Below are 57,671 nucleotides of genomic sequence, written 5' to 3'. Positions count from 1 at the left end.
GAAGCCTACAAATGAAAAGACGAGCACATCTTGGGCAGATGCCTCAATTGCATAGCTTCCATCCACATCCGTGACAGTTCCACGGGTTGTTCCTTTGACCAAAACAGTTGCCCCTGGTAGAGGCTGATTGTTTGGATCGCTTACTTTTCCTGTGATCCTCGCTTGCTGGGCGGAGGAAAAATTGAGAACAAATAACATCATCAATGTCATTAATCCTCTCCAAATGCTTTGATTAGCAGTCATGGTTTGTAAAGATTTTTAATAGGTAAAAGTTTTGGTTAGAAATTTTACCAAAGCTAAACTTTACAAAACTCTCAGACTTTAATTTAGCATTATCAAAAAATGAATTACCTCAAAGTTAAAACCACCAAAAAAGCCATTTAAATTAAAATAAAGCAGTTTTTAATAAGTAAAAAGAGCTTAACAAAGAGCCCAATGTTTATAAATTTTTAAAAAATCATTATCTAAAAAAGTATATAAATACTATACATTAAAAAATGGAAATTTAAATCAGATTTCAACTAGATTAGAATCATTAAACCAACCCAAACGCCCCTTTGGTCAAAATAACTGCACTTTCATCCAAATCAATGGCAGGTTTAATCGCCAAATATCCCTCTTGGCTTCCCGTTATTTGAACTTCTACTTTATCCAAGAGGTAGCCGGTTTCCGTTTTTCCACTTTGAATCAAAATATAATTCAAGCCATCTACCTCTACTACAGCACTTTCCGGAACTACCTTTGATGGTCTATCCTCCAAATCTAACTTTGCCTCCAAGTACATCCCCGGTACTAAGTGTTTTTCCATGCTTTCGTCTACTAAATGAGCGTGCACCATTACTTGTCTTTCCGAATTGATAGATTGACTGATGACATAGACCTCTGCCAGGATCTGATCTTCCTTCAAATCAGGGATTGAAACCGTTACTTTTTGGCCAATTTTCAATTTCCTAGCATCCTTCTCATACACAATTAGCTCTACATGCAGGTGATCTCGGTTCAATAAAGTCAGTGCTTTATCTGTGGCGTTGAGATAACTTCCCGGCACTGCATGAATACTTTCCACAAAGCCATTGATGGGGGAATAAACTGGGATTTTTGAGCGAATTTTTCCCGGCTCAAGCGCTTTTGGGTCAATATTTAGCAGTAAGAGCTGCTGCTCCAAACCAGCCAATTTGGCCTCAGCTGTCCGAAAATCAGCCTCAGCTTTCAGGAAGTTTTTTTGTGCAGAAATCAGCTCGGAATACAAGGTCTGTTGACGATCATACTCCGCTTTCAAATAGTCCATCTGACTTTGGGTCTCCAGATAGGATTGCTGAAGATTGACAAACTCAGGATTCTCGAGATAAAACAAAACCTGACCACGTCGAATGGCTTCACCTTCAATTAGAGTAAGGCCTGAAACGTAGCCCCCGTAAATCGCAGAAACGTCCTGCCGCCCTTCTGTGGGTACACGCACCATGCCTTGAAGACTGAGTTGCTCAGATAGATTTCGAGCCTCTATAGATCCCCACTCCATCTTCAACGCATTAAACTGGCTTTGAGAAAGTTGAATCTGAGATGAAGCTGCTACTTCTGCCGCCTCTACTTCTATTCCTCCCGACGAATCGTCTTTTTTCTGACAGGATATAGCCAAAGGGAATAAGAGAATAAATGAGATTTTTCTTAAATGTAAATTCATCAGATCGTCAAGTAAATGAGTTCGAGCTTAGCAAGCTGATAGTCCAGCTTACTTTGTAAGTATTGAAGTCGGATATTCCGGGAATTTTCGAGGAGTTGTACTAGCTGCAGGAAGTCTATTTCACCTTCCTGGAAAGATCGGGTAGCCTGTGTTTCCAATTGCTCGGCAAGGCTAAGTCCCTCCTCCTCATAATAATCTAAAGTCGAGCGGTTTTTGGAAATTTCATTTTTCAGCTGCTCACCTCGTGCATTTAATGATTGAGTCACAGCCTGAGATTGGAGTTGAATTTCTTCCTGGAAGAATGAAGCCGCATTCAATTTGGATTTATTTGATCCAAAAAACAGGGGAATAGAAACGCCCGCTTGAAATCCAGGGTAATTCTGGGCATTGATCCCAGGATTACTGCCATTGAAAACTTCCAGACTCAGGTCAGGCAAAAAACTCCTTCTCGCCTCCTTGACCTGAAAATCTGCCTTTCGGATTTCGGCTTCCAGCATCATAGTCAGGGGATGAGTTATTTCGTCATTTTGTTGCAAACTCAACAAAGGCTCTTCGTCGGCAAGAACTAAGCTATCCTCCACGAAAAGTAATCTCCTCAATTCTATCAGTGAGGATTCATAATCCCGGCGGGCTGCATTCAGCCGTATCGAAAGTTCCTGTTCCTTGCTTTCTGCGGTAAGCTTCTCCAGCAGATTACTTTCTCCCAACTCAAAACGACGTGCCGAGGCTTTCGCAAACTGCCCATAAATACTGTCCAGATAAACCAAATTATAGATTCGTTCTCGGGCATAAAATGATTTGAGGTAGGCTGCCGAAACCTCCTTTTTGACTTGTCTTTCACGCAAAAGATATTCTGACTGACTTCGCTCCAGTTCGGCTTTCAAGACTGCTGTCCTTGCTGCATAGACTGAAGGAAACTCCAGCTGCTGCTGCACTCTCCACACGCGGTTGTAGACTCCGTTTTCGGCAATATCATTTTCATCCCAACCATAGGAAACCTGGGTCTTTCCGATATTCCAACCTGCCCCAACCTGAGACTCCGATCGCTCTAGCATTTTCCTGGAAGCCTGAAGGTCTATATTTTGAGAAATGGCTATGGAAAATGCCTCCTCCAAACCTAGTTTTTCCTGCTCTTGGCCAAAAGAAGGTTTTACAGCCCATGACATCAACATGAAAAACATAACCAAAGGCTTAGATGACCATTTGAGTGCCAATTGCTTTTCATGGAATAGCGTATACAAAACTGGTAATACGATTAAAGTCAATACTGTCGCCGAAACCAAGCCTCCTACTACCACTGTGGCCAATGGTCTCTGAACCTCTGCACCAGCAGATGATGAAATAGCCATCGGTAAAAACCCTAGAGCCGCAGCTGAAGCAGTCAGGAGGACGGGACGGAGTCTTTCTTTAGCTCCAAAAACAACCAAGTCTTTTATTGATGTGAATTTGGTCTCCAATGATTTGAAGTGCTCTATCAACACGATCCCATTCAAGACCGCTATACCAAAGAGGGCAATAAAACCTACCCCTGCGGAAATACTAAATGGCATATCCCGGAACCAAAGTAGAAATACTCCTCCTATTGCTGAAAGCGGGATGGCAGAGTAAATCATTAAGGCATCTTTAGCGGAAGAAAAGGCAAAATACAGCAGGATAAAAATCAAAATCAGAGCGACTGGTACAGCAATCAAAAGCCTTGACCTAGCTTGCTGAAGATTCTCAAACTGTCCGCCATAGTCTACTCGATATCCTTCAGGGAGATTGATTTTTTGATTGATGATTTGTTGAATGTCATCTACTACAGATTGTAAATCTCGGTTACGGACATTCACGCTGACTACCACTCTCCTTTGAGTATTATCTCGTGATATTTTAGCCGGACCTTTCGTGTAGGAAATATCAGCTAATTCCGAAAAAGGAACAGAACTACCATCTTCCAATTTCACGGTAGTGTTTTCCAGACTTTGAAGGTTTTTTCGATGATCCTCGTCAAAACGCACAACCAAATCAAACTGCTTTTCTCCTTCGAAAACAGTACCTGCCACCTCCCCTGCAAAGCCCATGGTAACAAGAGAATTCAAGTCAGAAATATTGAGTCCATATTTGGCAATTTTAGATCGATCATATTCTATTTTCATCTGTGGCAAACCGTCTACTTTTTCCATGATGATATCAGCAGCACCATCGACATTTTGGATCGCACTTTCAATCTCCTCTCCTAAGCGCAAAAGCTCGTCTAAATCTTCCCCAAAGACCTTAATAGCCAAATCAGCACGGACTCCGGTAATTAATTCATTGAAGCGCATCTCTATCGGCTGGGTAAACTCATAATCAAGCCCAGGAATAATCTCCAGAGCTTCCTTGAATTTATCGGCCAATTCATCTTTTGATTCCACGGTAGTCCACTCGCTAGGCGGATGGAGGGTCACGATTACATCACTTTCTTCCATAGACATGGGATCAGTGGGAATCTCTGCAGCTCCAATTCGTGTCACCACCTGCTTGACCTCGGGAAAGTCCAACAAAATATTTTCAATGCTGGTAATCGTTTCTACTGTGCTACTAAGCGAAGTCCCTGTTTTTAGTACCGGTTGTATCACAAAGTCACCCTCATCCAAGGTGGGAACAAACTCTGATCCCATGGAGGAAAAAATCAAAACAGCCGAAATCAAAATACCTCCTGCAGCAACCAAAACTATCTTTGTATGATTCAAAGCCCAGCGAAGGGATGGTTCATAGGCCTTGTTAATTGCTTTAATTAACCGAACAGATATATTTTTTGGACCCTGCTTGTCAGCCTTCAAGAATAAGGAGGAAGCAACTGGAACGTATGTCAATCCCAATATCATAGCCCCTACCAGTGCAAAGCTAAATACCTCTGCCATTGGTCGGAACATTTTACCTTCTACTCCAGAAAGAGATAAAATCGGAATAAATACTATAATGATAATTATCTGCCCAAAAATGGCAGAATGCATCATCTTGGATGCTCCTTTGAATGAAATATCATCCCTCTTCGCTATCCGCTGTACTTTATTTAACCCTAAAAGCTCATCGGAAGATTTGGTAAATTGATAGGCAATGTATTCGACGATGATCACTGCACCGTCGATGATTATCCCAAAATCAATCGCTCCTAAGCTCATCAAATTGGCATCAACCCCAAAAATATACATGAGGGAAAGCGCGAAAAGCAAACTAAGTGGAATGACAGAAGCCACTACCAAGCCCGACCGAATATTACCCAAAAGAAGGACTACGACAAAGATGACGATCAAACAACCTAAAATGAGGTTTTCGCTTATTGTAAAAGTAGTCCGCCCTATGAGCTCAGATCTATCCAAAAATCCATTAATATAAACGCCCTCAGGCAAGGAACTTTCTATCTGGGAAATTCGCTCACGCACACGATCGATGGTTCGCTTAGAGTCAGCTCCTTTTAGCATCATGATCTGCCCCAGAACCTTTTCCCCTTCTCCGTTGGCGGTAATTGCACCAAATCGATTGGCAGCTCCGAACCCTACAGAGGCAATATCCCTAATGAATATGGGAGATCCTGACCGAGTGGTCACTACGATTTGGCCGATATCCTCCAGTGAGCCTGTTAATCCTTCACCACGGATGAAGAAGCTTTGGTTGTTTTTCTCGATATATCCTCCACCTGCTATGGAGTTGTTTTTTTCAAGGGCAGTGAATACCTCAGTTATGCTTATGTCCATCGCTCTAAGTCGCTCAGGATTAATCGCTACCTCATATTGCTTCAAGAAACCTCCCCAAGTATTGACTTCAATGACACCGTCAATCCCTGCTAACTGACGTTTGACCACCCAATCTTGAATTGTTCTCAAATCCGTAATCGAATACTTGCTTTCATACCCAGGTTTTACATCGATGATGTATTGATAGATTTCTCCCAGACCTGTAGAAATAGGTCCCATGGTAGGACTACCAAAACCTGCGGGGATATTTTCTTCAGCAATTTTGAGGCGCTCTGCGATAAGCTGTCGGGGTAGGTATGTACCCAAATCATCCTCAAATACAATAGTGACTACAGACAGACCAAACTTGGATACAGATCGAATCTCTTTTACCCCTGGTAAATTGGCCATTTCCAATTCGACTGGGTAAGTAAGATATTTTTCTACATCTTCAGTGGCTAAATTTCGAGAAGTAGTGATTACTTGGACTTGATTATTCGTAACATCGGGAACAGCTCCAATGGGAATATTCGTAAGGGAATAGATTCCAAATCCAATCCAAATAATTATAAAAATGCCGATTAATAATTTATTGGCTAAACTCCATCGAATAATCGAATCAAGCATAATGTGGGTCTCTTTTGACACAAAATAACCACAGAAGTCTTAGGTGGCTTTTAGTGTTTCCTTAAGATTCCCTTAAGATTTTACCAGGAAAGCTTAAACGAGGTCCCTTTCCCAGCTTGGCTTTCTACGGAAAGTCGGATTTTCAACTCATCACAAAGTTTTTTCACAATGGCTAGCCCCAACCCAGCTCCAGTTTTTTTTGATCCATGACTGGATTTTGCTCTAAAAAATGGGTCAAAAATATACGGTAAGTCTTCAGAAGAAATTCCGACTCCATGGTCTGAAACTTTCAAATAGACCTCTTTATCATTTTTTCCAACTTCCAAGAAAAGGGGAGCTGAGTCTCCAGCGTATTTGAAAGCATTGTCCAGTAAGTTGTCTAAAATTATCTGTAGCGATTTCTCATTTGTCAAAACAAATACAGGATGCCCAAGCTGAGAAACAAATTCAATCTTCTTCCGTGTTGATTCTGATTTTCTACTTATTACTTCTTCTGCAAAAGATAGCAAATCAAGCTCTTCCAGAACAATGGATTGCCCGCTTTCGACACGTGCAAGAGCCAATAATTGCTCGATTGTTCCTGTCATCCGATCGATACTTTGAAGAGCTAATTCGATCTTTTGCTCATATTCTTCAGGAGTGCGTGGCTTGCGGATCATCACCTCCAAGGTGCCTCGGAGCACCGAGAGGGGAGTTCGTAGCTCATGAGAAGCATCTGAGGTGAATTGCTGCTCTCGTTTTATGGCCTTCTCCAACCGGCCCAAAAGATCATTAATGGCATGCGTAAGCTGGGTGATTTCCTCTTGATTGCCGGGGGACTGAATTCGTTCGCTCAAATTACTTTGAGTTACCTGATTGGCTTTGCGAATAAGCTGCTGAATAGGCCGGACAGTCCGATTTGCCTGATCGCGCATCATCCAATACACAATCATCAGTACAATCGGGAAAAGAATTAAAAGAATCCACCTCAACTTGGTAAAAAGGGCTTGTGCATCATCAAAAGATTGAGCTACCAAAAGAAAGCCTTCCATTTTCCCTGCATTCCGTAGCGGGATTTGCATCTGACGCAGATAGCGAGAGCCTGCTTTAAGAGTCCAGGCCTGCCCCGAATTAGCTCGGTCGGGGAAAAATTCAAGATGATTATCCCTCAGGTTAGGAGATCGATCCATACTTTTCCCCTCTGGATCTACAATCTCAATAAAAATCGGATTCAGCTGGATCTGACTATGCTCCATTTCACTCCATTCATTTTTGTGAAGAAAGCGAATCTCACCGTTGACGATGAAAATCTGATCCTTATGCTCATCCGTCTCTAGCCGTAGCTCACGATCTATGCTTGAAACCACCGTGACGTAGACCACCCCATAGATCACCCCAAAAACCACCAAAAAAATACCAGCCACTAAAAGTGTGAGTCTGCGGGAAAGCTGTTTTTTGTAGGAAACACTCATTATCTATTCTTTAGCCATATAACCCACCCCACGGATCGTCTGAATGTAGTCCTGATCCTTCGTAATGCCCAGTTTTTTCCGAAGTGAATTGATAAAGACATCAATCACACCGGTGTTGTATTCAAAATGGATATCCCAAACCGACTCAATGATTCGAGTTCGCCTACAAACCGTATTTTTATTTCGGATCAAAAACTCCAATAAGGCAAACTCCTTCTGAGTCAGGGGAATTTCTTTTTCTTCTTTGAAAAGCTTAAAACTCAATGGTTCTAAACGAAAAGGCCCCAAAGTCAAAACCTCAGGCTCTTGATTTACTTTTCTTAGCTGTACTCTAATTCTTTCCAGCAGCTCCTGAAAGTGAAATGGCTTTTTGATGTAATCATTCGCACCTGCCTGCAAGCCAAAAACGGTCTCATCCACCGTATCCTTGGCCGTGAGGAATATAATTGGCGTGGAGCTGAATTCCTTTCGAAACTGCCTAGTCAACTCTATTCCACTAATTCCCGGAACCATCCAGTCGAGCAATAGTAGATCATATTCCCCAGTAAGGGCTAAATTCAGACCATCTCTTCCATTATCAGAAATGTCTACAGCAAAGTTTTCCTCCTCAAGACCCTGCTTAAGAAAATTAGATATACCCGGCTCGTCTTCTACAATGAGAATTCTCATGAGCCAAAATTTCGGGATTTTTAGGAAAAATGCAGGTTTTCTTCTTTAAAGTTTCCTTAAAAAATCAAGAAACTCACTGCATTTGAAAATTAAGCCATTTCCACCTGTCTTTCCTTGACATTTTTCTTTTTGCTACTTGGCTTTTTCTTTTTCCGCTTATTCCACCAAATCAACGTCCCGGTGATAGGAAGAGAAGTAGCGATCAAGCAAGCGACAAACCAAAGAAACTTTGTAAAGGTGCCAAAAATCTCTCCTGTGTGTAGGCTTTTCACCGAGCGGCCAATTTGCTGTCTGACAGTCATATCTGAGAAAAGCTTGCTTTCCTTCACCACTAAACTAGCCTGATCAAGTTGCAGTTGATCCGACCCTGATCTGGCAAAAAAACCCGTTCGGTATTTACTGATACTGATGGATTCGGAGTCGTCCTTCGGAAGGCTGATTCTGCTGTTTCCGCTGTAAGGAAGGGTTTCATTTACTTTTGCTAACGCCTTATCTAAAGAAAACTGAAGAGCCGGTCCAGGAACTATCTCAATGGCCTCCACTCCTTTTTGCTCTTCTTTAGGTGGCTGATAAGTGTCCCACGTCTTCTGCCAACCTTCTCGGTACCATTGAAATGACCAGAACAATCCCGTTGCAGACATGATAAACAAAGCGATTAGGGAATAAAATGCCAAGGTGTTGTGCAAGTCATGATTCACCCGCTTCCAGTTTCCTGACCATTTCACTTTGAGACCTTGACGCCAGCTATTGACCTTTTGGGGTACCCAAATTACCATTCCTGTTAATACCCCTAATAAAAATAAAGAAGTGGCTATTCCATTGATCAAACGGCCTAGCTCCCGATTGCTCATGCTTTCTAGCAAAGGCTCTTCAATTCGGTCGATCAACAACCATCGATGCAGTGAAAACTGCATACTCATAAATTCTTCTGCTGCTGTTCGCTCCGAATTATCTGCAACGACTTCGCCAGAGTAAGGGTTGACAAAAAAGGTAGTACCCCGACCTTTTTCACCCTCTTTCAATAAGCTAAACTGCACGGTTCGGCTTGGATCTTCACTCACAAAAACAGAAGTGACTTCACCGCCAATTTGAGACTCAACCTTACTTCTCAATTCATCCAAAGAAAGTCTACTCCCCTCTTCTTCCACAAAATACCGCTCTGAATCTGCCCACTCTTTGATCTCAGTATTGTAGACATAAATCGTCCCGCTAAGACAAACAAGGATGACAACTAATCCAGAAATCAGACCTGCGTAAAGGTGAATATCATTGAAGAGTTTGCGGACTTTTTTCCAAAGGGGATTTGTGGCTGCCATTCTTTATCCTTATTTAGATTTGGTCAAAATTAAAAGGAAAAATTAAGATTATTAAGATTGATTCTAAAAAATATTTGAATGGTCGGAGAAAGACTTCAAATTGAAAAAAAGGAAATGATTGGCATTTTTTTAACTTGAGGCCGAAATCACCACCAATCATGAAAAACTCTTACTTTATACTGCTTCTACTCTCAATATTTGCCTGCACAGAAAAGGAACCAGATCCGCGGGCTAATCAACCTGAGGATTTCAAACAAGTGCTAGATGCACATGGAGATTGGAGCCGATGGCTTGATGCAGAAGCCTTTTCTTACACCATGTTTCATGAAACTAATCTGACTCAAGAGAATCACTTTTTCAATTTGGATTCGAGAAAAGGTAGAATCGATGCTCAAAATTTTCAAATAGGCTTTGATGGGGAGAAAGTTTGGATTAGCCCCAACAGACAAGCTTTTGGGGGGCCTTCCGTAAGATTCTATCACAATCTATATTTCTACTTTTTCAGTATTCCCTACATTTTCACAGATCCTGGAGTGAGCGTGGAGAAGATCGAAGATCGCACCTTAAATGGCAAAAGCTATGAAACCTACAGTGTAAGCTTTGCCAGTGATAAAGGAGATAGCCCTGATGACCAATACTACATGTTAGCTGACCCAGAAACCCATCAATTGGAATGGGTACTCTACACAGTTACGTTTTTCGATAGTCCAGAACCTAACTTAAATGCCCTTAAATACGAGGACTATCGGGATGCAGGAGGATTGGTATTTCCAAGAGTTCTGACAGGCTACACATTAGAAGGCGATTACACAGGCAGGATACGATATCAGGTCAGTTTCGCAGATGTTGTACTGACAGAAGATGCTCTTGATGATGATCTTTTTGAAATGCCGGAAAAGGGTGCCGTTGTAGCAAATTGAACCAACCCTCATTAATTATCAGTATTTTCGCATATGGTTAGGGGAATTCTAAATATACCTGACAATGCCTGGGTAAGGCGTGTCACTTTGTGGAGACAAGTAAAGGACATCTTATTTATTGGAATAGGTGTGGTGATGGCCAGCATTGGTTTAAAAGGGTTTTTACTTCCAAATGGATTTTTTGATGGTGGGGCGATGGGAGTTTCACTGTTGATGGAAATTCTCACTCCACTTGACCTTTCTGTCCTAATCGTTTTAGTAAACATTCCTTTTATTTATCTGGGATACAAACAGTTGAATCTAAGGTTTGCAATCAAAAGTACCTTTGCCATATTTGCTCTAGCACTGCTTGTTCACTACATCGAACTACCTACAATCACAGCCGACAAACTCTTAATTGCTGTTTTTGGGGGCTTTTTCTTAGGAAGTGGAATTGGCTTTTCGATACGGGGAGGAGCCGTCATTGATGGTACAGAGGTATTGGCTATTCAGGTTTCCCGAAAGTCAAGTCTTACTGTAGGAGATTTTATCACTGTTTTTAATGTTTGCCTTTTTTTAGTAGCCGCTATTCTGGTTGGGCTTGAAACAGCCATGTATTCCATGCTGACCTATTTTGCAGCATCTAGAACGGTGGACTTCTTGATTAATGGAGTGGAAGAATATCTCGGAGTAATGATTGTATCCAATCACTCGGATGCGATCAAAGAAAAAATCACTTACGATCTTGGCCGAGGAGTGACAGCCTTTAAAGCCGACGGCGGATTTGGTGAAAAAGCTAAAAACCCTGATCGAAATGTACTTTTTTGCGTAGTCACCCGATTAGAAGTTACACGCGTATTGACTGAAATCGACAAAATCGACCCAAAGGCTTTCGTCATTCAGTATCCCATCAAGGATACCAAAGGCGGTATGATCAAAAAAAGGCCTTTACACTAAGGCCTTTTAATACTTTTTGATCTTTTAGAATCTAGCTTTCAAATAGTTCTATCAATGGCTCCAGTCGTAGGTATCTACTTTTTCCAAACAAGCTACCAATAGATCGATCGATCCTTGGATATCCGATTTGTGCGCCATCTCGATCACCTGATGAAGGTGTCGGGTTGGAATAGAAATAGCACCGGCAATCGCTCCTTGCTTACCCATTCGCTGTACTCCTGCGGTATCTGTCCCGCCAGCAGTAAGAATCTCGGGTTGCCAAGTGATTTTTTCTTGATCTGCAATTTGCTTCATGAAGGCTACCATTCGATAATCACAGATAGTCATCGCGTCCATGATTTTGATAGCTGTACCCTTTCCTAGTTCCGTCACTTTTTCATGAGCTTGTGCACCTGGCACATCAAAAGCGATAGTGGTATCTAAAGCAATCCCAAAATCCGGATTGATACTATGAGCTGCCACATTGGCTCCTCGTATTCCCACTTCTTCCTGTACCGTGAAAGTAGCAAAGACATCATAAGCGGGGCTTTTCAAATTCTTGAGGGCTTCAATTAGGATAAAAACTGCTACTCGATTATCGATCGATTTGCAGTTAACACAATCACCCATTTCGATCAATTCTCGATCGCGGGTCACGGGGTCACCGATAGAAATATACTTTTCGACTTCCTCCTTGGGCATGCCTAGATCAATGAAAAAATCAGTAGTCTTTGGAAGTTTATTTCGCTCTTCCTGACTCATTACATGAATAGGCTTACTTCCCATCACACCGATTAGGTCTTTCTTCCCATGTACTATCACTCGCTGTGCTGTCAAAGTCTTGGGATCAAACCCACCGAGGGTATGGAACCGCAGAAATCCATTTTCATCGATATGAGTCACAATAAAACCAATCTCATCCATGTGCGCTGCTACCATCACCCGCTTACCATCAGGGTTTCTTTGTCCTTTTTTGACTGCGATGACATTTCCCAAATTATCGGTTTTGATCTCATCGGCATAAGGCGTTACCAATTCGATAATTAGGTCTCTAATCCGTTTTTCAAATCCCGGTGCTCCGGCTATTTCGCATACATCTTTGAGTAATGAAACGTCCATATATTCTATTTATATCAGTTAATTGAGCTAAAATACAAGATAAAAAAAGCGCAACGAAGACGCTGCGCTTGAAATTTAAGATTCTTATCGAACTAGTATGCCCGGATGGTTTTTCCCTCCATAAAGTTAGCAAATGACCGGTTTACAACTCGAGTACCACCACTTGTCGGATAATCACCAGTAAAATACCAGTCCCCAACGTGATCAGGGATGCAATGATGTAAGGATTCAACCGTCTGATAAATCACCCGAACTTCCGCTTTGATTTCTGGTGAGGTTACGATTTCGGCGATCTTGTCAGATATCTCTTGATCGGTGAAATTCTCATAGACCTTCTTCACATAGTTCTCTAAGGAGCTTGGATTGGCTATACAAGCCTCATATGTCTCATCCAAAATATTCTCCATTTTGCGTTCCTTTAGCAAAGCCAAAGCGGCACGGAAGGCAATGAATTCTTTCATTCGAGACATATCGATCCCGTAGCAATCAGGGAAACGGATCTGAGGAGCAGAAGAAACGATTACAATCCGCTTGGGATTGAGTTTGTCGAGCGTAGTCAAAATACTCTTCTCCAAAGTGGTTCCTCTAACGATACTATCATCAATCACCACAAGGGTATCTACACCAGGTCTGACTACTTCATAGGTCGTGTCATACACCGAACTCACCATCACATCTCGATCATCGTCATTGGTGATAAAAGTTCGAAGCTTGACATCCTTGCTAACAAGTTTTTCGACTCTTGGCCGGAAATTGAGCAATTCTTCCAAATCACCCATGTGAGGTTTTCCTTCCAAAAAGACCTCTTTACGCTTGGCAACCAAGTAATCCTCTAAGCCTTCAATCATTCCCAAAAAGGCTGTTTCAGCTGTATTTGGAATGTAAGAAAATACGGTATTCTTCAGATCGAAATCAATAGCTTTCAATATTTGAGGAATGAGTGCTTTTCCTAAATTTTTCCGCTCCTGATATATATTTGGATCGGTACCACGTGAAAAATAGATCCGCTCGAATGAACAGGATTTCTTTTCTCTGGCAGGCATAATTTCCTCTTCTGAGTAGCTTCCATCCTTATTGATTACCAAGGCATGGCCTGGTTGAATCTCCTTAATCTCCTTAAAATCAATATCAAAAGCAGATTTGATCGCAGGCTTTTCGGAGGCTACTACGATAATTTCATCATCGGCGTAATAATATGCTGGCCTGATTCCGGAAGGATCACGAACAACAAAGCTCGAACCATTTCCTATCATTCCAGCCATCGCATAACCTCCGTCAAAATCACGGCAGGATCGACGTAGAATTCTGCCTACATCTAATTCATCCTCAATCAGGTGTGTGACTTGTTCATTTGAATACTGGTGCTTATACTTCTCGAAAATCCGTTGGTTTTCTTCGTCCAAAAAGTGACCAATTTTCTCCATCACCGTGACAGTATCGGTCTTTTCTTTTGGATGCTGGCCCAATTGAACTAGCTTTCCAAACAGCTCCTCCACATTGGTCATGTTGAAGTTTCCGGCCATTACCAGATTACGGCTTCTCCAGTTGTTTTGCTTCAGAAAAGGGTGACAAGTCTCAATGCTATTTTCACCATGGGTGCCATAACGCAAATGTCCTAGCCAAACTTCGCCAGAAAAAGCAATATTTTCTTTGAGCCATTCTGCGTCACTTAGTGCATCATGACCTCCCAGTTTTTTAGCTTTCTTGTACTTCTTATTGATTTTGTCAAAAATGTAATTAACTGCGGATGGTTCTACCGAGCGATATCGACTGATGTAGCGCGTTCCGGGTTTTGTATTGATCTTGATATTAGCGACACCGGCACCGTCTTGACCTCTATTGATTTGCTTCTGCATCAGAACGTACATTCTATTGGAAGCAAAAGCAGGCGTGCCGTATTTATCGATGTAATATTGAGGGGATTTGCGGAGCCTGACCATGGCTATACCGCATTCATGCTTGATGGCGTCACTCATTGACCGGGAGATAAGTTAGCGTGATGATACAAAGGTACAGCAATTTAAAAGAATTCAGAACCGAAAAGTTCATTTCGCTGCGCTACTCCTTATCAATGTCCTAGCTAAGATCAAAAACGAAGCATCACGTAGCCTTGAGGAACGTAGGTTGTGGCCGTAGTAAGCATAGAATGAGCCACTTCTACCCCTTCTACCAAGTCTTCTTTTTTCAGGCCGCGCAAGATCATGGATTGTCCACATACTAAAATATCAGCTCCACCTTCACGAAGTGCCGCAATCACGGGAGCGTTTGGATTATCAACCTTAAATCGCTCTTGATATTTCTCATTATTCAAAATGGAAAAAATCGCCCCACCATGGACCACTACTTTGACATGGAGCCTTTCTTTGGGTACTCCTGCCAAGCCATGTAAATTCATCAATCGGGCCACATTATCCACATAGCGGTTGACATTTTCAGGGTTTTCTGCTCCTGTGATGAGATCAACAAGAATTTTATATTCCAAAGTCGGGTCAGGACGCTCAGTAGCTTCAGGTACTTCGTAGATACCTCCGTAATTTTTAACGATTGGAAATTGGGCTTCCTGAGCAATTAAAGATGAACAAGTCAATACAAAAAGAAGCGAAAGGAGGGATAGATTCTTGATCATGGATTTGATTTTAAGAATCGAAAAATAAGTAAAAATCTAAACGATCAGTGACCCATTTATCAAATATTACTTAGGTATTATTTAATTAGGTTTTTAAGCCAAGCTTTAATCGATAGATAGATCCTTGCCCTTTCTGCCGGATGACCTGCGAGGTAGATAATACCCGCATAGGATAAGGTGATAAGGAAGAAAACAAAAATCATTTTTAAATAAAAAAGGCCTGCTATAGCTTGCAGGCCTGAAGTGCGCACGAGAGGATTCGAACCTCCACACAACTTAATGCACCACCCCCTCAAGATGGCGTGTCTACCAGTTTCACCACGTGCGCGGATAAGGTCTGCAAAAGTAGAAAGCTGAAGTCTTCGATGCAAACAGATTTCTAGCTTTTGCAAAAATATTTTTAACCGTAAACCTTTCGCTCGGCCGCCAAAAGCGTATTGTAAAGCAAAGAGGCAATGGTCATCGGCCCTACTCCACCCGGGACAGGAGTAATAGCCGAAGCCTTTTCGGCTACTTCATCAAACTTCACATCTCCGATCAATCTGAATCCGGATTTCTTGCTGGAATCCTCCACTCTATGAATTCCCACATCAATGACGACTGCACCAGGCTTTACCATATCTGCAGTAACAAACTCAGGCTTACCTAAGGCCACTATCAAAATATCAGCAGTTTGTGCAATTTCCTTCAAGTTTTGGGTTCGGCTGTGAGTCAAGGTAACAGTAGCATTCCCTGGATATCCATTTCTAGCCATCAAAATACTCATGGGACTACCCACAATGTGGCTGCGGCCGATTACCACGCAGTGCTTTCCGGAAGTTTCGATTTCGTATCGCTTGAGCAATTCGACGATTCCATAGGGAGTTGCAGCCACGTATGCTGGCCAGTTCAATGCCATTCGGCCCACATTCGCAGGAGTAAAGCCATCCACATCTTTCTCCGGTTTGATCTTGTCAGTTACCTTTTCAACGGAAATATGCTTGGGCAAGGGAAGCTGTACAATCAGACCATCGATATCCGGATTCTCATTGATTTCTTCCACCTTCGCCAAAAGTTCTTCCTCAGAAACCGTGTCTTCCATTCTTACCAAAGTAGACTCAAAACCTATTTCATGACATGCTTTCACTTTGGCTCCCACGTAGGTTTGGCTCGCACCGTCATTTCCCACCAAGATTGCAGCCAGATGAGGGATTTTTCCGCCTTCAGCTTTGATCTCAGCTACTCGAGCAGCTATTTCATTTTTAATGTCCTGTGAGGTTTTTTTTCCGTCGATGATTGTAGGCATAGGTCGTGTGTAGGTTTTGAACTTCGAAATTCATCATTCGACGTTCATCATTCGATATTTAATTATTATTTCGTTCAGCAGTTTCTATACTTTTCACAAAGATTGAAATCAATTGGTTACACTCGTTTAAGAGTTTTATGATTTCTCCCTTATCAAGGTGCAAAATGGATTTATCAATTATTTTGATTGCAACTCTAGTTTCTCTTAACTCTTTGAGGACAATTTTCAGTTTATGGATAAAATCCTTTCTTGATTCTCCAGATTGTGCTTCACCATAATTCAAGGCTGGAGAGGTCCCACTTCGAAGCAGCTGATTTGCTAAATGGTTTCCAGCTTTTGAGTTGACCATAGAATCTGTGAAAGCAATGATTGAGGCAGCAAAATTTATCAAACGCTCTTCCAAATCATATTTTCTTTCCATAGCAAGTATCCAATCAAGCAATCTCAGGCCTTATTTTATATTCCCACCAACCAATATTTATAAATAATGAATGATGAACATCGAATGTCGAACGCTGAAGTTTAGAAATCGCACTTGGTACTTCTAATCTAGCTTCAACACTGCCATAAACGCCTCCTGAGGCACCTCTACATTGCCGACTTGCCTCATGCGTTTCTTACCTTTTTTCTGCTTTTCAAGAAGTTTTCGCTTTCGGGAGATATCACCGCCATAGCACTTCGCCAACACATTTTTACGAAGGGCTTTTACAGTTTCCCGGGCAATAATTTTCGTTCCGATTGCAGCTTGGATGGCAATCTCAAACATCTGACGAGGCACCAATTCCTTCAGTTTTTCACAAAGACGCTTGCCCCATTCATAGGCCTTGTCCCGATGGACGATTGCCGAAAGGGCATCCACGGGCTCGCCGTTTAGCATGACATCCAGACGGACCATGTGTGAAGGCTGGTAGCCTTTCAACTCGTAATCCAGAGAAGCATAACCTCTTGAGATCGTCTTCAATTTATCGAAAAAGTCAAACACAATCTCTGCCAGAGGCATGTCAAACTGTAATTCTACCCGCTCGGAAGTCAGGTAGACTTGATTCTTGATCTGTCCACGCTTTTCCATGCAAAGCTGAATCACCGGCCCTACATAATCCGAGGCGGTAATGATGGATGCTTTGACAAAGGGCTCTTCGATATGCTTGAACTTAGTCGGGTCAGGCATATCTGATGGCGCATTGATCACTTGGTAGGTATCGTTGGTCATCAGCGCACGGAATTGCACCGAAGGCACAGTGGTAATCACCGTCATATCAAACTCCCGCTCCAGGCGCTCCTGCACGATCTCCATGTGCAGCATTCCCAAGAATCCGCATCGGAATCCAAAACCCAGGGCCGCAGAAGTCTCAGGTTCCCAAACGAGCGATGCATCATTGAGCTGCAACTTTTCCATAGAAGCTCTCAACTCCTCAAACTCGGTGGTATCTACCGGATAAATTCCTGCAAAAACCATCGGTTTCACATTTTCAAAACCTTGAATGGCTTTGTCACAAGGGCGCTTGGTATGGGTAATTGTATCCCCTACTTTTACTTCTTTGGCTACTTTAATCCCAGAAATCAAATAGCCAACAGTACCCGCACCCATTTCTTGCTGAGGGATTTGGTTGAAACCCAAGATACCGATTTCATCAGCTTCATATTCCCTGCCGGTGTTGACAAATTTAATTTTCTCTCCTTTACGAAGCGTTCCATTGAAGATTCGGAAGATTACCTCGATTCCCCTAAAGGAATTGTAGTGCGAATCAAAAATCATCGCCTGTAACGGAGCATCCGGGTCGCCTTTGGGAGCAGGAACTTTCTCTACCACGGCATTCAAAATATCCTCAATGCCGATTCCCTCTTTGCCGGATGCCAAAATGATATCTTCCCGATCACAACCGATCAAATCGATAATTTCATCAGCTCGAAGTTCAGGATCAGCACCTGGCAGATCAATTTTATTGAGAACAGGAATGATTTCCAGATCATGGCCCATAGCCAAGTACAAATTAGAAATCGTCTGAGCTTCAATACCTTGCGAAGCGTCCACAATCAAAAGTGCTCCTTCACAAGCTGCGATCGAACGCGACACTTCGTAGGAAAAATCCACGTGTCCAGGGGTGTCGATCAAATTGAAGGTATACTCCTCCCCTTTGTAGGGATATTTCATCTGAATAGCGTGCGACTTGATCGTAATCCCCCGCTCGCGCTCCAGATCCATATCATCCAACAACTGGTCCTGCATTTCCCGATCACTCACCGTATTGGTGAACTGCAACAACCTATCCGCCAACGTACTCTTCCCATGATCAATGTGGGCGATAATACAGAAATTTCGAATGTTTTTCATAAGCATTTGTGCCGCAAAAGTAGGGAAAAAGAAGGAGAAATTCCCTTGAACCTAATTGAAATAGCTAAACAGTAAATTGGTCCAAATGTTGAAAGATTTGTCTTTCTAAGATACACTTCACTTCGTTCAGCAAGATATGCCTTCGGCAAGATAATTTAACGAAGCATATCTGCTCAGATATCTTTACCCCTATCTTGCAGAGCCTATCTTCCAACTATCTGCAAAGCCATCTTCCATTATCCTAGGCGTAGCCCTATCTTGAACTATCTGCGAAGATATCTTTCTTTATCTTGGCGAAGCCTATCTTAAATTTATCTGCGAAGCTATCTTTCCTTAATTCTTACCTTTGTCTAGGAATAAATTTAACTTCATGCAATCCATCGCCGAATCAAAAAAGTCCCAAAACATCGCCGAGTATATCATCTATCTCTATCAGCAGGAGGATTTAATTCGCTCTTTTCAAGGGAATCTGGAGGAAATCCGACAGTATGTCGTGGCTCACTTTCCAGTGGAAGAAATGGAAAAGGAGTCCATTTTTAATTGGTATCAGGACTTCCGAAATCAAATGGAAAAAGAAAGAATTATGGAGAAGGGGCATCTGGAGGAAACCCAAAAATTAGTAAAGGAACTCTCGAAAATTCACTGGCAGCTCTTAAAGACGGACAAAACCTATTTTGATTCCTATCAAAAAGCGAAGCCTTACATTCTACAAGCTGTAATGGAAGCCGGAGGCAAAGACCTGGGAAATGAAATCCAAATCTGCCTCAACGGAGTCTATGGACTTTTGCTTTGCAGACTACTGGGCAAGAAAGTTTCGGATGAGCAATTGAAATCAGCTGAGGCCTTTGGTGAGGTTCTAGGCTTATTGAATTTGGTCTATGAGCAGGAAAGGATTTCGAGCAATTGAAAAGGAGTTGAAAATTGAAAAATTTGAAAATTACTACTTGGAATTGTGCCGGTGCGCTTCGAAAAAAATTTGATTTTTTAGAAACTCTAGAATCAGATATTTATATCATTCAAGAATGCGAAGAACCCCACAAATCAAATAATCCAAATTATAAAGACTGGGCTAAAAACCATCTTTGGATTGGAGATACTAAAAATAAGGGACTAGGGATCTTTGCCAAACCCGAGATCCAATTGGAAAAACTAGATTGGTCAAACGTATTTCAAGACCATACAGTAAAGCATTTTCTCCCTTGTAGAGTTAATGAGTCATTCCAGCTTTTAGGAGTCTGGACCCATAGAAACAATTCACCAAATTTTGGGTATATAGGCCAATTCTGGAAGTATCTTCAAACCAATATGACAAATTTTGAAGAGATAATAGTTGGTGGTGATTTCAACAGTAATGTAATTTGGGATCAATGGGATAGATGGTGGAATCACTCAGATGTTGTCAAGACCTTAGAGGAAAAAGGAATAAAAAGTTTATATCACCAACATTTCCAAGAAAGCCAAGGACGAGAAACCAAACCAACTTTTTTTCATAGGAAAAATAGCCAAACAAGCTACCATATCGACTACCTTTTTGCCTCTTCAAAATTTCATCAGAACCTTCAGTTAATTGAAGTATTAGAGTCAGAGGAATGGCTCAAAATATCGGACCACTTCCCTTTAACAGCAATTTTTAAATTTTAATTTAATTTAATCACCCATAAACTCCCAAACACTTCTGTATCCTCCCTTTTCTTCAAAATAACCCAGTAAAGAATCGAAGAAGGAGTTGCTAGCCAAAGTGCTACTATCTCCGATCAGGACCAGCTTGCGCTTGGCACGGGTCAGGGCGACGTTCATCCGGCGCTCATCGGCCAGAAAACCGATCTCTCCGCGCTCATTGGATCGAGTCAGAGAAATCAGCATCAAATCCCGCTCCTGCCCCTGAAATCCATCTACGGTATCGATGGTAATCAGGTCAGCAAAAGCCTTAAGGTTGGGAAAATCAAAGCTCTCAAAAATCAAGGAACGTAAGTACCTGACCTGCGCCGAGTAAGGCGCAATCAAACCGATAGTCCAGCCATTTTCCTTGAATTTTGAAATTCCGATTCGCTTGATCAATTCATTCAAATATTTGCAGGCGAATAATGCTTCCTCAGGATTGAATGTGCTCAGACTTTCCTCCTCCTGCCGATCAGTGTAGCCTGCACCGGCGGTATCTATCCACTCCAAAATCGCTTCATTTTCAAAGAAATGCTGTTTGGTATTTTCAGCTGCTTGCAATTTACCACCGTAGAAATATTCATTGGAAAATCCCATGATTTCGGCTTTCATGCGGTATTGCACCTGCAGCAGTTCTGCTACTTGAGGCTTCCGCTGGATCACCTTTTCCATAAGCGTGATAGCTAAACCTTCTTTTGCAGCCTCGAAGGATTTGATCGTTGGCGGAAGTTGTAAGTGATCACCAGCAAAAACCACCTTTTTAGCCTTCATGATTGGAATCCAAGTTGCCGCTTCCAATCCCTGAGCTGCCTCATCAATGAATACCACATCAAAGCTCATCCCTCTCAAGTGATGAGAAGAAGCTCCGACCAAGGTGCTGGCAAAGACCTGCGCCTTTTGAAAAATATCGAAGGAAATATACTCCTCCAGATGCTTAGCTGCTTCACGGATTCGCCCCACCTCATCAAATAATAACTTCCGCTGCCGACGTTCTTCCGGCCCAAAATTTCGCTTGTACTGCTTAGCCAGTTTGAGATATTGAGCTATGTCTTTTCGAAGCTTTTTCAGGTCTCGGTAAGACTCATGATTTGCTGTTTTAGCATCTAAAGTCTGATTGAGAATCTTTTCCTCCACTCGGGCTGGATGCCCCAATCGCAAAGTTGAAATCCCTGAATCCGTCAATTTTTCAACCAATAAATCCACCGCAGCATTACTGGGAGCACAGACCAAAACGGATAGACCTTTATAAGTAGCCTCCGAAATAGCTCTGATCAAGGTAGTGGTTTTTCCGGTTCCCGGAGGTCCATGGATAATTGCTACATCCTTTGCATTGGCGATTTTTTGGCAAGCTTTGTTTTGGGAAAAATTCAGGTGCTCAGACTCCCTCCTTGACAGATCACTAAATGCTGCAGCTCGATCGCCAATCAGAATTTCTCTTAATTCTTTGAGTCGTTGATTTTCTGGAGAAATCACTTTTTTCAAAGCAAATTCCATCTCTCGATAGCTGGCCTCATCAAACAATAAGTCCACACCCAAACGGCTGCTATCCATCCAGTCCGGCAACTCATCCGCCTGAAGCGTGACAATCATGCTATCCTTTTTAACCTGATTGATGACTCCGTTGACGCGGTTTTCAGAAGTAGCATAGCCATCTTGGGTAGAGAAAAATGCAACAGATTTTCCGGACTGAAAGGCAGAGTTTTGGCTGGAGTCCAGTCTTTCAATTTCTACCAAAAGCCTCTCTCCCATTCCAATTTTGGCTTTTTTGACCTGAATGGGGTACCAAGTAATTCCTTCTTTTTTCTTATCTGCAAGGGAGGTATTTAGAAACTTTTTCTTGTATTGAGCCAGATCTTCTTGCCATTCCTGCTTCAAAAGTTTCAGACCTTTTCTTAATTCCTCCGTGACTTTGTCCATCAATCCGTATTTTGTGGACGAAACTAATCAAAAGCCATAGAGTTTCCTTTTTTTACATCTCTCATGAATTTTCTAGCTCATGCCTTTCTGTCCTTTGATCAAGAAAAAATCCTAGTTGGGAATTTTATCGCAGACTTTGTGAAAGGCAGGCAAATCGAAAACTTCGAGGAGGAAACCAAGCGAGGAATTTTCCTTCATCGAGAAATCGATCTATTCACCGATTCTCACCCTTTGGTCAAAGCAGGGCAATCCTATCTCCGCCCCAAATTTGGACACTATTCCACGGTCATCACAGACGTTTTTTTCGATTATTTTCTGATCAAAAACTGGTCAGAATTTTCAGCTTCAACTGTTGAAGACTTTATCCAAAAAACTTACAACACACTCGATCGTCACGAGGACATCTTTCCGGAGCGCTTTGCCAATATGTATTATTGGATGAAAAAGGACAATTGGCTCCTGCACTATGGGGAAGTCGAAGGTATCCGGCGTTCACTGACCGGAATGGCCAAACGCACCCGATTTGACTCCAAAATGGAGCAGGCACATCTGGCTTTGATCGAATACGAAGATGAATTTGAGGTGATTTTTTTCGCTTTTTTCAGAGAATTGGAGACTTTTGCCAGACAAAAACTTAGCGAACTAGCCAGTCACTCATGATCGTCATCAAACCCAAAATATCCACCTATTTTTCACTTAGCCTGATTGTAGTTGCCTTGCTGACCGGCTTGATCTTCATTTTACGGGATTTTGCCTACAAAGGGAGCTTTGGGCTTTGGTTTTACCTGATTGCGGCCTCCTTGATCACCTTGGTCCTGCTGATGCTTTTGGTGAAAATGATGGCAGGCTTTCGATTTATCACTGCCGGTAGGGATCAAATCATCGTGAAGCTACCCCTTAGAGGCTTTCAGAAGGCTTATCCAATCGGCGATATTCTGGTCTGGGAAGAAGAAGTGGTGGTAGCAAATAAAAAGGAATTCAGGCAAATGACCGTGGCTTTCTCAGATCAGCAATCCATCAGTATCTCCAATCATGAGCATGAAGCTTACCATGAACTTGTCAAATACCTTCGTAAAAAAGCCGGCAAGAAAGAGATTAAAAACAAAAAAGCCTGATTGCTCAGGCCTTTGATTATCGTTGATTTCGGAAGTGTTTATCGTAAAGTTCTATACTTTCGTTGATAATACGAATCGCTTCTTCTTTTCCTAAGAAGTCCTCCACTTTAACCTCCTTGTTTTCGAGCTTTTTATAATCCTCAAAGAATCGGTGTACCTCCTTCATCAAATGCGGAGGAAGCTCATCAATATCATTGATATAATTGACAGATTGATCACCTGCAGCTACAGCGATGATTTTATCATCCGCTTCTCCTCCATCGACCATTCGCATCACTCCGATCACTTTTGCCTCCACCAAGCACATGGAAGGAATATCAATCTGAGAGATAATCAGGATATCCAAAGGATCATGGTCTTCACAATAGGTCTGTGGAATAAATCCATAATTTGCCGGATAATGAACAGCGGAAAAGAGAACTCTATCGAGCATCAGCATTCCGGACTTTTTGTGTAGTTCGTATTTCCCTTTACTTCCTTTAGGGATTTCCACTACGCCCATTACCTGTTCTGGAGCGCCTTTACCTATGTTTACATCATGCCAAGGATTTATCATAATATGTGTTTTTTGTTGGAAAAAATTATCGCAACAAAGATAGGCTTTCATGGCCAAAAGGCCAGCAAGAATTACGAATTCAAAGAAGGAAGCACCACTCTCACTGTAGTTCCTTCATTCAAAATAGATTGCAATTCAACCTTTCCGCCCAATTGCTCTACTGCCTCTTTGACCATGTAAAGGCCTAAACCAGTACCTACATTTTGCTGGGTTGCGCGGGTGAATAGATTAAATACTTCAGGGTGGTGGCGATCTTCAATCCCAATACCATTGTCCTCGAGCATGACGATCACTTCACCATCATGCACATCTATCGTCAGTGCAATTCGCTTTTCCCCATGCTCGTTTTTCATAAATTGTACAGAATTGGAGAACAGGTTATTTAAAATCACTCGGATTTTAGAATCGTCTGAGAAAAAAGGTTCTTCTTGGTTGACCTGTAATTCTACGTGAAAATGTGAAAGATCAAACTTGGCTCTGTAAGCTTCCATTTGCTGATTGATCACTTCCTTAAAGTCAATCTGCGTAATTTTATGATCGATTTTAGTGGATCGATAGAAATCCAGCATCTTATAAATGAAGTCATCCAGCTTAGTGGTAGCCGTATCGATCATATCAAAGAACTCCAAGACATGGGAATCATTAATTTCCATTTTGGCCAACTTAGAAACGCCCGAGATACTCATCAAAGGTCCTCTAAGCTCATGGGAAAGACTATAGACAAACTGGTTCATCTCTGAGTGGAGTTTCTCCAGTTTGATGTTTTTTTCCTTCAGCTCTCTCCGCATAAAAAAGATATCTGCAGCATTCTTGATCGAATTTTTGATCTGCTCGATATTCCAAGGCTTGTCTATAAAACGATAGACCTCACCTTTATTGATCGCATCAATAACTGAGGCAATATCTGAATAGCCTGTCAGCAAAATCCGCACAGGGTCCGGATTGATTTCGATCATTTTTTCAAAAAATTCCGTACCTGTCATTCCCGGCATCCGCTGGTCAGCAATGACGACATGAATTTCTTCTTCCTGAACGATCTTTAATCCTTCGAAAGCATCGATGGCAGTAAAAATCTTAAAATCTTTTCGAAGGGTAGCGCGGAACGATTTGAGGTTATTGTCCTCATCGTCAATGTAAAGTACCCGAATATCACTGCTATTCATTCTTGCTGTTACTTTGGTAGGTGGGTAGCGTAATGATAAAAGTTGTGCCCTGACCGACTTCGGTATTTACCTCCATCGTGCCCTTATGATTCTCAATAATAGAATAAACTATTGAAAGCCCCAAACCTGTACCTCTCCCTACTGACTTGGTTGTAAAAAAAGGTTCAAAAATACGTTCCTTCACATGCTCAGGCATACCCGGACCGTTGTCTTCAATTTCCACTACCACAGAGTCTCCCAGTGAACGGGTGCGTATTTCAATTTTTGGATCTTTGATCGTATCGATATGATCACTCAAGGCATGAACAGCATTATTGATAATGTTCATGAATACCTGATTGATCTTACCTGCCAAGCACTCGACCATCGGAAGCTCTCCAAAATCCCTAACGATACGAATTTTTCCTGGAATAGAACTATTAAGAAGGATGATGGTACTATTGATACCATCGTGAAGATCCACTTTTTTGACATCCTGCTCATCCACACGAGAAAAGAGTCGAAGGCCTTTGACTATTTCAACCGTACGTTTTGCCCCTTCTTCCATCCCTTTCAGCAATTGATCTACTTCCTCAAGGACATAATCAAGCTCAAGCTCCTCCTCCAGGTCCGCTGCCTTCCTTTTAGATTCAGGAGCGAATTCCGATTGCCCGGTTGTTCGATAAAAATCGATCACCTCCATGATGTCTTTTATATCTCGCTTGAGGGGCGTGATGTTAGAACTCACAAAATTGATTGGGTTATTGATCTCATGAGCGATACCTGCAGTAAGCTGACCTAGGGAGGCCATCTTCTCCTGACTGACCAATTGACTTTGAGTGTTCTGCAGGTTTCTCAAAGCCTGCTCTAGTTCATCTGTACGAACCCTTACTTTTTCTTCCAAGAGGGTATTTTGCTCTCGGACCAGTTCCTCATTCTGCTTCAATACTTTCAGTCTCTCGGCCTGCTCTTCTTCCTTCTCCTTCTTGAGGATGTTGATTTTGTCTGCAAGGGCGAAGGAGAGTAATACCACTTCCAATGCAGAGCCCAAAGGCATGATATATGCAGTCAGATCATTTGTCGGGATAATACCCATTTCGCTCAAAACGAATAGGAAGATACCGAGCATAAAAACCGACCAAGCCAACAAATAATAGCGTGCGGGACGATAGCCTAATTTTAATATTGAAAATGCAACAAGCAATACAAAAATCACCACTATGGACTGCGTAACCAATAAAGTCTGATAACTAACGGTAATAGAAAAGAAGAATGCATTTACAAGGATAAAAGCATATACTAGGTATATAAAATAAAACCCTCTATCCAGCTTTGGAACAAACTTATCGGTAGATAAAAAGACTCTAAGGAACCAAATACCCACAATACTCACCAAGGATGAAAAAATAACTCCAGCCCTTAAATTCATCCAGATGAAATTAGGCCAAAGTATTTCTTGTGTATAACCCAATATGGAGGATTGAGCAAACCAGACTAATACCGTATGGATTACATAAATTAGATATAACTTATCTCTAACTGAGAAAAATAAAAATAGATTATAAAAGAATAAACCGACAATTACACCGGTAAAAATCCCAAATAAGATATTCTCTCTATTGATTAGCCTTTCAAGGAATTCTCTTGATGCTACGGATGAAGTTATAATCTTTTTGTTGACGCTATTTACTTTAAGATATAAATCAACATGCCCCTCATTTGGAATATCTACCTTGAAAATGATAGATTTTGATGGAATAGACTTACTATCAAAATCAACCAATCTTCCACCAAGGTATGAATCAAGAACTTTTCCATCTTGAACTACAAAAAGCTCCAAGCTGTCCAGAGAAGGATTGTTTATGTAAAGGTACTTCTCGAGATTTTCTCCCTGATTTTCTACTTGGTACTTAAGCCATATTACGTCATTATTAATTCCAAAATTTTTATTTTCATTATCAAGCAATGAGAAATCATCTCGATTGACCACGTTTTCTATGGACAAATCTTCATCTGACTCTAAAATCAAATATTCATAACGATCCAAATAAACACTCTCACCAGTTATCTTAATCGGATTTTGAGCAAAAAGTAAGAGTAGTGAAGAAATAATAGTAAACAACATAAATTATCTCCAATTAGGACTTTTAATTTTCAATTGATAAGTGATCTCTACCGGTCCCTTGAGAGTTTCTTCCATTCTTGTACACTCAAGGTTCTTTCTTAGATCTAAAATAAAATCCCGCTCCACCGGAAGGGCATGAGGTAAATTTTTCACATCTCTCAGAATAGCCAATGTTGCTACCAGGTCCAGTTTTGGGTAAAAGAAAGTTCCACTATTCCCAATCTCCTCTTCTATTTCAAATCCTTTTTGAAGAGTAGGTTTGAGTGTATATTCTGCACATAGCGCAAAAAGTGTCGGAACTTGTAATTGCTCCGCTATAACAAGCGAGGTTCTTGAAAGAAAAATTGCCCCTATTCCATAACCCGAAATCGCGCGACTATTCCATAATCCCCCAATCTCCCCCGTACCCGCATTTCTATACTTGGCTATAAGATCAAAAATTCTTGAATCTACGGGTGCAATCGCACCTTCCAAGGGAAGAGGATATTCCTCTGAGGCTATATGTATTCGAAGGCCGCTAACGACATTTCCTGTGGAGTTCTCATGAACAGTTACTACAAAGACATATGGGTTATACTTCCAGTCGTTATTAGAAGAGGTTACTTTGGTCACTCCATACTCCTTCAGCACATTTGCATGACCCTCAATGAATTGATCACATATTTCTGGTTCATCAATAGCCCTGAAGGCTTTGAATGTAAACATTATTGCTGCATGATTAAGGTCTCTCTTACATCGCGGCGATAGGAACGCATGCTTGGTTCCCCTGCGAAATTTAGCCTAAACATAAAAATTTCCTCCATTCCATTTTCGATCTGGAACAATTTTCTGAGAGTTTCATGGTGTTTTTTGATGATTTGCTCTTCCTTCTCAGTAAAGCCATGATCCTTCTCGCGATTCACTCTATGAAAAATAAAAAGCGAAGCGGTAACGGGCTGAAAACTCATCCCCATCATGTTAGATTTTACCCAAATTCGCTGTAGTATTCTACCGGCTTCCAGAACAGAGGAGGCAGTATATTTTTTACTTTGCAAAAGGAAAATAGCAGAGCTTGCCATCAAGGTCGAATGACTGATTTTAGTCAAGCCGTACCCCATCAAAAACTTTCTGAAGAACTTCACTGTGCGAGGGTCCCGAAGCAAGCCCATTGCAGCTTTCTCTGTCCCGGAAAGTTCCAAAGTGGCTATATCTATCCCATCACTACTCTCTTTTGCCTCTTTGTCATTCCACCTCAGTTCGTGGATGAAATCCTGCAAACCCTGCTGATGAAACAACCTCATCCTATCCATTCCACCCAAGATCTCTGAAAGTCTCTCTAGTTCCTGTTCCTCTTCCAGATAATCCAACTTCAGACCTTCTGATTGTATCAGATCAAAAACCATCTGAATTTGTTCTGGAGTCAGATTTTCCTTTTTAGTGTTTTTTCGATTTGTACATCGAATTTTAACCCCTTCATACAAGTCAAGGTGAGGAATATCAATACTTTGATTCTGTTTACTCACAAACCTGATACTAGCTATCAGATCATCTTCAAAGCTTTGGACCTGATCAATTATATCAACCTCAAACCCATGCTTTCCACAGTAAATCCTCAAATTTTCAAGGGCAGAACCAAAAGCGATCAATGAGCCAGTACCTTTGTAATCCAAAAGCGAATGACTTCGCTCTCTGTCGTGGAAAAGGTGCAAAACTCCTTTTTGATCCATCACCCAAACCCAGGGTTGAATATTTCCTCCTGAAGGCGCCAAATTGGCAAAAGAGAGCATTTCAAGAAGCTCTTGCTCTGATGGTTTGTACCCTGAAGGCAGAATATTATTGGGTAAAGAAGCTAAGAAATCACGGTTTTTGACAGGTATTGATTGATATGGGGCAGTATCCTCAGTCATTTCTATTTGGACAAGTTCATCCAAGTCCACATAGAATCTTCCCGATTTCACTTCATCTTCGAGGAGAAGTTTTCGACCGACATGGGCAACTGAAGCCCCACCCAAGAAAACTGCTGAAGCTAATTGTGGCCAACTGGAAATGGTCTGCCCTACTTCCAAAAGAGATGCTTTCATCCGTGGAGAAAGCGTCTCAATTCCAGTAATTTTCAATCCTATGCCTACTTTTTGCTGATTACTCAGTCCCTTGAGAGAACCCATTTCTATATTCCCCATCATCCCATGGAAAATAGGCCTATCAGGCTCCAAATCGAACCGTTCAATGTCTAGCATACCTCTATCTGAGGTTTCCATCAGAACAGGAATTTTCTTTGCACGGGCTTTCTCCCTGAGGAGAACTTTCACATCCAAGCTATCGCATTCGTCGATGAGCAAGTCGAGTCCACCATCTGAATCTAAAAAGTCGTCAACATTTTCTTCTGTTATTCCATCCCTGTAAAGTGTAAGCTTTAAGTAAGGATCTATTTCAGATATCGCCCTTGCCGCGATCACTACCTTTTCCTGACCCAAACTAGTCAAACTAGAATTGATCCGATTGAGATTACTTAGCTCCAAAGTATCAAAATCTGCAAGACGCATTTCTCCACAACTTCTCTCAAGAGCCATGGCAATCGCGACACTTTGTCCTACTGAAAGCCCGACAATTCCAATTTTCTTTGTTCCAAGTTCGGATTGTTCTTCCGGAGTGATTTTGTAATTATTCCTAACAGTCCTGATCTTAATGAAATCCTCTTCTTCCAATAAGTGGACAATTGTATTTTTCCAAGGATAGTAAACCCAGTTACCAAAATCATCCTTTATCCTATCTCTAAAAAAGTTTTCGACCTCGACATCCAGTTCGATTTCAGTAAAGGTGCGTGTTGGACTATTCGCCTTTATCAAATCTTTGACCTGACTTTCAATTTGATCAACTATCTGAATATGAGGGATATCCAATAACTCTAAAAACTCTTCCTTTTGAGAAGAAATTCTTGGGTCAAGGATAATAGGATAGGCCCGTGCTTCCAGATCTATTTTGGGTGAATATAGCATGAAATAGGCGCAAATAGGGTGATGTGCTTTGTAAAGTTAGTTTTTGATTTTAATTCTCAAATGTATTTTTAAATTATTTTTTTTTGAATCATATAATTAGTCACTATAATTAATAAAAACGCATTTTGTTTTTATTGTGAATATTAGCTTTTCAAAAAATGTATATAATTAAGTATTCTCATTCTCTGCAGGTTATTGACACCCTTGGTGAAAAATGAATTCTGGCATACTGAAGAAATTCAGGAATAGTAGAAAATCCAGATCACTTTGTTTGTTTTTCATCGAAAAAAACAATTATTTCGGTTTCAAATATCTGGACCCAAATCGGGTGTAAAATGGAAGAAACCAAAAAAGACGAAAAAATCCGGATTTTATACGTAGACGATGAGGAAAACAACCTCCAGGCGTTTCGAGCTACATTTAGAAGGGATTATAAAATTTTTATTGCCATTTCTGGAGAAGAGGGAAGAAAAATCCTGGAACAGGAAGACATAGAAATCATTATTACCGATCAACGGATGCCTGAAGAAACAGGAGTTGAATTTCTGGAGTCTATCATCCCTCATTATCCAAGCCCGATAAGAGTTCTTTTAACCGGATACACTGATATTCAGGCGGTAATTGACGCGATCAACAAAGGCCAAGTTTACCACTACCTCACCAAACCTTGGGAAGAAGATTACCTCAGAACTGTCATTAAAAATGCTTACGAAGTCTTTTCCCTTCGAAGAGAAAACGAGCGATTGACCCAAGCTCTGATAAAAGCAAATGAGCAACTGGAGTTCCTTTTAAGGCAAAATCTTCTTAGCTAATCAATACCTCGCTGCTAAAAGTAGCTGTAATTCCTTATGAGTGAGATCAAATCTTTTGGCTAAATAAGCATTGGTCAAGCTACCCCTATAAGTATACACTCCTCTCAAAAACCATCGATAATTAAAAATCATTTCTTCTGGCCCACCCAAGTCTGCCATTTGAAGAACGATGGGTGTGAAAATATTCGATAAGGAATAAGAAGCTGTTCGGGAAACTCTTGAGGCAATATTTGGCACACAGTAATGAGTTACATCATGTATCTGATACGTAGGATCTTCATGCGTAGTCATCTTTGAAGTTTCAAAGCAGCCACCTTGGTCAATCCCCACGTCAATTATAATGCTTCCATGCATCATATTGGCAACCATTTCCTCACTGACCACGATTTTATTTCTGCCTTTCTCAGCTCTGAGAGCACCGATGACTACATCGGCTTCCGAAAGTGCTTGAGTCAGTGTCAAATTATCAATCGTTGAGGTATAAATCTGCTGGCCTAGAAGCTGCTTCAAGCGTCGAAGCTTGTAAATATGATTATCAAAAACCTTGATATTTGCTCCTAGTCCTAAGGCTGTTCGTGCCGCATATTCTGCCACGGTTCCCGCCCCGATAATCACCACTTGAGTGGGCGGCACTCCTGTGACACCACCGAGAATCAGCCCTTTACCGTCATTTACACTCGAAAGGTATTCCGCTGCAATCAGCATTACAGTACTTCCGGCTATTTCTGACATAGCCCTGACTACTGGCATCCCTCCTACCTTATCTTCCAGATACTCAAAGGCAATCGCCGTGATCTTCTTAGCATTTAATGCCTCGATGAATTCTTTGTTTTGTCTGGAAATCTGCAAGGCTGAAATCAAGCAAGCCCCTAGACTCATCTGCTCTATTTCCTCCAAATCCGGTGCATCAACTTTCAAAACCAACTGAGCTTCTAAGGCTTCTTTGGAAGAATAAACCACTTTGGCACCAGCATCAGAATAATCTTGATCTGTGAATTTGGAAGCTTTCCCAGCACCTGTCTCAATAATAACTTGAAGACCATTATTACTCAGGAGACCTACCGCCTCAGGGGTCAAAAGTACTCTTCTTTCCTCAGAGGATTTTTCTTTTGGCAGACCAATCGTAATCGGGTTTTTCCTTTTCTGCACAGCTAAAGGGGCTTCTTTTGGTATCAATCCCACGGCTGCTATTTCTTTGATTTCACTAGGCATTATGGAAATGTTCTAGGGTTATTTTTCGGGTTTGTGTATCTAGATAAGCTATTTCTATTAAGAAAAACTCCTCTGGAAGGTATGGGGCAATCTTTTCTGGCCATTCTATCCAGCAAATATTGCCACTATAAAAATACTCTTCTATTCCGATATCCAAGACTTCATCGAAATCTTCTATTCGGTAAAAGTCAAAATGGTAAATTTCCTCGCCTGTATTCCTTTCGTAATGATTGACAAGGCCAAAGGTCGGACTACTTATCGGATCAATGACATTTAGCTGCTTAGCGATACTTTTGACAAGAGTCGTTTTTCCAGCCCCCATTTCACCTTTGAATACCCAAATTCGTTCCTCTCCTGCCTTATCTACCACCCAAGAGGCGATGTCATCAAGCTGGTCTATTCCGTAAATTTTTGTGTCCAAATCTGAATTATTTTGATTTGAGATAGACAATCGGGACAATCATTTCTTCCAGAGAAATCCCTCCATGCTGAAAGGTGTCCTTGTAAAAATTGACATAATAATTGTAATTATTGGGATAGGCAAAGAAATAATCCTCCACAGCGAATACATAAGCACTCGAAACATTCAATTTGGGAAGTTTGGCTTCTTCAGGTTTCGAAACCTCAAAAACTTTCCCGGGCTCATAATTTAGGTTTTTACCCTGCTTGTATCTGAGGTTCGTCGTAACGTTTTTATCCCCGATGATTCGATAGGGCTTGTTGACCCGCTTGGTTCCGTGGTCAGTGGTGATAATTACATCTGCCCCAGCTTGCTGAATTTTCTTTAGCATCTCAAACAGCGTCGAGTGCTCAAACCAGCTTTTGGTCAGTGATCTGTAGGCGGATTCATCCGGAGCAAGCTCACGAATCATCTTCATATCCGTCCGAGCATGAGAGACCATGTCGACAAAATTATAAACCAATACATTTAGCTCATTTTGCAACATAGTATGAAACTGATCGACTGCACTTCTACCATGAGCAGCCTGCAGAATTTTGGTGTAGGAAAATCTTATTTTTTGCCGGTTTTTTTCCAGATTGATCCGAATCCACTCTTCTTCAAAGTTATTTTTGCCTTCGTCTGTATCTTCATTTTCCCAATACTGAGGGTAAAATCTAGCCATATCCAAAGGCATCATCCCACTGAAAAGAGCATTTCTGGCAAAAGCAGTGGTCGTAGGCAGAATACTGTAATAGGTCTCCTTCTCAGCAATCGAGAAATAAGGAGTAAGCAGGGATTCCATATCTTCCCACTGATCGAGTCTGAGATTGTCAATGACTATGAAAAAGAGCGGTTTTCCACTTTGAATTCTTGGAAAGACCTTTTTTCTCATCACATTCGGAGAAATCAAGGGCTTTTCCTGATTTTTTTCTTCCATCCAGGACAGGTAAGATTCCTTGACAAAACGAGCAAAATTGGCATCTGCCTCTGACTTTTGAGTCTCTAAAACCTCCTTCATGCTTTTATTCTCCGTCTCGTCGATTTGGAGTTCCCAATAGGTCAGCTTGGTATAAATATTTGCCCAATCTTCATGATCAACCGCATCTCCAACTGCCATGGAAATATTCATAAAATCCTGCTGATAATTCATCGTAGTCTTCTGATCGATTAGCTGACGATTTTGAAGGATTTTTTTTACTGAAAGCCAAATTTGACTTGGATTGAGAGGTTTGATCAGATAATCTGCGATCTTCCCTCCTATCGCATCATTCATAATATGCTCTTCTTCGCTCTTGGTGATCATCACCACGGGAATCTGAGGTTTGATCTGCTTGATCTGCTGCAGTGTCTCCAATCCGGTCATTCCTGGCATCATCTCATCTAAAAAAACCACATCAAAAATCCCTTTCTCGATTTCTTCAATAGCATCTACACCCGAATTGACCGTGGTGATCTGATAACCTTTCTGTTCTAGAAAAAGAATATGGGGTTTGAGCAGGTCGATTTCATCATCTGCCCAGAGGATGGAGGCATTTTGGTTCATAGTGTTGTCCGATTCTTTTAAAATTATAATTACTTTTGGGTAAACAAAACAGGCCTCCTTGAAAAGCCAGAAAATACTCAATGATCCAGTTTATGGTTTTATTACAATTCCAAGTGAATTGATTTTTGAGATCATTGACCACCCATACTTTCAGAGATTACGCCGGATCAAGCAATTGGGTTTGACTGATTTTGTCTATCCCGGTGCTTTACATACGCGATTCCACCACGCACTTGGCGCCATGCATCTCATGCATGTGACACTAGATCATCTCCGAACCAAAGGTATTGAAATATCCGACGAAGAATTTGAAGCTACTTTGATTGCGATTCTCCTTCATGATATCGGTCATGGACCGTTTTCACATGCTTTGGAATACAGCCTTCTCAGATCTATACCCCATGAAAAGCTTTCGATTTTGATAATCGAAATGCTCAATCGAGAACTAGGAGGAAGACTTGATCTCACTTTGAAAATTTTCAAAAATCAATATGAGCGGAAGTTCTTCCACCAACTCGTTTCCAGCCAGCTGGATATTGATCGCTTGGACTATTTGCAGCGGGATTGTTTTTTTACTGGCGTATCCGAAGGGACTATCGGCGCTGATCGGATCATCAAAATGATGGATGTCAAAAATGACCGAATAGTTATCGAAGAAAAAGGGATTTATTCCATCGAAAACTTTCTGAGTGCCCGTCGACTAATGTACTGGCAGGTCTATCTGCACAAGACGACAGTCTGCGCTGAAAAAATGCTTATCAACCTGATCCAGCGAGCAAAGGACCTGAAGGCTGAGGACAAAATCTTTGGGATCACCGATGAATTTGACTTTTTGCTTGGGCACAAAATCACTGAATCGGACTTTCAGACCAACCCGGAATTGCTACGGATCTTCCTGGAGCTTGATGATTTGGACATTTGGGGAGCGATCAAACTATGGAAAAACTCCTCTGACTATGTTTTGGCGAATATTTCCAGGATGTTTTTGACTAGAAATCTTTTCAAGATCCAACTTTCCAATATTCCCTTCGAAAAAGAAGAAATCGGAATTCTCGAAGAAAAAACCATTAAAAAGCTTAAAGTCCCCAAAGAACATCTACCCTATTTTTTCTCGGCTGGTACCTTGAGTAATTATGGGTATCTAGCCAAGGATAGGATTTCGATCCTCACAAAAAAGGGGAAAGTGGTTGATGTAGCCGATGCTGCTGACTTGCCAAATATTCAAATCATGAGCAAAATAGTTGAGAAGCATTACGTTTGTAAGGCTAAAACCCTAATTTTAAAACCTTAAAATACTTACGCTTTATGGAATTTACGCTTGGGCAGCTAGCCGAACTTCTCCAAGGCACCGTCGAGGGAGATCCTCAAATAAAAGTCAATAGACTGGATAAAATTCAGGAAGGTAAGGCAGGAGGGGTAAGCTTTTTAGCCAATGAAAAATATGAGGCTTTTTTATACGAAACTGCGGCTTCTGCTGTCATTGTCTCTCAAAATTTCACTCCCAAAAAACCCTATAAAACGAATCTCATCCGAGTAAAAGACGCCTACTCAAGTTTTACCCAAATTCTCGAAACCTACGCTCAGTTTACCAAAAATTCCCAATCGGGTGTGGAAGAGCCGAGCTATATGGACCCAAGCAGTCAAATCGGGGATGGTCACTACAGAGGGGCTTTTTCCTACATCGGTAAAAAGTGTCAAATCGGAAATGGGGTAAAAATTCATCCTCACGCATATATCGGCAACAAAGTCACAATTGGAGATAATTGCATCATACATCCTGGTGCCAAAATTTGTGATGGCTCGGTATTAGGCAATCATTGCGAGATTCATCCGGGTGCTGTAGTTGGTTCGGAAGGTTTTGGTTTTGCTCCTCAGGAAGATGGAAGCTACAAAGCCATCCCACAAATCGGCAATGTAATTTTAGAAGATCATGTAAGCATAGGAGCCAATACGACCGTAGACTGCGCCACTATGGGCTCTACTATCATCCAAAAAGGAGCTAAAATCGACAACTTGGTCCAAGTTGCTCATAATGTAATCATCGGTGAAAATACAGTGGTCGCCGCCCAAGCTGGTATTTCCGGCTCTACAGAAATTGGAAAAAACTCAGTCCTCGCAGGAAAGGCAGGTATTGTGGGGCACATTAAGATTGCCGAAAAGACCACCATCGGCGCAAATACAGGCGTAAGTAAGTCAATCAAAAAGCCTGGACAGACTCTTTTTGGCTACATGGGAATGGACATGAAGCAGTTTCTCAAGTCCTATTCTCTCTTCAAAAATCTTGAAGAGCTGGAGAAGAGACTCAAAGAACTCGAAAAAAAGGCTTAATTTTGCGCCCCAAAGCTATCTAACTGCTTAACCAACACGATGAAAGTAAAACAACATACCATAAAGAAGCAAGTAGAACTGTCAGGAGTCGGACTTCACACAGGAGTCATCTCCAACATGACCTTCTTACCTGCTCCTCCCAATCACGGAATCAAGTTTCAAAGAATAGATCTCGAAGGTCGACCTACAGTGGATGCTGACTGTGACCTGGTGGTGGATGTTTCCCGAGGTACCACTTTGGAGCAAAATGGAGCTAGGGTTTACACGGTGGAGCACGTTCTGGCAGCACTTGTAGGATTGGAAGTTGACAATGTCTTGATTCAATTGGACGGTCCAGAACCTCCGATTATGGATGGCTCTTCCATCCAATTCATCGAAGTCCTGGAAGATGCAGGATTTGAGGAGCAAAATGCGTTGAGAAGATTCTTCGAGGTACAAGAAAGCATTCAGTATAAAGACGCTTCTCGCGAAGTGGAAATGGTAGCCTTACCGACAGATAATTACCGAGTGACTGTCATGGTGGACTACAATTCACCTGTTTTAGGAAGCCAACATGCCTCCATCACGGATATCAGTCAATTCAAATCTGAAATCGCTTCATGCAGGACTTTTTGTTTTTTGCATGAGCTGGAAATGCTCTACAACTCTAACCTTATTAAAGGTGGAGATTTGAATAACGCCATCGTGGTGGTAGATCGAGTCGTAGAGAAAGATGAGTTGCAGCATCTGGCGAAGATGTTTAACAAGCAACATGTGGAAGTCAAAAAAGAGGGTATTCTAAACAATGTGGACCTTCGATATAAAAATGAGCCTGCAAGACACAAACTTTTGGATGTAGTAGGTGACCTAGCTTTGGTAGGAAGACCACTGAAAGCCCAAATTTTAGCTGCCAGACCTGGGCATGCTGCCAATGTGGCTTTTGCAAAAAAAATCAAAAGGGCCATGGAAAAGGCATCCTCCTCCCATATCCCTTACTATGACCCCAAGCTTCCGCCGGTGATGGATATCAATCAAATCAGCAATATCCTTCCGCATCGATATCCATTTCAGCTACTAGATAAAGTAATCTATCTGGATGACACAGTGGTAGCCGGTGTAAAGAACGTGACTATGAATGAGCCATTCTTTCTAGGCCATTTTCCAGGAAACCCCGTGATGCCGGGAGTATTGCAGGTAGAAGCTATGGCACAGACGGGCGGGATCCTGGTTCTAAGCACCGTAGACGATCCAGAAAATTACTGGACTTATTTCTTGGGAATAGAAAGCTGCAAATTCCGAAAGATGGTTCTTCCGGGAGATACACTTATATTCAAATGTGAATTGCTTGCACCTATTCGAAGAGGAATCGCTAAAATGAGAGGAGAAGCCTACGTCGGAAATACACTCGTATGCGAGGCAGTAATGACAGCAAGTATAACTCGTAAAGAATCATGATCAGTCCAATGGCCCACATAGATCCCAAGGCAACAATTGGGAAGAATGTACAAATCGACCCTTTCACGATGATTCATGAAAATGTCGAGATAGGTGAAGGTACTTGGATTGGTCCAAACGTTACTATTTTTCCGGGAGCGAGAATCGGCAAAAACTGTAAAATTTTTCCGGGAGCTGTCATCGCAGGAATTCCGCAAGACCTCAAGTTTCAAGGGGAAGAGTCCACCGTTGTCATCGGAGACAATACCACCATCCGAGAATGTGTCACTATAAGCAGAGGAACTGTAGATAAGCAAACCACAGTAATCGGAAGCAATTGTCTACTAATGGCTTACGTCCATGTGGCTCATGACTGTGTGATTGGAAGTCATGTAATCATCGCCAACTCCGTGCAAATTGCTGGTCATGTATCCATCGACGATTGGGCTATTGTGGGTGGTTCTAGCGCTATCCATCAATTTGTCAAAATTGGCATGCATTCCATGATCTCTGGCGGATCTTTGGTACGAAAAGATGTCCCCCCATTTACCAAAGCAGCGAGAGAACCTCTCTCCTATGCCGGAGTCAATTCTTTAGGCTTGAGAAGAAGAGGCTTTTCATCTGAGTCGATTGCTCATATTCAGGAGGTTTATCGGTTCCTTTTCCTCAATAGCATGAATAATTCAAGAGCTCTGGAGGAAATTGAAATTAACCTACCTGCAACCAAAGAACGGGATGAAATTCTGAATTTCATCAGGTCCTCCGAGCGAGGAGTCATGAAGGGTTACATCCATTAAGCATGCTTGAGATAGGTGTAGAGAAAGCATCAAAGCGCTTCCAATACGAATGGATATTCAAAGAACTATCCCTAGTTCTGAAGCCAAAGGATAAGTTGGCTATTACCGGAAGTAATGGTTCTGGAAAGTCTACCCTTCTCAAATGCCTTACTGGATCTATCCCGCTAACTTCTGGTAAAATCAACTTCAATTTCGAAGGCAAAAATGTAGATGAAGGGGATTGGTTTCGACACCTTAGTATAGCAGCCCCCTATTTGGAGCTACCTGAGGAGTTCACCCTTGAAGAGCTAATTCAATTTCACTTCCGCTTCAAACAGCCTATCAATGGCATGACTCCTGAGGAAATCATACGGATTGCTTATTTGGAAGAACATAGCCAAAAAATGGTTTCTCAATTCAGCTCAGGAATGAAACAACGCCTGAAGTTGATCCTGGCTATGATATCGGATGTAGGTATTGTCTTTCTAGACGAACCAACCTCCAATTTAGATATCAGAGGAATCGACTGGTATCGGGAAATGATTAAAAAATTTCAGGGTGATAAAATCCTTGTAATCTGCTCAAACGAGCCTCGCGAATTTGATTTTTGCGAACAAAAACTAGTCTTAGAGAATTATAAATGAGACCTAGCTTTGAACTTAGACAGATATGGCTAATTTTAAAGTTCTAATTTAATATCAGTATGAACAGAAATCTTTCCTCTCTTTTCGCTTTGATGCTTCTGGTGATTTTTTCATCAGCTTGTGGTGGTGATGACCCTACACCGCAACCGCCTCAGAAAACCCCTGAAGAATTGGCAATCGAAGCCCTTACAGGTACTGGTACTCAATCCTGGAGTATAGCAGGTGGAGGATCTGTGACTCGAAGTGGAAACACTGTTACGGACCTTTATCAGAATTTTGAACTAATTCTCAACTCAGGCTCTTCGAGGACCTACACTTCTCGAAACAATAATGATCTTTTTGACAATTCAGGGAATTGGAGCTTTGCCGGTACCAATTTTGACAAATTTACTTTGACAGGAAGCAAGCCCGCAGCAGGACGGGAAATCTCCTTTACTCAGACAGGCAATAACCTTCGACTAGAGTTTAATATTCCTGCCCCAGGGGCTAGAGTATTTGGTGTGCAGGCAGTGGCAGGAAGCTATGTTTTCAATCTCGTGAAAGATTAAACTCAGCGATAAATCAATCATTCAGAGGGCCTTAGCCCTCTTTTTTTTGGTCAAACCCTGATAAAACTCAAATAAACTGATTTTTATCAGGTTTGCTCATGGGTTTAGTCAGACCGTGACTGGGAGGGGCGCAGTAGTTTTGAATAATCTCAAGAAACTATGGAGCTCAAAGAATCCTACGCCACCAAATTTCATATTCCTGAAACTATTCTTCATGAATACAATTGCCCTGTTCTGACAACTGACTTTTGGCCGGGCAAGGAAGAAGAAATACTCTGCGATCCTAAGGATGGGGAGCCTTCCTTAATTACCGTCAATCTTAACAAGGTTTTGGACTGGCTTCATCAGGAAGAATTACCTGTCCCATTGGAAAAAGAGGTTTGCGAAATTCCCGTTTTGCTATTTGTACCGAATTTTTCTACCCAACATTTGCTTTTCCATTACGATGGCACACCTCATTCATTTCGCCTCATCAAAAATTACATCAAACTATTTCAGAACAAAATACGGAATAGCAAAGCGACGATCATCTCTCCTTCATTTATTCCCAAATCGAAAATAAAGGAGGAACAAGAGCTGATTCAACTAGTATCCAAATCTACCCGGGAAACAAGTTTCATCAAGTTCAATTTTCTGCGGATTGGGGACTTTTGGTCATATGCCGTTAAGCATGACTGCACCCTATTAGTCACCACAAAAAATTACCAAGCGGACCTCGCAAAAGTTCTTTTCCACTTCTATAAAGGCAAAATGTGGAGCGACAAACTTTCTTTTTATTTATCGCTCTAAATCAATAAAAAATATGACAAATGTCATAAAATTCAGCTATTAATTATTAAATTTTTGTGAAAAATAAAATAATGCTTAACCCAGCAACTACCGAAAAAACGCATTGTTATCACTGCGGTGAGCAATGTGAAAATGATTCGTTGAAGATCGACGAAAAGGTATTTTGTTGCCAAGGCTGTAAGCTTGTGTATGAGGTTTTGTCAGAGAATGACCTTTGTACCTACTATGATTTAGAATCTTTCCCGGGAGAAAGTCAGAAGGAAAAGAAAGGTAAAGCCAATCGGTTTGACTATCTAAACGATGAAGAAACAGCCCAAAAACTTCTAGACTTTCAAAACGAAAGTGAATGTCACGTGACATTCCATATCCCTTTGATCCATTGTGCTTCTTGCATTTGGCTACTCGAGAATCTATACCAAATCCATCCCGGAATCATCAGTAGCCGAGTGGATTTCATCAAGAAAAAGGTACAGATCAAATTCTTGAAGGAAAAGATTAATCTTCAAGAAGTAGTAAGCCTACTCTCTACCATCGGCTACGAACCAAAAGTTTCACTCTCCAATCTTGACAAGAAAGAGAAAATCGGAAAAGCAGACCGACGCACAATAAAGAGACTCGCTGTAGCAGGCTTTTGCTTTGGGAATATGATGCTGTTTAGCATCCCAGAATACTTCTCAGAAGTAGAGCTGATAGCAGAAAACTTCCGAAGCCTTTTCAATTATCTAAATGTGCTTTTGGCGATCCCAGTAGTCACTTATTCTGCAAGTGATTATTACCTCTCCGCCTGGAACTCCATCAAGCAGCGACGGATTAACATGGATATTCCCATTGTATTGGGTATCGCTTCCTTATTTTTATACAGCCTTTGGGAAATTTTCGCCTTTGGTAATGCAGGATACATGGATAGCCTAGGAGGACTTTTATTCTTTTTGCTACTCGGAAAAATCTATCAGCAAAAAACCTTCTCTGCCCTTGAGTTTGACCGAGATTACAAGTCTTATTTCCCCATTGCAGTTACCAAATTAGTCCAAAATCGAGAAGAAGTCATCCCATTGACAAAGCTGGAGGTTGGTGATATAATCTTGGTCCGTGATGAAGAGTTAATTCCAGCAGATTCTCTTCTATTGAGTGAAAACGCTCAAGTCGATTACAGCTTTGTCACCGGTGAGGAAGTACCTGTTCCAAAGCGTAAGGGAGAGTTGATCTATGCGGGAGGTCGGCAAAAAGGGGACCCAGTTCTTTTGACAGTTCAAAAGTCACCTTCTCAGGGCTATCTCACCGATCTATGGAACAATGAAAGCTTCGAAAAATCGAAAGACAAACTACTTGAACCGCTATCCAATCAGGTTTCTGGAGTTTTCACCTGGACCGTCATTAGCATTGCCTTGATTGCCTTGTTAACATGGATACCGATGGATGTTTCTATGGGTGTAAAAGCCTTTGTTTCGGTACTGATCGTTGCCTGCCCCTGCGCACTTGCAATGTCGACTCCTTTTACTTTGGGAAATACACTTCGAATATTTGGAAGGGGAAAATTTTACCTCAAAAACGCCAGTGTGGTAGAGCGCCTAGCCTTGGTGGACACGCTTATTTTTGATAAAACTGGCACCTTGACAGACCCGGCAAAGGCTAGTGTTTCATATCAGGGAGAAAAACTCTCCGAAGAATCAAAGTCTATTCTAAAATCTCTGGTGGCACGATCAACTCATCCACTGAGCAATCGAATCAATGTTTGGCTTGGCGATGTAGCCTCGGCGACTTTAGATCATGTATCCGAAATCAAAGGACAAGGTATTCAGGGAGAGTATCTGGGACAGCCTGTCAAAGTAGGATCCGGAGCATTTTGCGGTGTCAAAAACGGACTTTCTGTAGAATCAGGCAATCTGGTTTACTTCAGCGTCTCGGATGTGATCCTTGGATATTTCCATATCCAATCTGGTTTGCGATCCAAAGCTAAAGACGTTGTATCCCATTTAGAAAACGAGTATGAGCTTCACTTGCTTTCCGGCGATCACAGTCATGAAATGAAATCGCTTCAAAACCATCTGGGGAGTGACATCCATTATAATTTTCAGCAGGGACCAAATGACAAATTACAATACATCAAGAAATTGAATCAGGATCGCCGTCAAACGCTGATGGTCGGTGATGGATTGAATGATGCAGGAGCCTTGCAGGAAAGTCAAGTCGGGATAGCGATATCAGACCGGGTTAGCCATTTTTCTCCCGCAAGTGATGCCATTTTAGACGCTGATTTTTTTGATAAAATCCCGGAGTTTTTGGCTTTTGCCAAGCAAAGCAGAAATGTCATCAAGGCAAGTTTCGCCCTGAGTTTTCTATACAATATTGTCGGTATTAGCCTCGCAGTTCAAGGTATTTTGAGCCCTGTGATCTGTGCTGTATTGATGCCTCTATCAAGTATATCAGTAGTTCTTTTCACCACGCTTTCTACCAATTTCTTAGCCTGGCGCAAAGGACTCTTAACGCAATCAAAGCCCTAAAGCATGGAAGTAATATTTATTCTAATCGGGGTGAGTTTGATTCTGGCGGTGACCTTTCTATTTCTTTTTTTCAAAGCAATGAAAGGCGGACAGTTTGATGATGACTACACTCCTTCGGTGAGGATTCTCTTTGACAATCATAAAAAAACAACGAAAAATCAACCTTTAAAACAAAAGTCCAATGAATGACGCTACACTGGAAAGGTTCCATTACGACAATAAAATTGTCAAGTACTTTGGAGCCGCGACGATTATCTGGGGTATAGTGGGGATGCTCGTGGGGGTCATAGCAGCCACGCAGCTTTTCTGGCCTGAAGCAAACTTAGGCAACCCTTACACGACCTTTGGAAGGATTCGACCACTGCACACCAATGCGGTGATCTTTGCCTTTGTAGGTAACGCAATCTTTGCAGGGGTATATTACTCCATGCCAAGACTCTTGAAGACCCCTATGTGGAACAAGGGCCTCAGCTGGTTTCACTTTTGGGGCTGGCAATTAATCATTTTGGCAGCAGCCATTACACTTCCACTTGGATTGACCACCTCTAAGGAGTATGCCGAACTAGAATGGCCCATCGATATTGCCATTGCATTAGTTTGGGTAGCCTTTGGTGCCAACATGATCGGTACGCTGATCAAGCGTCGAGAGCGTCACATGTATGTGGCCATTTGGTTTTACCTAGCCTCCTTTGTGACTGTAGCAGTACTTCACATCTTCAACTCTCTTGCACTTCCAGTCAACTTCCTGAAGAGTTACTCTGCTTATGCAGGTGTTCAGGATGCCTTGGTTCAGTGGTGGTATGGACACAATGCTGTAGCATTCTTCTTGACTACCCCATTCCTTGGCTTGATGTATTACTTTCTTCCTAAAGCTGCGAATAGACCAGTTTATTCCTACAAGCTTTCCATTATCCACTTTTGGTCCTTGATCTTTATCTACATGTGGGCAGGACCTCACCACTTGCTCTACACGGCACTTCCAGAGTGGGCTCAAGTATTAGGTACTGTGTTCTCTGTAATGCTGATTGCTCCTTCTTGGGGTGGTATGGTGAATGGTCTCCTAACACTTAGAGGTGCTTGGGATAAAGTGCGGAATGAACCAGTATTGAAGTTTATGGTCGTGGCAGTGACAGCCTATGGTATGTCCACCTTTGAGGGCCCGATGCTTTCCTTAAAAAATGTCAACGCCATCGCCCACTACACGGACTGGATCGTAGCACACGTACACATTGGCGGATTGGGTTGGAATGGTTTCTTAACCTTCGGTATGTTGTATTGGATGTGGCCAAGATTATTCAAAACCACCATATACTCACAAAAACTTGCCAATACTCACTTCTGGATTGGCACACTCGGAATCATCTTCTATGCACTTCCGATGTATGTAGCGGCTCTTACCCAGTTCTTGATGCTTCGTGAGTTTAATGAAATGGGTCGATTGGCTTATGGCAACTTCCTACAGACTGTTGTAGAGCTTGTACCAATGTACATGCTAAGAGCATTTGGTGGACTTCTTTACTTGACTGGAGCCATCATCATGGTATACAATATGTTCATGACAGCTAAGAAAGGAAGCTTCCAAGCTTATGAAGAAGATCAGGCACCAGCTTTGGCTAAAAACTACAATCCTGCGGGAGAATTTTGGCACAGAGCATGGGAGCGCAAGCCAGTATTCTTTACTGTTTTGGCTACCATCGCTATCGCAATTGGTGGAGCGATCGAAATCATCCCTACCATTCTCGTAAAGTCAAATGTGCCGACCATCGCTTCAGTGAAACCATATACTCCACTAGAGTTGGAGGGTAGAGATCTTTACATCGCCAATGGTTGTGTAGGCTGTCACTCACAGATGATCCGACCATTCCGATTTGAGACAGAGCGATATGGAGAATATTCAAAGGCTGGCGAATTCGTCTATGACAGACCTTTCTTGTGGGGATCAAAGCGAACTGGTCCAGACTTGCATCGGGTAGGTGGCAAATACCCTGATTCTTGGCACTACTTCCACATGGAGGATCCAAGAACGATGTCACCGGGATCATTGATGCCTCCATATCCTTGGATGAAGGAGAACATCATGGACTATTCAGATCTTCCTGCCAAAATCAGAACGCTTCAAAAACTTGGTGTACCGTACCCTGAAGGTTATGACCAGCAAGCCATGGCGGATTTGGAAAGCCAAGCTGATCAGATTGTGACCAATCTGAAAGATGCCGGTGTGGAAGTACTTCCAAACACAGAAATCGTAGCACTCATCGCTTACCTACAGCGACTTGGGACAGATATCAATGCTACCGCATCCAATTAAACCGAAGAAACCATGTATAAAGAAGTTTTAAGATCAATCGAAAATATTGAAATCTACCCAGTGATTTCACTGCTCATCTTTGTCACATTTTTCTTGGGAGTTTTCTTTTGGGTAAAGTCTATCCCAAAAGACGTGGTGGACCACCTGAAATCTCTACCTATGGAAAATGACGACGATATAACCCCATCCCAGCCATGAAAAAGTTTCTCATATTTCTATTCACAATCGGGTGGCTACCCACTCAGCTTGCTTTTGGACAAACAGAAAGCTCCAATTGGTACTCAGACCTTCAAGCAATGGATCCTGGACAATTGACCTTACTGATTATCCTTGGTATTGTCCTTCTGGTAATCATTCTTTTATTAGTTCTAATGGTCTATTTGATGACCTTTATGGTTGCTGTATTCCGAAATGAAAATCCAGAATTGGCGAATGAACCAAGCTGGTGGGAGAAGTTCAAAGAACGCTTTGTCACTGGTAAAATGGATACTGTAGGAGGCAAAGAAGAAAAAGCAAAAATGATGGCCGATCACTCCTATGATGGCATCACAGAGCTAGACAACTTCATGCCGCCTTGGCTTCAGTGGGTTTTTATATTGACTATCATCTACGGTGTCGGATACTTCACTTACTATTCAGTCTTAGGCTTAGGGCTCACAGGCGTGGAAGAGTATCAGGAAGAGCTCAGAATAGAGGCCATAGCTGCGGAAGCAAGAATGGCAAACCTTGCAGCATCCATAGACGAGACAAACGTGACTGTTGATGATTCTGAGTCTGGATTAGCTGTCGGAAAGTCAATCTTCGAAGCCAACTGTGCTGCTTGTCATGCTGCAGACGGCGGAGGCGGTGTAGGGCCAAATCTGACAGATCAATACTGGATTCATGGAGGATCTATCAACGATGTTTTCTCTGTAGTGAAATATGGCGTAGTCAGCAAAGGGATGGTGCCTTGGGAAGATCAGCTTTCTCCACAGGAAATGCAACAAGTCTCCAGTTACATCCTAAGTCTAGTTGGCACTACTCCAGCTAGTCCCAAAGACCCACAAGGGGAACTTTATACACCTACGCAAGATGAAGTGGTGACTGATAGCACAAGCGTGGTTGCTGCACTTTAATACCTTTAGACTGTCAGAGCTATTCTCTGACAGTCTTTAATTATTCTCTGATTATGGCAAAGAAAAATCCACATCTCGATCCGAATACTTTCCGGGATTCCCTGTCAACTGTCCAAGATGATGGTAAAAGAAACTGGGTCTACCCTAAAAAAGTAAAGGGTTTCTTTTACAAATACCGCACCTACCTTTCGTGGATTCTTTTGGCTATTTTATTTGCCGGCCCATTCATTCAGGTAGATGGAAGACCTTGGCTTCTATTCAATATTTTTGAGCGGAAATTCATCATTTTTGGAGCGGTTTTCTGGCCACAAGACACCCATTTGTTGATATTCCTTCTCCTGATATTCTTTGTATTTATCATCTTGTTTACTGTGATATTTGGGAGAATATGGTGTGGTTGGGCTTGTCCTCAGACACTTTTCATGGAAATGGTTTTCCGCAAGATCGAATACTTGATCGAAGGAGATGCCAATCAACAGCGTGCATTGGATGCCATGCCTTGGAATGGTGAAAAGATTATCAAAAAAGGATCAAAGCTTCTAATCTTTGGTTTAATCTCTCTTTTGATCGGACATTTGGTGATGGCTTATTTGATCGGAATCGATCAGGTCAGAGAGATCGTCACCCAGCCACCAACCGCTAACCTTGCCGGATTTATTGGTTTGGTTGCCTTTTCTGGGATTTTCATGTTTGTCTTCACTTGGTTTAGAGAGCAAGCATGTACAGTGGTCTGCCCTTACGGTAGACTACAAGGAGTGCTTTTAGACAACAACTCTATCAACGTAATGTATGATTATGTGCGGGGAGAGCCTAGAGGACCGATTCGAAAAAATAAAGTCGAAGAAACCCCACTTGGAGATTGTGTAGACTGTAATCTTTGTGTGCAGGTATGTCCGACAGGCATTGATATCCGAAATGGAGTACAAATGGAGTGTGTCAATTGTACGGCTTGCATAGATGCTTGTGATGAGGTAATGGTCAAAGTAGACCGGCCTAAAGGCCTTATTCGATATGCATCAGAAAACAGTATTCAACAAGGCTTTCAGAAACTAATCACCAACCGAGTCAAAGCTTATTCTGTTGTGTTGGTTATTTTGGTAGCTGGTTTTATATCATTGATTGCTACTCGTGATGAGCTTCAGGCTACAGTGACAAGGTTCCCTGGAATGACCTATCAGATGCGGGATAATGGTACGGTTTCAAATCTCTATCAAATCACCCTCATCAATAAAACCTTCGAACCTCAAACGGTGGATCTTTCTTCCTTGGTAGAAGGAATGGATGTAGAAATCGTCGGAGGACAAAATTGGGTGCTTGAGCCTCAATCCAAAGTAGAAGGACGATTTTTCATCGTTACTGATCAAAAGAGCGTAAACCGCCCACAGCAGGAAATTCAACTTTCACTGGTGCATGCGGATAAAGAAATTGATAAAATAGAAACGAGCTTTATGGCTCCTGTATCAAAAGAATAATACTATGGACTGGGGAAAAGGAATTTTACTTTCAATCATTGCTTTCGTAGGGATCATCATGACCATGGTGGTGATATCAGTTAGAATGGATGGAATCGAGCTGGTAAGGGACAATTATTACGAAGCAGAGATCAAATATCAAGAACAGATAGACAGGGAGTCTTCCACGCTCCTTCTTGATCGGGATGTTTTAGCTTTTGATTCCCAATCTAAAGCAGTCATTCTGGATCTTCCAAAGGGTGCAAAAGGAAATCTCAACCTCTATCGACCTTCGGATGTAAAACTGGATCAAAGCGTGCCTGTAGAAATTATCGAGTCAGGAAAAAAACAAATATCCATCGCCAGTCTTAAACCTGGATATTGGAGAGTTCAACTCACTTGGACCGAAAACGGAACAGAATTCTATCAAGAGAAAAAAATTACACTCTGATGATTTGGACTGCATTTCTTTTGGGTTTTTTAGGTTCTTTCCACTGCGTGGGAATGTGTGGACCTATTGCACTCGCCGTTGGAAATGCCAGTAATTCCGGATTCATTTGGAATAAAATTCTCTACAATCTTGGTAGAAGCTTTACCTACGCCCTTTTAGGGCTTCTCATTGGGTTTGTAGGCTTTTCCATGTCTTTGGCAGGAATACAACAGGGCTTTTCCATTGCCATGGGAGTAGTGTTGGTTTTGCTTTCACTCAATTACAAAAAATCAGAGCAATTGCTTCAAGTATCCATTTTCTCAGGTTTGGTAAAATGGATCAGACAAAAGCTATCCTACTTCCTTAAAAGAGGTGGTAAGCCAGCATTTTTTGCAACAGGCCTGGCAAATGGTCTCTTACCATGCGGTATGGTATACATGGCTCTTATTGCAGCTCTTGGTATGCAAAGCCCCTATTTGGGGGCTGTTTACATGTTTTTCTTTGGAATAGGTACGATCCCGCTCTTACTGTTTTTAATGTTCTCAAGCCAGATAATCACAGTGAAAACCCGAATGAATTTTCAAAAAGCGATCCCCTATTTGGGAGTCATCTTGGGAATCATTTTTATTTTCAGAGGCCTAGGATTAGGGATTCCCGGTCTGAGTCCAGAAATGGTCACCTTTGACTATGGAACGGAAAAAATGGAGATTACTGTTTGCCATTAAATAGCCTTACTAAAAATCAACTCCTTATTTTGGGATTGCAGCCTAAGGTCAAATACTTTGCAGATTTGACGGATCACTCCTATCCCATCATCTGTAACCTTCAGTTTTTTAGGCGAAATCTCGATTAAACCTTCGTCCTGCATCTCTGCGAGTTGATCCCATTGTTTATTTCCCAAAAATAAATCAAGCTCTTCGCTGATTATCACCTCATGTTTACAAATCAGATCCAAAATCAAATTCCTGATTATCAAGTCCTGATTACTCATTTCATGACTTCTGACAATTGGCCAATTGTAACTTTCCATCGCCTCCTGATAGGCAGAAATCCCCTTTTCATTTTGCATAAAAGCTAAATGAATATCGCTGATACTACTAGCTCCGAGACCAATCAACATCTTTGATGGAGAGGTAGTGAAGCCCATAAAATTCCGGTGAAGCTTCCCTAAATCCTTAGCCTTAGCCAAAGGATCATCCTGTCGGGAAAAATGATCCATGCCGATCTCTGCGTAGCCAAGTTCCAAAAGAATCTCCTTCCCTCGATCATACAGATTTCTTTTCTCTAATTCACTCGGGAGGTACTGTTCATAGCTTTTCTGAGCTGGGAAGGAACTGGGTACGTGGGCATAGCTGTAAAAGGCAATCCGATCAGGCATCAATTCGGCTACCCGCTCAAAAGTCTTCTCAAGTGTAGCAATGGTCTGATGAGGTAGCCCATAAATCAAATCAATGTTGATTGAGGTATATCCTAGGTTTTTGGCGTTTTGGGTAGCCTTTTCCACTGCCTCAAAAGGCTGAATCCGGTGGATAGATCGCTGAACTTGCTCATCAAAATCCTGGATCCCATAACTCACCCGATCAAATCCCAATTCAGCTAAAGCCGCCAAATGCTCAAATGTGGTATTGTTGGGGTGTCCTTCGAAACTAAACTCTGGATTCTCGGCGATGTCACATGAATGGGTAATAACCGAAAGCAATCTTTTGAGTGATTCTGGGCCGAAAAAGGTCGGAGTTCCTCCTCCAAGATGAATTCCATTGAGTTTCGGCTTTTCACCAAAAAGTCTTAAATACTTTTTCCACTCGATAAGAAGTGCCTCAATGTAGGGTGATTCTACTGAATGGTTTTTTGTAATTCGCTTGTTGCAGCCACAGTAGGTACAAAGACTTTCACAAAAAGGTAAGTGAATGTAAAGCGTGACTCCTTCTTTGCTACCAAATAAACCGAAAGCTCTTTTTACCAATGCCTCCCAATCTTCACCATTGAGGTTATTTTCCCAAAGTGGAACCGTCGGGTAGCTAGTGTATCGAGGTGCAGGAGTATTATATTTTTGAATGAGTTGAGGGCTGAGCATGCTATTCTAATTTCCCCAAAGTTGAGAAAGTCTATCTTTAGAAAACTTGATAAGTTTTTGTCTGAAAGCTGATAAAAATCAGAGATTGAGCCGCGAACATGATTCCGAGCCCTTGATTTTATTTACCAAAGGATTTAATTTAGGAAAACTTAGTCCCCTTATCTATGAAAACCATTAAACGTATAGGATTCCTAAGTGCTCTAATCCTCCCTATTTTATTGGTGCTAGGTCATTACATCGGTGGAATAGGCATCTGGATGATTCACATTTTTGTGTTTGTAGCAGTGCCTCTAATGGACTATGCGATCAGCACGGATCAAAGCAATGTCCCCAAGGAAGCCATCTCACAGATTGCGAAGCAGCGATTTTATAAATTAGTTACTTTTTCATGGGTTTATGTACAGATGGCCGTGCTATTATGGGGATTTTATGTAGTAGCGACTGAGACGCTCCTTCTGACTGAATGGGTAGCTCTATGCACAGGTATGGCCTTAGTGACGGGTGGAATAGGCATTACAGTAGCTCATGAACTCGGTCATAAAAAAGAAAAAGTAGACCAGTTTTATGCTAAGGTACTACTCATGACGGTTTGTTATATGCATTTCATCATAGAGCATAATCGAGGTCACCATGTAAAAGTAGCTACCCCGGAAGACCCGGCTACGAGTCGTTTTGGAGAAAATTTTTATGCCTTTTGGGCGAGATCCGTTTGGAATGGCTATCAAAGTGCCTGGGTATTGGAGAAAAGCAGACTGGATAGAAAATCAATTACCTTTTGGTCACTTAAAAATGAAATGATTCAGTTTACACTCGCCCCTTTAATTTTTGTGAGTCTATTCTTTGTTGGTTTTTCTATTGCCCTAGATCGATGGGTCTGGGAGGTGCCGCTTTTCTTTTTCACCCAAAGCTTCTTAGCTTTTAGCCTATTGGAGGCAGTGAATTATTTGGAGCATTACGGGATGGAGCGCAAGCAACTTCCCAATGGGCTATATGAACGGGTGACTCCATTGCATTCCTGGAATGCCAGCCATCGTGTGAGTAACTTCCTCCTATTTCAGCTACAACGACACTCTGATCATCATGCTTTTGCTCACAAACCCTATCAAGTGCTAAATCACTATGATGAAAGCCCCCAATTGCCTGCAGGCTATTCGGCCATGATAATCGTGGCATTTTTCCCACCGCTGTGGTTTGCAATTATGAATCCAAGATTACAGAACTGGAAGCAAAAGACCTTTGAAACCTCAGTCCAATAGGAAATTGTTCAAGAAACTGCTCTTCAGAAGTAGCCAAACCAGGAAGAAAAGAATCGCCCAAAACAGATAGGCCCGATAATAGTCGGTCGTTTCCCGATACCGGTTTTCCATGATTTCACTTTTCTCGAGCTGATCGATCCGATCAAAAATCTGCTGAAGTGCGGTACCATCCGAGGCTCTGAAGAATTCTCCTTTGGTTAACTGCGCAATCTCTCTGAGTGTGGTCTCATCCAAGTAGCTTTCTACCATCTGAGGACGCCCAAAAAAATCTGTTCCATAAGGTACCATTCCATCTTTACCCACTGCGATTGTGTAAATTTTAATCCCAATAGCAGAAGCCAATTCTGCTGCAAAAAGCGGATCTACATTTCCTGCATTACTTTCACCATCACTGAGTAAAATCATCACTTTGGAGGCTGATTCTGCATCTTTAAGCCGGTTGGTTCCGGCAGCAATTGCTGAACCAATCGCCGTTCCTTTAGCTTCCATCAGATCAAAAGCAATTTCAGAAATCAGTTCATCCAATAACTTGTAATCATTGGTCAGAGGAGCTAGTGAAAAGGCCTCCCCTGCAAAAACCACGATCCCTATCCGATCACCCATTCGACCATTGATGAAGTCAGAAGCAGTGCCTTTGGCGGATTCAAGTCGATTCGGGGTAAAGTCCTGCAAATCCATAGACTCCGAAATATCCATGACCAACATGATGTCAATCCCTTCGGTATATTGCTCGACACGTTCATTGGTGCGCTGTGGCCGAGCCAATGCAATAATGATCATCACAAGGCTAAGGAAGAAAAATAGAGATGGTACAAGCCGGAGATAGGTCCAAGGATTATTCTTCGCAACTCTTTTCGGAAGAGATAATTCTAAAACCGGATTCTTCAGAAATTTCACCGCTTTTCGCAAAAGCATCAAGACCAGAATTACCCAAATCAAATTGAGTAAAAAAGGTTTTTCCCATTCGTAGCTCTGGAATGTTTCCGGTAAAAACCAAGAGAAGCTAAAAAAATCAGACAACTGCTCGATCATGCTTGATATTCTTTAGTTTTTCTTGATAGTTTTCTTTGGCTTTAGTCAATAAGTAATCTGAAGATTCCTTTACTTCAGACTTGGTTCCTGCGTAGATGATCATTTCTATGCTTCGGAGTGAACTGAAAATCCGGATATCGGCCAGCTTTTCACCAACCTCACTGGATGTCCACTCTCTCACAGGCAGCTTGGTGATCGTTTCCATGTATCCTTTCCAAAGGCCCAAAAGTTCATCTGCTGCATCAATAGTTTGATCATTTATGAGCGTTTCAACTGCTGAATGCCAACGCTTTTCGAATACTTTCCATCTTCTTTTTTCATTTCTTTCAGTGAGATATTTCTTGATTCTTTTCCCAAAAAGAAGATAACCACCTACAAGGGCGATTAAAAGCAAAAGGAGAATCAGACCCATTAAGATCCAATTCCAGTTCTTGGGAATTGGCTGGTAAACATTATTTTCCTGGAAAGCTAACTGCTCAGGAATGGAATCCAGTTGCCATTTGACTGCAAGGGCGGCCTCCAGAGGGTAGTGAGTCACACTATCATACCTGCTCAGTTCAAAGACCGGTAAGGTCAAATACACCGTAGAATCAAGCGCAAAATTGGAAACAAAATAAACTGTGCTATCCGTCGTGACCGAATCGATAGTGCTACTCACGTAGGTCTTTTTCTCCAGCAATACAAAAGGCTCGTAATTGAAGGAGGAGTCTGGAAAGATCAATTGCTTGTCCCGTGGATAGGTCGCTTTGAGCACATAGCCGATTCGCTCACCCAGTTTGGCAGAGTCAGCCATAAAATACCCCTCAACATTGACCCCTTGAGCGAAAATGAGGTCTGGAAGAAAAACAATTACTATGAAGAATAACTTTTTAGCCACGTTTCATAGATTTATTACGGTACTTGAAAAGCTCCATTAGAGGCAAAACAATGTCTTCAGTGGTATCGATAGCGAGGTAATTGATCTGATTTTTCTTACAAAGCTCTTTCAGTGATTCTCTTTCAGTCGTAAATGTCTCGGATATTTTTTTACTAAATCCACCAAAGGCGGTATTCACCCAGGTGGTTCTACCTTTCTCTTTATCAAAAACAGGAATAATACCTAAAGCAGGAAGTGCTGATTCCCTTGGGTCAGTGAGTTGAATTGCCACCAAATCATGCCTTTCGGCCATCGCTCTGAATGAGCGTTGATAGCCATCGTCAATAAAATCCGATATCACTATAATGACACTACGCTTTTTGATCAAATTCAAGGAATAGGTAAACATCCCGTCAAGGTCAGTTTTGAGAGATTGATTCTCATGGTCAAAAATCCCTCTGATCACCTTTACTCCTTGCTTACTTCCTTTTCCTGGCGGAATCACCTTTTCTTTTTGATCCGAATAACTTATCAATCCCACCTGACTACCTTCAAATAATGCAGCCAAAGTAAGCACGCCGGCGATTATTTTCCCTTGATCTATTTTCTTGGAGCCCTCACTTCCTATATCCTGACTCCCGGAAATATCCAAAAGGAAATAAACAGACTGATCTTTGTCCTCTCTGAATGTCTTTACAAAGGTTCCGTGGCCTTTGGCAGAAACTTTCCACTCGATCGTTCTTACGTCATCTCCGTATTGATAGGGACGCAAGTCATCAAATTCCAGCCCAGCCCCCTTGAAAAGTGACTGATAATCTCCTTGCAGGTGATTATTGGCCACCTTTCGGATCATAATTTCATATTTTCGAAGCTTGCTAAATAGCTGCTGATTCATAAGACTTGCTTTGACCGCCTAAGATAAATGACCCTAGGCAATAATAAAATTTACCTTACAGGAAGGGTATGGGTTTATTCAGTTAAAAAAAATTAATTTTGAATGATGAAAGTAATCCGACTGGGACTATTCCTTTTAGCGATTCTGTTTGCTTGCGAATCCGAAGAAAAACCAAAACATATTTTACCAGAAAATAAAATGGTAGAGGTATTGGTCGATATCCATCTCCAAGAAGGGATAGCCAGTGCACTGCCGATTTCATACGATTCTTCCCAAGTATTGTACACCCTGCTAGAAAAAGAGATTTTTCTAAAACATGGAGTCACAGATTCTGTTTTTACCGAAAGTATGCGATACTATTTGCAGTATCCACAAAAAATGGATGAACTCTACACACAAGTGATCGACTCATTGGTCGTCAAAGAATCCAAACCGGATAGCCAAGAAGAATTCTAATGCTCTACCCTTCCAATCTCGAACAAAAAATAAACTTTCAGAAAATCAAAAACCTTATCAAGGAAGAGTGTAACTCCTCTTTGGGGAGGGATTATGTTGAAAAAATATCCTTTTCATCTGACTTTTCTTTAGTCCAGAAATTATTGGATCAAACAGATGAATTCAAGAAAATTCTCGAATCCGGAGAGAGCTTTCCAAGTTCAAGCATATCAGATATCAATCCATTTCTTGAAAAAGCAAGACTTGAGGGGACATTTTTAGATGAAGAGGAATTCCATGAGCTAAAACTTTCTCTGCAAATGGTCAAAGGATGTTTGAACTTCTTTGCCAAACATGGGGATCTGTACCCAAGTTTATCCCAACTTTTAGGTTTGGTGATCGATTTGGACATGAATCTTCTCAAGGAAATAGAGAAGATTATCGATGAAAAAGGTCAAATCAGGAGTAATGCAAGCAAAGAACTCCAACTGATCAGGTCCCAAATAATCTATGAAGAATCCCGCCTCAGAAAGGTAATGGATCGGATTTTCAAGGAAGTTCGGGCTAAGGGTTTTACAGTAGATGATATCGGCATCACGATCCGGTCAGGCAGAATGGTTATTCCAATTGCAGCCGAAAACAAACGGAAAATTAGAGGCTTTATCCATGATGAGTCGTCCACCGGACAGACCGTTTTCATGGAGCCTGAAGAAGCATTGGATATCAATAATGAGATCCGGGACCTTGAATACATGGAGAGAAGGGAAATTATTCGGATTTTGACCGAACTAACTGATCGAATCAGACCCTTTATTCCAGGTCTAAAAAAAGCAACAAACTTCCTCGGTTTAATGGATTTCATTAGAGCCAAAGCAAAGTTTGCCCAAAAAACAGAAAGCAATAAACCACTGCTCGAAAAACAACGAGTTTTGATCTGGTCAAAAGCCAGACATCCTCTTTTGGAGTTGGCATTAAAAAGCCAACAGAAAAAAATAGTTCCCCTTGATATCAGATTGGAGGGAAATGAGCGGATTTTAGTGATTTCAGGTCCGAATGCAGGTGGAAAATCTGTCTCCTTGAAAACAGTAGCTTTGCTTCAATACATGCTTCAATGTGGTCTTTTGATTCCGGTACATCCAGATTCAAAAAGTACACTTTTTCAGAATTTTTTCATCGATATCGGTGATGAGCAAAACTTGGAGAATGACCTCTCTACATATAGCTCGCATTTGATGAGCATGCGACATTTTACAGAATTCGCCAATAAAAAGACAATCTTGTTTATTGATGAATTTGGGACTGGGACGGAGCCACAATTTGGCGGAGTTATTGCCGAAGGGGTATTATTAGACCTGAATAAGAAGGGGGTTTTTGGAGTAATTACAACCCACTATGGCAATTTGAAGCAAGTGGCAGAGAAAAACCCAGGAATGATTAATGGAGCTATGCGCTATGATGTGGATAAGCTGACACCTATGTACCGACTTCAGATAGGAAAGCCTGGTTCTTCATTTGCACTTGAAATAGCTTCAAAAATTGGGATTCACGAGGAAATCCTTTCTTATGCGAAATCTAAAATTGGAGAAGAAAGGGTGAATTATGATCGGCTTTTGACAAAACTGGAAAACGAAAAGAATCAATATCAGGCATTACTTAGTGAAGTCACCAAAAAGGATAAGCTTCTCAAGACAAGGCTTCAAGAGTACAATCAGCTAAAGGAGACACTGGAACAAAGTAAAAAAACCATTCTTCAAGAGGCTAAATTTCAAGCTAAGCAGCTCTTAGATCAGGCAAACCAAAAAATAGAAACTACCATTCGGCAAATCAAAGAGCAACAGGCCGAAAAAGAAAAGACGAAAGAAGCACGTAAAGGCCTAGAAGAGTTTAAAAAGACTATTCAACCGGAGAAAAAACCAATCGCACCAACCTACAAAAAAGTATCGGGAGAGATAGAAATTGGAGATGCTGTACGAGTCAAAGACAACGGTGCAATTGCAGAGGTTTTGAACTTAAGGAATAAAGAGGCTGATATATCAATAGGAGATTTAAAATCCACTGTCAAGCTTTCCAGATTGGAGAAAATCTCCAAAACTGAGTTGAAAAAAGAAAGTAAAACTCGGAAAGGAGGCACTTATTTACCAAATCAAAAAATGATGGATTTTTCTACCAATCTGGATTTGAGAGGTAAACGAGGGGAAGAAGTGCTCCCAATGATACAAAATTTCATAGACGAGGGTCATATGCTCGGGATCAAGGAGCTTAGAATTGTACATGGAAAGGGAGACGGTATCCTTAGAGATATTACTCGCAATCTCCTTAGAACAATGCCACCAGTCCAGAAAATGCAGGATGAACATGCAGATCGAGGAGGAGCTGGAGTTACATTGGTATCACTTAAATAAAAAAGCGAACCCATATACTTTTTTAATCCCTGTAAAGTAAGATATTGAGGGTAAAAGTTTATTTCCCAATGTTTTAAAGTCATTGCAGGCTTTTAGAGACAGGGTTCAAAATCTTAAAACTTACAATTCATCTATAAGCTATTGCTTCTAGTATTTTTTTTTCCTCATTCAAAAAGCCCTAAAACGAAAAAACCCCAGCTGTTAGGCTGAGGTTTTGAATAATGAGGCGGCGACCTACTCTCCCGGGTGTAACCCCAGTACCATCGGCGCTGCAGGGCTTA

Annotated in this window: 50 protein-coding genes and 1 tRNA gene (1 of these 51 running past the window's edge); 25 read left to right on the top strand and 26 right to left on the bottom strand. The window is 41.6% G+C overall.

The window, feature by feature from the left end; genetic code table 11:
• The 6 genes from G457_RS0100265 to G457_RS0100240 all read right to left on the bottom strand — a co-directional run.
• On the bottom strand, nt 1–243 hold the start of the coding sequence (locus tag G457_RS0100265) for a SusC/RagA family TonB-linked outer membrane protein (RefSeq protein ID WP_026944683.1). It extends 2,973 nt beyond the left edge of the window; 243 of the gene's 3,216 nt are visible here — the first part of the coding sequence; the start codon lies at nt 241–243; the stop codon falls past the left edge of the window.
• Nucleotides 244–535: 292 nt separating this feature from the next.
• Nucleotides 536–1,681: an efflux RND transporter periplasmic adaptor subunit gene (locus G457_RS20790; protein ID WP_035482890.1), complete on the bottom strand. Its 1,146-nt coding sequence runs from the start codon at nt 1,679–1,681 to the stop codon at nt 536–538.
• Nucleotides 1,681–6,006 (bottom strand): CusA/CzcA family heavy metal efflux RND transporter, encoded by a 4,326-nt coding sequence (locus G457_RS0100255; protein WP_026944682.1) that lies wholly within the window; start codon nt 6,004–6,006, stop codon nt 1,681–1,683. The genes G457_RS20790 and G457_RS0100255 overlap by 1 nt, the downstream gene beginning before the upstream one ends.
• Nucleotides 6,007–6,086: 80 nt before the next feature.
• Entirely contained in the window at nt 6,087–7,457 is a 1,371-nt protein-coding gene (locus tag G457_RS0100250) for a sensor histidine kinase (RefSeq protein ID WP_026944681.1), read from the bottom strand.
• Between the two features lie 3 nt (nt 7,458–7,460).
• Entirely contained in the window at nt 7,461–8,126 is a 666-nt protein-coding gene (locus G457_RS0100245; RefSeq protein ID WP_026944680.1) for a response regulator transcription factor, read from the bottom strand.
• 89 nt (nt 8,127–8,215) lie between these two features.
• Complete coding sequence (locus G457_RS0100240) at nt 8,216–9,442, bottom strand: PepSY-associated TM helix domain-containing protein (protein WP_026944679.1); 1,227 nt, start codon at nt 9,440–9,442, stop codon at nt 8,216–8,218.
• A 158-nt stretch (nt 9,443–9,600) separates the two neighbouring features.
• Here G457_RS0100240 and G457_RS0100230 point away from each other — a divergent pair, with 158 nt between their 5' ends.
• Complete coding sequence (locus G457_RS0100230; RefSeq protein WP_026944678.1) at nt 9,601–10,362, top strand: DUF6503 family protein; 762 nt, start codon at nt 9,601–9,603, stop codon at nt 10,360–10,362.
• 33 nt (nt 10,363–10,395) lie between these two features.
• Nucleotides 10,396–11,298 carry a YitT family protein gene (locus G457_RS0100225; RefSeq protein ID WP_035482888.1) on the top strand — a complete coding sequence of 301 codons (903 nt, stop codon included), beginning with the start codon at nt 10,396–10,398 and terminating at the stop codon, nt 11,296–11,298.
• Between the two features lie 51 nt (nt 11,299–11,349).
• Here the strand turns inward: G457_RS0100225 and G457_RS0100220 are convergent, their stop codons facing one another.
• The 7 genes from G457_RS0100220 to lepA form a co-directional block, all read right to left on the bottom strand.
• Nucleotides 11,350–12,396, bottom strand: coding sequence for a M42 family metallopeptidase (locus G457_RS0100220; protein ID WP_026944676.1), 1,047 nt, complete (start codon nt 12,394–12,396; stop codon nt 11,350–11,352).
• A 92-nt stretch (nt 12,397–12,488) separates the two neighbouring features.
• Nucleotides 12,489–14,372, bottom strand: a complete 1,884-nt coding sequence (locus tag G457_RS0100215; RefSeq protein ID WP_026944675.1) for an amidophosphoribosyltransferase — start codon at nt 14,370–14,372, stop codon at nt 12,489–12,491.
• 110 nt (nt 14,373–14,482) lie between these two features.
• Nucleotides 14,483–15,022, bottom strand: a complete 540-nt coding sequence (locus G457_RS0100210) for a DsrE family protein (RefSeq protein ID WP_035482887.1) — start codon at nt 15,020–15,022, stop codon at nt 14,483–14,485.
• Between the two features lie 244 nt (nt 15,023–15,266).
• A tRNA-Leu gene (locus G457_RS0100205) sits at nt 15,267–15,350 on the bottom strand.
• A 72-nt stretch (nt 15,351–15,422) separates the two neighbouring features.
• Nucleotides 15,423–16,307 (bottom strand): bifunctional 5,10-methylenetetrahydrofolate dehydrogenase/5,10-methenyltetrahydrofolate cyclohydrolase, encoded by an 885-nt coding sequence (locus G457_RS0100200; protein WP_026944673.1) that lies wholly within the window; start codon nt 16,305–16,307, stop codon nt 15,423–15,425.
• A 58-nt stretch (nt 16,308–16,365) separates the two neighbouring features.
• On the bottom strand, nt 16,366–16,749 hold the full coding sequence (locus G457_RS0100195) for a four helix bundle protein (RefSeq protein ID WP_248602799.1): 384 nt from the start codon (nt 16,747–16,749) through the stop codon (nt 16,366–16,368).
• Between the two features lie 102 nt (nt 16,750–16,851).
• A complete protein-coding gene (gene lepA / locus G457_RS0100190; RefSeq protein WP_026944671.1) occupies nt 16,852–18,639 on the bottom strand; it encodes a translation elongation factor 4 in 1,788 nt (595 codons plus the stop codon).
• Between the two features lie 370 nt (nt 18,640–19,009).
• On the opposite strand from lepA, the gene G457_RS0100185 reads away from it, so the two are divergent.
• Together G457_RS0100185 and G457_RS0100180 are read left to right on the top strand one after the other, a co-directional pair.
• The gene (locus tag G457_RS0100185) at nt 19,010–19,546 is read left to right on the top strand and encodes a DUF4924 family protein (RefSeq protein WP_026944670.1); all 537 of its coding nucleotides are present in this window, start codon (nt 19,010–19,012) and stop codon (nt 19,544–19,546) included.
• Nucleotides 19,547–19,569: 23 nt separating this feature from the next.
• Nucleotides 19,570–20,280, top strand: a complete 711-nt coding sequence (locus G457_RS0100180; protein WP_026944669.1) for an exonuclease/endonuclease/phosphatase family protein — start codon at nt 19,570–19,572, stop codon at nt 20,278–20,280.
• 6 nt (nt 20,281–20,286) lie between these two features.
• On the opposite strand, the gene G457_RS0100175 is transcribed toward G457_RS0100180, so the two are convergent.
• Nucleotides 20,287–22,215 (bottom strand): IGHMBP2 family helicase, encoded by a 1,929-nt coding sequence (locus tag G457_RS0100175; protein WP_026944668.1) that lies wholly within the window; start codon nt 22,213–22,215, stop codon nt 20,287–20,289.
• A gap of 63 nt (nt 22,216–22,278) precedes the next feature.
• Here G457_RS0100175 and G457_RS0100170 point away from each other — a divergent pair, with 63 nt between their 5' ends.
• Nucleotides 22,279–22,875 (top strand): acyl carrier protein phosphodiesterase, encoded by a 597-nt coding sequence (locus G457_RS0100170; protein ID WP_026944667.1) that lies wholly within the window; start codon nt 22,279–22,281, stop codon nt 22,873–22,875.
• Complete coding sequence (locus G457_RS0100165; RefSeq protein WP_026944666.1) at nt 22,872–23,330, top strand: hypothetical protein; 459 nt, start codon at nt 22,872–22,874, stop codon at nt 23,328–23,330. The genes G457_RS0100170 and G457_RS0100165 overlap by 4 nt, the downstream gene beginning before the upstream one ends.
• Nucleotides 23,331–23,346: 16 nt before the next feature.
• Here G457_RS0100165 and G457_RS0100160 read toward each other — a convergent pair whose 3' ends face one another.
• The 5 genes from G457_RS0100160 to G457_RS22475 all read right to left on the bottom strand — a co-directional run bounded on the left by G457_RS0100160 (nt 23,347) and on the right by G457_RS22475 (nt 30,128).
• Nucleotides 23,347–23,886 (bottom strand): inorganic diphosphatase, encoded by a 540-nt coding sequence (locus G457_RS0100160; RefSeq protein WP_026944665.1) that lies wholly within the window; start codon nt 23,884–23,886, stop codon nt 23,347–23,349.
• Nucleotides 23,887–23,957: 71 nt separating this feature from the next.
• Nucleotides 23,958–25,049: a hybrid sensor histidine kinase/response regulator gene (locus tag G457_RS0100155; RefSeq protein ID WP_026944664.1), complete on the bottom strand. Its 1,092-nt coding sequence runs from the start codon at nt 25,047–25,049 to the stop codon at nt 23,958–23,960.
• Nucleotides 25,042–27,153, bottom strand: a complete 2,112-nt coding sequence (locus G457_RS0100150) for a sensor histidine kinase (protein WP_026944663.1) — start codon at nt 27,151–27,153, stop codon at nt 25,042–25,044. Before G457_RS0100150 ends, G457_RS0100155 begins: the two co-directional genes overlap by 8 nt.
• A 3-nt stretch (nt 27,154–27,156) precedes the next feature.
• A complete protein-coding gene (locus tag G457_RS0100145; protein WP_026944662.1) occupies nt 27,157–27,858 on the bottom strand; it encodes a hypothetical protein in 702 nt (233 codons plus the stop codon).
• The gene (locus G457_RS22475) at nt 27,858–30,128 is read right to left on the bottom strand and encodes an Rv1355c family protein (RefSeq protein ID WP_081701357.1); all 2,271 of its coding nucleotides are present in this window, start codon (nt 30,126–30,128) and stop codon (nt 27,858–27,860) included. The genes G457_RS0100145 and G457_RS22475 overlap by 1 nt, the downstream gene beginning before the upstream one ends.
• Nucleotides 30,129–30,463: 335 nt before the next feature.
• On the opposite strand from G457_RS22475, the gene G457_RS0100135 reads away from it, so the two are divergent.
• Nucleotides 30,464–30,940 (top strand): response regulator, encoded by a 477-nt coding sequence (locus G457_RS0100135; protein ID WP_026944661.1) that lies wholly within the window; start codon nt 30,464–30,466, stop codon nt 30,938–30,940.
• On the opposite strand, the gene G457_RS0100130 is transcribed toward G457_RS0100135, so the two are convergent.
• The 3 genes from G457_RS0100130 to porX are packed head-to-tail and all read right to left on the bottom strand — an operon-like array spanning nt 30,941 to nt 34,137.
• Nucleotides 30,941–32,152, bottom strand: coding sequence for an alanine dehydrogenase (locus G457_RS0100130; protein ID WP_026944660.1), 1,212 nt, complete (start codon nt 32,150–32,152; stop codon nt 30,941–30,943).
• On the bottom strand, nt 32,145–32,573 hold the full coding sequence (gene tsaE / locus G457_RS0100125; RefSeq protein ID WP_035482983.1) for a tRNA (adenosine(37)-N6)-threonylcarbamoyltransferase complex ATPase subunit type 1 TsaE: 429 nt from the start codon (nt 32,571–32,573) through the stop codon (nt 32,145–32,147). The genes G457_RS0100130 and tsaE overlap by 8 nt, the downstream gene beginning before the upstream one ends.
• Nucleotides 32,574–32,580: 7 nt before the next feature.
• Entirely contained in the window at nt 32,581–34,137 is a 1,557-nt protein-coding gene (gene porX, locus G457_RS0100120) for a T9SS response regulator signal transducer PorX (RefSeq protein WP_035482877.1), read from the bottom strand.
• A gap of 58 nt (nt 34,138–34,195) precedes the next feature.
• Here porX and G457_RS0100110 point away from each other — a divergent pair, with 58 nt between their 5' ends.
• The 15 genes from G457_RS0100110 (at nt 34,196) to G457_RS0100040 (ending at nt 49,165) form a co-directional block, all read left to right on the top strand.
• Nucleotides 34,196–35,428, top strand: coding sequence for an HD domain-containing protein (locus tag G457_RS0100110; protein WP_026944657.1), 1,233 nt, complete (start codon nt 34,196–34,198; stop codon nt 35,426–35,428).
• A gap of 14 nt (nt 35,429–35,442) precedes the next feature.
• A complete protein-coding gene (lpxD, locus tag G457_RS0100105) occupies nt 35,443–36,465 on the top strand; it encodes a UDP-3-O-(3-hydroxymyristoyl)glucosamine N-acyltransferase (RefSeq protein WP_026944656.1) in 1,023 nt (340 codons plus the stop codon).
• Nucleotides 36,466–36,504: 39 nt separating this feature from the next.
• On the top strand, nt 36,505–37,899 hold the full coding sequence (locus G457_RS0100100; protein WP_024283278.1) for a bifunctional UDP-3-O-[3-hydroxymyristoyl] N-acetylglucosamine deacetylase/3-hydroxyacyl-ACP dehydratase: 1,395 nt from the start codon (nt 36,505–36,507) through the stop codon (nt 37,897–37,899).
• On the top strand, nt 37,896–38,675 hold the full coding sequence (gene lpxA / locus G457_RS0100095) for an acyl-ACP--UDP-N-acetylglucosamine O-acyltransferase (RefSeq protein WP_026944655.1): 780 nt from the start codon (nt 37,896–37,898) through the stop codon (nt 38,673–38,675). Before G457_RS0100100 ends, lpxA begins: the two co-directional genes overlap by 4 nt.
• Before the next feature lie 2 nt (nt 38,676–38,677).
• A complete protein-coding gene (locus G457_RS0100090) occupies nt 38,678–39,298 on the top strand; it encodes an ABC transporter ATP-binding protein (protein WP_026944654.1) in 621 nt (206 codons plus the stop codon).
• 59 nt (nt 39,299–39,357) lie between these two features.
• A complete protein-coding gene (locus tag G457_RS0100085) occupies nt 39,358–39,846 on the top strand; it encodes a hypothetical protein (protein ID WP_026944653.1) in 489 nt (162 codons plus the stop codon).
• A gap of 159 nt (nt 39,847–40,005) precedes the next feature.
• Nucleotides 40,006–40,635 (top strand): hypothetical protein, encoded by a 630-nt coding sequence (locus tag G457_RS0100080; RefSeq protein ID WP_026944652.1) that lies wholly within the window; start codon nt 40,006–40,008, stop codon nt 40,633–40,635.
• A 71-nt stretch (nt 40,636–40,706) separates the two neighbouring features.
• Nucleotides 40,707–43,136, top strand: a complete 2,430-nt coding sequence (locus tag G457_RS0100075) for a heavy metal translocating P-type ATPase (RefSeq protein ID WP_026944651.1) — start codon at nt 40,707–40,709, stop codon at nt 43,134–43,136.
• Nucleotides 43,137–43,139: 3 nt separating this feature from the next.
• The gene (gene ccoS / locus G457_RS0100070) at nt 43,140–43,325 is read left to right on the top strand and encodes a cbb3-type cytochrome oxidase assembly protein CcoS (RefSeq protein ID WP_026944650.1); all 186 of its coding nucleotides are present in this window, start codon (nt 43,140–43,142) and stop codon (nt 43,323–43,325) included.
• Nucleotides 43,318–45,444 carry a cytochrome-c oxidase, cbb3-type subunit I gene (gene ccoN, locus G457_RS0100065; protein WP_026944649.1) on the top strand — a complete coding sequence of 709 codons (2,127 nt, stop codon included), beginning with the start codon at nt 43,318–43,320 and terminating at the stop codon, nt 45,442–45,444. Before ccoS ends, ccoN begins: the two co-directional genes overlap by 8 nt.
• A gap of 12 nt (nt 45,445–45,456) precedes the next feature.
• Entirely contained in the window at nt 45,457–45,642 is a 186-nt protein-coding gene (locus tag G457_RS0100060; protein ID WP_026944648.1) for a hypothetical protein, read from the top strand.
• Complete coding sequence (locus G457_RS0100055; protein ID WP_035482875.1) at nt 45,639–46,559, top strand: cbb3-type cytochrome c oxidase N-terminal domain-containing protein; 921 nt, start codon at nt 45,639–45,641, stop codon at nt 46,557–46,559. The genes G457_RS0100060 and G457_RS0100055 overlap by 4 nt, the downstream gene beginning before the upstream one ends.
• Nucleotides 46,560–46,612: 53 nt before the next feature.
• A complete protein-coding gene (gene ccoG / locus G457_RS0100050) occupies nt 46,613–48,031 on the top strand; it encodes a cytochrome c oxidase accessory protein CcoG (RefSeq protein WP_026944646.1) in 1,419 nt (472 codons plus the stop codon).
• A gap of 4 nt (nt 48,032–48,035) precedes the next feature.
• Nucleotides 48,036–48,461, top strand: a complete 426-nt coding sequence (locus G457_RS0100045; RefSeq protein ID WP_026944645.1) for a FixH family protein — start codon at nt 48,036–48,038, stop codon at nt 48,459–48,461.
• Nucleotides 48,461–49,165 carry a sulfite exporter TauE/SafE family protein gene (locus G457_RS0100040; protein WP_026944644.1) on the top strand — a complete coding sequence of 235 codons (705 nt, stop codon included), beginning with the start codon at nt 48,461–48,463 and terminating at the stop codon, nt 49,163–49,165. The genes G457_RS0100045 and G457_RS0100040 overlap by 1 nt, the downstream gene beginning before the upstream one ends.
• Here the strand turns inward: G457_RS0100040 and hemN are convergent.
• The gene (gene hemN / locus G457_RS0100035) at nt 49,162–50,514 is read right to left on the bottom strand and encodes an oxygen-independent coproporphyrinogen III oxidase (protein ID WP_026944643.1); all 1,353 of its coding nucleotides are present in this window, start codon (nt 50,512–50,514) and stop codon (nt 49,162–49,164) included. The genes G457_RS0100040 and hemN overlap by 4 nt on opposite strands.
• A gap of 164 nt (nt 50,515–50,678) precedes the next feature.
• On the opposite strand from hemN, the gene G457_RS0100030 reads away from it, so the two are divergent.
• Nucleotides 50,679–51,770, top strand: coding sequence for an alkane 1-monooxygenase (locus G457_RS0100030; RefSeq protein WP_026944642.1), 1,092 nt, complete (start codon nt 50,679–50,681; stop codon nt 51,768–51,770).
• On the opposite strand, the gene G457_RS0100025 is transcribed toward G457_RS0100030, so the two are convergent.
• From G457_RS0100025 to G457_RS0100015, 3 genes are read right to left on the bottom strand one after another with little or no spacing between them, the layout of a single operon-like run.
• The gene (locus G457_RS0100025; RefSeq protein WP_026944641.1) at nt 51,759–52,802 is read right to left on the bottom strand and encodes a vWA domain-containing protein; all 1,044 of its coding nucleotides are present in this window, start codon (nt 52,800–52,802) and stop codon (nt 51,759–51,761) included. The genes G457_RS0100030 and G457_RS0100025 overlap by 12 nt on opposite strands.
• The gene (locus G457_RS0100020; protein ID WP_026944640.1) at nt 52,783–53,679 is read right to left on the bottom strand and encodes a hypothetical protein; all 897 of its coding nucleotides are present in this window, start codon (nt 53,677–53,679) and stop codon (nt 52,783–52,785) included. Before G457_RS0100020 ends, G457_RS0100025 begins: the two co-directional genes overlap by 20 nt.
• Entirely contained in the window at nt 53,672–54,553 is an 882-nt protein-coding gene (locus tag G457_RS0100015; RefSeq protein ID WP_024283294.1) for a DUF58 domain-containing protein, read from the bottom strand. The genes G457_RS0100020 and G457_RS0100015 overlap by 8 nt, the downstream gene beginning before the upstream one ends.
• A 102-nt stretch (nt 54,554–54,655) precedes the next feature.
• Here G457_RS0100015 and G457_RS0100010 point away from each other — a divergent pair, with 102 nt between their 5' ends.
• On the top strand, nt 54,656–55,009 hold the full coding sequence (locus G457_RS0100010; RefSeq protein ID WP_026944639.1) for a DUF4296 domain-containing protein: 354 nt from the start codon (nt 54,656–54,658) through the stop codon (nt 55,007–55,009).
• Nucleotides 55,009–57,390 carry an endonuclease MutS2 gene (locus tag G457_RS0100005; RefSeq protein WP_026944638.1) on the top strand — a complete coding sequence of 794 codons (2,382 nt, stop codon included), beginning with the start codon at nt 55,009–55,011 and terminating at the stop codon, nt 57,388–57,390. Before G457_RS0100010 ends, G457_RS0100005 begins: the two co-directional genes overlap by 1 nt.
• Nucleotides 57,391–57,671: the final 281 nt, after the last annotated feature.

It is taken from the genome of Algoriphagus marincola DSM 16067 (assembly GCF_000429405.1).
Taxonomy (GTDB): domain Bacteria; phylum Bacteroidota; class Bacteroidia; order Cytophagales; family Cyclobacteriaceae; genus Algoriphagus; species Algoriphagus marincola.
The sequence above is the reverse complement of the archived record's forward strand: the minus strand, read 5'-3'. Positions and strand labels throughout refer to the sequence as shown.

Coding starts and splice junctions, on each gene's coding strand:
- G457_RS20790 (WP_035482890.1), bottom strand. CDS start 1,681: ATGAATTTACATTTAAGAAAAATCTCATTTATTCTCTTATTCCCTTTG.
- G457_RS0100255 (WP_026944682.1), bottom strand. CDS start 6,006: ATGCTTGATTCGATTATTCGATGGAGTTTAGCCAATAAATTATTAATC.
- G457_RS0100250 (WP_026944681.1), bottom strand. CDS start 7,457: ATGAGTGTTTCCTACAAAAAACAGCTTTCCCGCAGACTCACACTTTTA.
- G457_RS0100245 (WP_026944680.1), bottom strand. CDS start 8,126: ATGAGAATTCTCATTGTAGAAGACGAGCCGGGTATATCTAATTTTCTT.
- G457_RS0100240 (WP_026944679.1), bottom strand. CDS start 9,442: ATGGCAGCCACAAATCCCCTTTGGAAAAAAGTCCGCAAACTCTTCAAT.
- G457_RS0100230 (WP_026944678.1), top strand. CDS start 9,601: ATGAAAAACTCTTACTTTATACTGCTTCTACTCTCAATATTTGCCTGC.
- G457_RS0100225 (WP_035482888.1), top strand. CDS start 10,396: ATGGTTAGGGGAATTCTAAATATACCTGACAATGCCTGGGTAAGGCGT.
- G457_RS0100220 (WP_026944676.1), bottom strand. CDS start 12,396: ATGGACGTTTCATTACTCAAAGATGTATGCGAAATAGCCGGAGCACCG.
- G457_RS0100215 (WP_026944675.1), bottom strand. CDS start 14,372: ATGAGTGACGCCATCAAGCATGAATGCGGTATAGCCATGGTCAGGCTC.
- G457_RS0100210 (WP_035482887.1), bottom strand. CDS start 15,022: ATGATCAAGAATCTATCCCTCCTTTCGCTTCTTTTTGTATTGACTTGT.
- G457_RS0100200 (WP_026944673.1), bottom strand. CDS start 16,307: ATGCCTACAATCATCGACGGAAAAAAAACCTCACAGGACATTAAAAAT.
- lepA (WP_026944671.1), bottom strand. CDS start 18,639: ATGAAAAACATTCGAAATTTCTGTATTATCGCCCACATTGATCATGGG.
- G457_RS0100185 (WP_026944670.1), top strand. CDS start 19,010: ATGCAATCCATCGCCGAATCAAAAAAGTCCCAAAACATCGCCGAGTAT.
- G457_RS0100175 (WP_026944668.1), bottom strand. CDS start 22,215: ATGGACAAAGTCACGGAGGAATTAAGAAAAGGTCTGAAACTTTTGAAG.
- G457_RS0100170 (WP_026944667.1), top strand. CDS start 22,279: ATGAATTTTCTAGCTCATGCCTTTCTGTCCTTTGATCAAGAAAAAATC.
- G457_RS0100165 (WP_026944666.1), top strand. CDS start 22,872: ATGATCGTCATCAAACCCAAAATATCCACCTATTTTTCACTTAGCCTG.
- G457_RS0100160 (WP_026944665.1), bottom strand. CDS start 23,886: ATGATAAATCCTTGGCATGATGTAAACATAGGTAAAGGCGCTCCAGAA.
- G457_RS0100155 (WP_026944664.1), bottom strand. CDS start 25,049: ATGAATAGCAGTGATATTCGGGTACTTTACATTGACGATGAGGACAAT.
- G457_RS0100150 (WP_026944663.1), bottom strand. CDS start 27,153: ATGTTGTTTACTATTATTTCTTCACTACTCTTACTTTTTGCTCAAAAT.
- G457_RS0100145 (WP_026944662.1), bottom strand. CDS start 27,858: ATGTTTACATTCAAAGCCTTCAGGGCTATTGATGAACCAGAAATATGT.
- G457_RS22475 (WP_081701357.1), bottom strand. CDS start 30,128: ATGCTATATTCACCCAAAATAGATCTGGAAGCACGGGCCTATCCTATT.
- G457_RS0100135 (WP_026944661.1), top strand. CDS start 30,464: ATGGAAGAAACCAAAAAAGACGAAAAAATCCGGATTTTATACGTAGAC.
- G457_RS0100130 (WP_026944660.1), bottom strand. CDS start 32,152: ATGCCTAGTGAAATCAAAGAAATAGCAGCCGTGGGATTGATACCAAAA.
- porX (WP_035482877.1), bottom strand. CDS start 34,137: ATGAACCAAAATGCCTCCATCCTCTGGGCAGATGATGAAATCGACCTG.
- lpxD (WP_026944656.1), top strand. CDS start 35,443: ATGGAATTTACGCTTGGGCAGCTAGCCGAACTTCTCCAAGGCACCGTC.
- G457_RS0100100 (WP_024283278.1), top strand. CDS start 36,505: ATGAAAGTAAAACAACATACCATAAAGAAGCAAGTAGAACTGTCAGGA.
- lpxA (WP_026944655.1), top strand. CDS start 37,896: ATGATCAGTCCAATGGCCCACATAGATCCCAAGGCAACAATTGGGAAG.
- G457_RS0100090 (WP_026944654.1), top strand. CDS start 38,678: ATGCTTGAGATAGGTGTAGAGAAAGCATCAAAGCGCTTCCAATACGAA.
- G457_RS0100085 (WP_026944653.1), top strand. CDS start 39,358: ATGAACAGAAATCTTTCCTCTCTTTTCGCTTTGATGCTTCTGGTGATT.
- G457_RS0100080 (WP_026944652.1), top strand. CDS start 40,006: ATGGAGCTCAAAGAATCCTACGCCACCAAATTTCATATTCCTGAAACT.
- G457_RS0100075 (WP_026944651.1), top strand. CDS start 40,707: ATGCTTAACCCAGCAACTACCGAAAAAACGCATTGTTATCACTGCGGT.
- ccoS (WP_026944650.1), top strand. CDS start 43,140: ATGGAAGTAATATTTATTCTAATCGGGGTGAGTTTGATTCTGGCGGTG.
- ccoN (WP_026944649.1), top strand. CDS start 43,318: ATGAATGACGCTACACTGGAAAGGTTCCATTACGACAATAAAATTGTC.
- G457_RS0100060 (WP_026944648.1), top strand. CDS start 45,457: ATGTATAAAGAAGTTTTAAGATCAATCGAAAATATTGAAATCTACCCA.
- G457_RS0100055 (WP_035482875.1), top strand. CDS start 45,639: ATGAAAAAGTTTCTCATATTTCTATTCACAATCGGGTGGCTACCCACT.
- ccoG (WP_026944646.1), top strand. CDS start 46,613: ATGGCAAAGAAAAATCCACATCTCGATCCGAATACTTTCCGGGATTCC.
- G457_RS0100045 (WP_026944645.1), top strand. CDS start 48,036: ATGGACTGGGGAAAAGGAATTTTACTTTCAATCATTGCTTTCGTAGGG.
- G457_RS0100040 (WP_026944644.1), top strand. CDS start 48,461: ATGATTTGGACTGCATTTCTTTTGGGTTTTTTAGGTTCTTTCCACTGC.
- hemN (WP_026944643.1), bottom strand. CDS start 50,514: ATGCTCAGCCCTCAACTCATTCAAAAATATAATACTCCTGCACCTCGA.
- G457_RS0100030 (WP_026944642.1), top strand. CDS start 50,679: ATGAAAACCATTAAACGTATAGGATTCCTAAGTGCTCTAATCCTCCCT.
- G457_RS0100025 (WP_026944641.1), bottom strand. CDS start 52,802: ATGATCGAGCAGTTGTCTGATTTTTTTAGCTTCTCTTGGTTTTTACCG.
- G457_RS0100015 (WP_024283294.1), bottom strand. CDS start 54,553: ATGAATCAGCAGCTATTTAGCAAGCTTCGAAAATATGAAATTATGATC.
- G457_RS0100010 (WP_026944639.1), top strand. CDS start 54,656: ATGATGAAAGTAATCCGACTGGGACTATTCCTTTTAGCGATTCTGTTT.
- G457_RS0100005 (WP_026944638.1), top strand. CDS start 55,009: ATGCTCTACCCTTCCAATCTCGAACAAAAAATAAACTTTCAGAAAATC.